56 protein-coding genes (2 of these 56 running past the window's edge) are annotated in these 55,665 nt (G+C 56.3%); 26 read left to right on the top strand and 30 right to left on the bottom strand.

Annotation, left to right across the window (positions count from 1 at the left end; translation table 11 throughout):
• The 5 genes in view from C8N36_RS13645 to C8N36_RS13625 are tightly spaced (each overlapping or abutting the next) and all read left to right on the top strand, a layout consistent with a single transcriptional unit that may run on beyond the window.
• Positions 1-1,967: the 3' portion of an alpha-galactosidase gene (locus tag C8N36_RS13645; RefSeq protein ID WP_097805089.1), read on the top strand. It extends 94 nt beyond the left edge of the window; only the last 1,967 of its 2,061 coding nucleotides appear in the window; its start codon lies beyond the left edge, outside the window; the stop codon is at positions 1,965-1,967.
• Complete coding sequence (locus tag C8N36_RS13640) at positions 1,964-2,872, top strand: 2-dehydro-3-deoxygalactonokinase (protein WP_097805090.1); 909 nt, start codon at positions 1,964-1,966, stop codon at positions 2,870-2,872. Before C8N36_RS13645 ends, C8N36_RS13640 begins: the two co-directional genes overlap by 4 nt.
• Positions 2,869-3,474, top strand: coding sequence for a 2-dehydro-3-deoxy-6-phosphogalactonate aldolase (locus C8N36_RS13635; protein ID WP_097805091.1), 606 nt, complete (start codon positions 2,869-2,871; stop codon positions 3,472-3,474). The genes C8N36_RS13640 and C8N36_RS13635 overlap by 4 nt, the downstream gene beginning before the upstream one ends.
• Positions 3,471-5,405 carry a beta-galactosidase gene (locus tag C8N36_RS13630; RefSeq protein WP_097805092.1) on the top strand — a complete coding sequence of 645 codons (1,935 nt, stop codon included), beginning with the start codon at positions 3,471-3,473 and terminating at the stop codon, positions 5,403-5,405. The genes C8N36_RS13635 and C8N36_RS13630 overlap by 4 nt, the downstream gene beginning before the upstream one ends.
• Entirely contained in the window at positions 5,402-6,211 is an 810-nt protein-coding gene (locus C8N36_RS13625) for a shikimate dehydrogenase (protein ID WP_097805093.1), read from the top strand. Before C8N36_RS13630 ends, C8N36_RS13625 begins: the two co-directional genes overlap by 4 nt.
• On the opposite strand, the gene rlmN is transcribed toward C8N36_RS13625, so the two are convergent.
• Positions 6,208-7,398, bottom strand: coding sequence for a dual-specificity RNA methyltransferase RlmN (gene rlmN, locus C8N36_RS13620; RefSeq protein ID WP_097805094.1), 1,191 nt, complete (start codon positions 7,396-7,398; stop codon positions 6,208-6,210). The two genes, C8N36_RS13625 and rlmN, sit on opposite strands and share 4 nt — an antisense overlap.
• Positions 7,399-7,568: 170 nt before the next feature.
• Positions 7,569-8,108 carry an invasion associated locus B family protein gene (locus C8N36_RS13615; RefSeq protein WP_097805235.1) on the bottom strand — a complete coding sequence of 180 codons (540 nt, stop codon included), beginning with the start codon at positions 8,106-8,108 and terminating at the stop codon, positions 7,569-7,571.
• Positions 8,109-8,273: 165 nt separating this feature from the next.
• On the opposite strand from C8N36_RS13615, the gene C8N36_RS13610 reads away from it, so the two are divergent.
• Positions 8,274-9,278 carry an asparaginase gene (locus C8N36_RS13610; RefSeq protein ID WP_097805095.1) on the top strand — a complete coding sequence of 335 codons (1,005 nt, stop codon included), beginning with the start codon at positions 8,274-8,276 and terminating at the stop codon, positions 9,276-9,278.
• Here C8N36_RS13610 and serB read toward each other — a convergent pair.
• On the bottom strand, positions 9,275-10,138 hold the full coding sequence (serB, locus tag C8N36_RS13605; RefSeq protein WP_097805236.1) for a phosphoserine phosphatase SerB: 864 nt from the start codon (positions 10,136-10,138) through the stop codon (positions 9,275-9,277). The two genes, C8N36_RS13610 and serB, sit on opposite strands and share 4 nt — an antisense overlap.
• Positions 10,139-10,265: 127 nt before the next feature.
• Positions 10,266-11,924: a Y-family DNA polymerase gene (locus C8N36_RS13600; RefSeq protein WP_097805237.1), complete on the bottom strand. Its 1,659-nt coding sequence runs from the start codon at positions 11,922-11,924 to the stop codon at positions 10,266-10,268.
• 101 nt (positions 11,925-12,025) lie between these two features.
• Between C8N36_RS13600 and C8N36_RS13595 the strand changes: the two genes are divergently transcribed.
• The gene (locus C8N36_RS13595) at positions 12,026-12,463 is read left to right on the top strand and encodes a c-type cytochrome (protein WP_097805096.1); all 438 of its coding nucleotides are present in this window, start codon (positions 12,026-12,028) and stop codon (positions 12,461-12,463) included.
• A gap of 59 nt (positions 12,464-12,522) precedes the next feature.
• On the opposite strand, the gene C8N36_RS13590 is transcribed toward C8N36_RS13595, so the two are convergent.
• Positions 12,523-13,380: an SDR family oxidoreductase gene (locus C8N36_RS13590; protein WP_097805097.1), complete on the bottom strand. Its 858-nt coding sequence runs from the start codon at positions 13,378-13,380 to the stop codon at positions 12,523-12,525.
• 2 nt (positions 13,381-13,382) lie between these two features.
• Positions 13,383-13,970: a TetR/AcrR family transcriptional regulator gene (locus C8N36_RS13585; protein ID WP_097805098.1), complete on the bottom strand. Its 588-nt coding sequence runs from the start codon at positions 13,968-13,970 to the stop codon at positions 13,383-13,385.
• Between the two features lie 146 nt (positions 13,971-14,116).
• On the opposite strand from C8N36_RS13585, the gene C8N36_RS13580 reads away from it, so the two are divergent.
• Complete coding sequence (locus C8N36_RS13580; protein WP_097805099.1) at positions 14,117-15,229, top strand: S-(hydroxymethyl)glutathione dehydrogenase/class III alcohol dehydrogenase; 1,113 nt, start codon at positions 14,117-14,119, stop codon at positions 15,227-15,229.
• A 77-nt stretch (positions 15,230-15,306) separates the two neighbouring features.
• On the top strand, positions 15,307-15,795 hold the full coding sequence (locus C8N36_RS13575) for a GNAT family N-acetyltransferase (protein ID WP_097805100.1): 489 nt from the start codon (positions 15,307-15,309) through the stop codon (positions 15,793-15,795).
• 7 nt (positions 15,796-15,802) lie between these two features.
• Here C8N36_RS13575 and C8N36_RS13570 read toward each other — a convergent pair whose 3' ends face one another.
• Entirely contained in the window at positions 15,803-16,729 is a 927-nt protein-coding gene (locus C8N36_RS13570; RefSeq protein WP_097805101.1) for an AEC family transporter, read from the bottom strand.
• Between the two features lie 111 nt (positions 16,730-16,840).
• Here C8N36_RS13570 and C8N36_RS13565 point away from each other — a divergent pair, with 111 nt between their 5' ends.
• The 6 genes from C8N36_RS13565 to C8N36_RS13540 all read left to right on the top strand — a co-directional run bounded on the left by C8N36_RS13565 (position 16,841) and on the right by C8N36_RS13540 (position 22,297).
• Entirely contained in the window at positions 16,841-17,740 is a 900-nt protein-coding gene (locus C8N36_RS13565) for a CPBP family intramembrane glutamic endopeptidase (RefSeq protein ID WP_097805102.1), read from the top strand.
• Positions 17,741-17,801: 61 nt separating this feature from the next.
• Complete coding sequence (accD, locus tag C8N36_RS13560) at positions 17,802-18,716, top strand: acetyl-CoA carboxylase, carboxyltransferase subunit beta (RefSeq protein ID WP_097805103.1); 915 nt, start codon at positions 17,802-17,804, stop codon at positions 18,714-18,716.
• A complete protein-coding gene (locus C8N36_RS13555) occupies positions 18,713-19,996 on the top strand; it encodes a bifunctional folylpolyglutamate synthase/dihydrofolate synthase (RefSeq protein WP_097805104.1) in 1,284 nt (427 codons plus the stop codon). Before accD ends, C8N36_RS13555 begins: the two co-directional genes overlap by 4 nt.
• A 188-nt stretch (positions 19,997-20,184) precedes the next feature.
• Complete coding sequence (locus tag C8N36_RS13550) at positions 20,185-20,757, top strand: rhodanese-like domain-containing protein (RefSeq protein ID WP_170125876.1); 573 nt, start codon at positions 20,185-20,187, stop codon at positions 20,755-20,757.
• A 60-nt stretch (positions 20,758-20,817) separates the two neighbouring features.
• Positions 20,818-21,420: a LysM peptidoglycan-binding domain-containing protein gene (locus C8N36_RS13545; RefSeq protein WP_097805106.1), complete on the top strand. Its 603-nt coding sequence runs from the start codon at positions 20,818-20,820 to the stop codon at positions 21,418-21,420.
• Positions 21,421-21,628: 208 nt separating this feature from the next.
• Positions 21,629-22,297 (top strand): LysM peptidoglycan-binding domain-containing protein, encoded by a 669-nt coding sequence (locus C8N36_RS13540; RefSeq protein WP_097805107.1) that lies wholly within the window; start codon positions 21,629-21,631, stop codon positions 22,295-22,297.
• 75 nt (positions 22,298-22,372) lie between these two features.
• Here C8N36_RS13540 and zapE read toward each other — a convergent pair whose 3' ends face one another.
• Complete coding sequence (gene zapE / locus C8N36_RS13535) at positions 22,373-23,443, bottom strand: cell division protein ZapE (RefSeq protein WP_097805108.1); 1,071 nt, start codon at positions 23,441-23,443, stop codon at positions 22,373-22,375.
• 139 nt (positions 23,444-23,582) lie between these two features.
• On the opposite strand from zapE, the gene C8N36_RS13530 reads away from it, so the two are divergent.
• Positions 23,583-24,821, top strand: coding sequence for an MFS transporter (locus tag C8N36_RS13530; RefSeq protein ID WP_097805238.1), 1,239 nt, complete (start codon positions 23,583-23,585; stop codon positions 24,819-24,821).
• Here the strand turns inward: C8N36_RS13530 and C8N36_RS13525 are convergent.
• The 7 genes from C8N36_RS13525 to C8N36_RS24180 all read right to left on the bottom strand — a co-directional run bounded on the left by C8N36_RS13525 (position 24,818) and on the right by C8N36_RS24180 (position 29,489).
• Positions 24,818-25,621, bottom strand: coding sequence for an alpha/beta fold hydrolase (locus tag C8N36_RS13525; RefSeq protein WP_170125875.1), 804 nt, complete (start codon positions 25,619-25,621; stop codon positions 24,818-24,820). The two genes, C8N36_RS13530 and C8N36_RS13525, sit on opposite strands and share 4 nt — an antisense overlap.
• Before the next feature lie 98 nt (positions 25,622-25,719).
• Positions 25,720-26,625 (bottom strand): ornithine cyclodeaminase family protein, encoded by a 906-nt coding sequence (locus tag C8N36_RS13520; RefSeq protein ID WP_097805110.1) that lies wholly within the window; start codon positions 26,623-26,625, stop codon positions 25,720-25,722.
• Positions 26,622-27,242: an HAD family hydrolase gene (locus tag C8N36_RS13515; protein ID WP_097805111.1), complete on the bottom strand. Its 621-nt coding sequence runs from the start codon at positions 27,240-27,242 to the stop codon at positions 26,622-26,624. Before C8N36_RS13515 ends, C8N36_RS13520 begins: the two co-directional genes overlap by 4 nt.
• A complete protein-coding gene (locus C8N36_RS13510) occupies positions 27,239-27,706 on the bottom strand; it encodes a YaiI/YqxD family protein (protein WP_097805112.1) in 468 nt (155 codons plus the stop codon). Before C8N36_RS13510 ends, C8N36_RS13515 begins: the two co-directional genes overlap by 4 nt.
• A gap of 67 nt (positions 27,707-27,773) precedes the next feature.
• Positions 27,774-28,604, bottom strand: coding sequence for an S-formylglutathione hydrolase (gene fghA, locus C8N36_RS13505; RefSeq protein WP_097805113.1), 831 nt, complete (start codon positions 28,602-28,604; stop codon positions 27,774-27,776).
• Positions 28,605-28,646: 42 nt separating this feature from the next.
• A complete protein-coding gene (locus C8N36_RS13500; RefSeq protein ID WP_097805114.1) occupies positions 28,647-29,261 on the bottom strand; it encodes a TetR/AcrR family transcriptional regulator in 615 nt (204 codons plus the stop codon).
• Positions 29,262-29,327: 66 nt separating this feature from the next.
• Positions 29,328-29,489: a hypothetical protein gene (locus tag C8N36_RS24180; protein WP_170125874.1), complete on the bottom strand. Its 162-nt coding sequence runs from the start codon at positions 29,487-29,489 to the stop codon at positions 29,328-29,330.
• 152 nt (positions 29,490-29,641) lie between these two features.
• On the opposite strand from C8N36_RS24180, the gene mbfA reads away from it, so the two are divergent.
• Positions 29,642-30,616, top strand: a complete 975-nt coding sequence (gene mbfA / locus C8N36_RS13490) for an iron exporter MbfA (protein ID WP_097805116.1) — start codon at positions 29,642-29,644, stop codon at positions 30,614-30,616.
• Here mbfA and C8N36_RS13485 read toward each other — a convergent pair.
• The 7 genes from C8N36_RS13485 to C8N36_RS13455 all read right to left on the bottom strand — a co-directional run bounded on the left by C8N36_RS13485 (position 30,613) and on the right by C8N36_RS13455 (position 37,454).
• Positions 30,613-31,518 (bottom strand): LysR family transcriptional regulator, encoded by a 906-nt coding sequence (locus C8N36_RS13485; protein ID WP_176527097.1) that lies wholly within the window; start codon positions 31,516-31,518, stop codon positions 30,613-30,615. The two genes, mbfA and C8N36_RS13485, sit on opposite strands and share 4 nt — an antisense overlap.
• A 114-nt stretch (positions 31,519-31,632) precedes the next feature.
• Positions 31,633-32,109 (bottom strand): Hsp20 family protein, encoded by a 477-nt coding sequence (locus tag C8N36_RS13480; protein WP_097805118.1) that lies wholly within the window; start codon positions 32,107-32,109, stop codon positions 31,633-31,635.
• 215 nt (positions 32,110-32,324) lie between these two features.
• On the bottom strand, positions 32,325-33,047 hold the full coding sequence (locus C8N36_RS13475) for a trypsin-like serine peptidase (RefSeq protein ID WP_097805119.1): 723 nt from the start codon (positions 33,045-33,047) through the stop codon (positions 32,325-32,327).
• A gap of 187 nt (positions 33,048-33,234) precedes the next feature.
• Positions 33,235-34,518 carry a glycolate oxidase subunit GlcF gene (gene glcF / locus C8N36_RS13470; protein WP_097805120.1) on the bottom strand — a complete coding sequence of 428 codons (1,284 nt, stop codon included), beginning with the start codon at positions 34,516-34,518 and terminating at the stop codon, positions 33,235-33,237.
• Position 34,519: 1 nt separating this feature from the next.
• Entirely contained in the window at positions 34,520-34,867 is a 348-nt protein-coding gene (locus C8N36_RS13465; RefSeq protein ID WP_097805121.1) for a hypothetical protein, read from the bottom strand.
• Positions 34,867-35,985 carry an FAD-binding protein gene (locus C8N36_RS13460; RefSeq protein ID WP_097805239.1) on the bottom strand — a complete coding sequence of 373 codons (1,119 nt, stop codon included), beginning with the start codon at positions 35,983-35,985 and terminating at the stop codon, positions 34,867-34,869. The genes C8N36_RS13465 and C8N36_RS13460 overlap by 1 nt, the downstream gene beginning before the upstream one ends.
• 20 nt (positions 35,986-36,005) lie before the next feature.
• A complete protein-coding gene (locus tag C8N36_RS13455; RefSeq protein WP_097805122.1) occupies positions 36,006-37,454 on the bottom strand; it encodes an FAD-linked oxidase C-terminal domain-containing protein in 1,449 nt (482 codons plus the stop codon).
• A 119-nt stretch (positions 37,455-37,573) separates the two neighbouring features.
• Here C8N36_RS13455 and C8N36_RS13450 point away from each other — a divergent pair, with 119 nt between their 5' ends.
• The 3 genes from C8N36_RS13450 to C8N36_RS13440 are packed head-to-tail and all read left to right on the top strand — an operon-like array spanning position 37,574 to position 39,081.
• Positions 37,574-37,984, top strand: coding sequence for a CopD family protein (locus tag C8N36_RS13450; protein ID WP_097805123.1), 411 nt, complete (start codon positions 37,574-37,576; stop codon positions 37,982-37,984).
• Positions 37,985-38,698 carry a DUF599 domain-containing protein gene (locus C8N36_RS13445; protein WP_097805124.1) on the top strand — a complete coding sequence of 238 codons (714 nt, stop codon included), beginning with the start codon at positions 37,985-37,987 and terminating at the stop codon, positions 38,696-38,698. It abuts the gene before it with no gap.
• 35 nt (positions 38,699-38,733) lie between these two features.
• Complete coding sequence (locus C8N36_RS13440) at positions 38,734-39,081, top strand: hypothetical protein (protein WP_097805125.1); 348 nt, start codon at positions 38,734-38,736, stop codon at positions 39,079-39,081.
• Between the two features lie 18 nt (positions 39,082-39,099).
• Here the strand turns inward: C8N36_RS13440 and C8N36_RS13435 are convergent, their stop codons facing one another.
• The 4 genes from C8N36_RS13435 to C8N36_RS13420 are packed head-to-tail and all read right to left on the bottom strand — an operon-like array spanning position 39,100 to position 45,789.
• The gene (locus tag C8N36_RS13435) at positions 39,100-41,139 is read right to left on the bottom strand and encodes a glutamine amidotransferase (RefSeq protein ID WP_097805126.1); all 2,040 of its coding nucleotides are present in this window, start codon (positions 41,137-41,139) and stop codon (positions 39,100-39,102) included.
• Positions 41,136-43,895: a DUF4159 domain-containing protein gene (locus tag C8N36_RS13430; protein WP_097805127.1), complete on the bottom strand. Its 2,760-nt coding sequence runs from the start codon at positions 43,893-43,895 to the stop codon at positions 41,136-41,138. Before C8N36_RS13430 ends, C8N36_RS13435 begins: the two co-directional genes overlap by 4 nt.
• Entirely contained in the window at positions 43,892-44,731 is an 840-nt protein-coding gene (locus tag C8N36_RS13425) for a DUF58 domain-containing protein (protein ID WP_097805128.1), read from the bottom strand. Before C8N36_RS13425 ends, C8N36_RS13430 begins: the two co-directional genes overlap by 4 nt.
• A 50-nt stretch (positions 44,732-44,781) precedes the next feature.
• Positions 44,782-45,789 (bottom strand): AAA family ATPase, encoded by a 1,008-nt coding sequence (locus C8N36_RS13420; protein WP_097805129.1) that lies wholly within the window; start codon positions 45,787-45,789, stop codon positions 44,782-44,784.
• Between the two features lie 69 nt (positions 45,790-45,858).
• Between C8N36_RS13420 and C8N36_RS13415 the strand changes: the two genes are divergently transcribed.
• Positions 45,859-46,440 carry a DUF1285 domain-containing protein gene (locus C8N36_RS13415; protein WP_097805240.1) on the top strand — a complete coding sequence of 194 codons (582 nt, stop codon included), beginning with the start codon at positions 45,859-45,861 and terminating at the stop codon, positions 46,438-46,440.
• Between the two features lie 46 nt (positions 46,441-46,486).
• On the opposite strand, the gene C8N36_RS13410 is transcribed toward C8N36_RS13415, so the two are convergent.
• Positions 46,487-47,305 (bottom strand): sulfotransferase family protein, encoded by an 819-nt coding sequence (locus C8N36_RS13410; RefSeq protein WP_097805241.1) that lies wholly within the window; start codon positions 47,303-47,305, stop codon positions 46,487-46,489.
• A gap of 142 nt (positions 47,306-47,447) precedes the next feature.
• Here C8N36_RS13410 and C8N36_RS13405 point away from each other — a divergent pair, with 142 nt between their 5' ends.
• Positions 47,448-49,025, top strand: a complete 1,578-nt coding sequence (locus C8N36_RS13405; RefSeq protein ID WP_097805130.1) for a DUF5928 domain-containing protein — start codon at positions 47,448-47,450, stop codon at positions 49,023-49,025.
• Positions 49,026-49,093: 68 nt separating this feature from the next.
• A complete protein-coding gene (locus C8N36_RS13400) occupies positions 49,094-49,462 on the top strand; it encodes an HIT domain-containing protein (RefSeq protein WP_097805131.1) in 369 nt (122 codons plus the stop codon).
• A 141-nt stretch (positions 49,463-49,603) separates the two neighbouring features.
• Here C8N36_RS13400 and C8N36_RS13395 read toward each other — a convergent pair whose 3' ends face one another.
• Positions 49,604-50,527: an ABC transporter ATP-binding protein gene (locus C8N36_RS13395; protein ID WP_097805132.1), complete on the bottom strand. Its 924-nt coding sequence runs from the start codon at positions 50,525-50,527 to the stop codon at positions 49,604-49,606.
• Between the two features lie 76 nt (positions 50,528-50,603).
• Here C8N36_RS13395 and C8N36_RS13390 point away from each other — a divergent pair, with 76 nt between their 5' ends.
• Complete coding sequence (locus tag C8N36_RS13390) at positions 50,604-50,783, top strand: zinc-finger domain-containing protein (RefSeq protein WP_097805133.1); 180 nt, start codon at positions 50,604-50,606, stop codon at positions 50,781-50,783.
• 171 nt (positions 50,784-50,954) lie between these two features.
• Positions 50,955-53,753 (top strand): DNA polymerase I, encoded by a 2,799-nt coding sequence (gene polA / locus C8N36_RS13385; protein ID WP_097805134.1) that lies wholly within the window; start codon positions 50,955-50,957, stop codon positions 53,751-53,753.
• A gap of 56 nt (positions 53,754-53,809) precedes the next feature.
• On the opposite strand, the gene C8N36_RS13380 is transcribed toward polA, so the two are convergent.
• Both C8N36_RS13380 and nth read right to left on the bottom strand, forming a co-directional pair.
• Complete coding sequence (locus C8N36_RS13380) at positions 53,810-54,799, bottom strand: adenosine kinase (protein WP_097805135.1); 990 nt, start codon at positions 54,797-54,799, stop codon at positions 53,810-53,812.
• Entirely contained in the window at positions 54,796-55,440 is a 645-nt protein-coding gene (gene nth / locus C8N36_RS13375) for an endonuclease III (protein ID WP_097805136.1), read from the bottom strand. The genes C8N36_RS13380 and nth overlap by 4 nt, the downstream gene beginning before the upstream one ends.
• A 114-nt stretch (positions 55,441-55,554) precedes the next feature.
• Between nth and C8N36_RS13370 the strand changes: the two genes are divergently transcribed.
• Positions 55,555-55,665: the 5' portion of a Hint domain-containing protein gene (locus C8N36_RS13370; RefSeq protein WP_097805137.1), read on the top strand. It continues 366 nt past the right edge of the window; 111 of the gene's 477 nt are visible here — the first part of the coding sequence; its start codon is at positions 55,555-55,557; its stop codon lies off the right edge, out of view.

The raw sequence follows: 55,665 nt of genomic DNA, 5'->3' as shown, positions 1-55,665 counted from the left end.
GGCCAAGCTTGCCAGAGTGCGACTTGGCCGCCGTTGCTGCGCAAGCGCAGACGGATGTGACAGGCGGTATGATGGATCGCCTGCCTCCGATCTCGCTTTGCCCCGTCGAAGGGGACAGCCTGCATGCGCAGCCCGCGTTGGTGGCCTATCGGGCTGGCCAAATGCTTCGACCTCAATTCGAATTGATCACCGGCGATGGGCTGTCTTTTGCGATGCGTGATGAGGCGCTAGGGTTAAGCCTAAGCGTTAACTTTGAAGTCATCGGGGGCGTTATCCAAGCGCAATCAACGCTCCAAGCGGACGAACCGATTGTTGTACACCACTTTGCAGCGCCGGTTTTGCCGGGACCGCAATCAGGGGAGATACAGCATTTTTCCGGTCGCTGGATCGGCGAGTTTCAAATGCAAAGCAACCCGTGGCGGCCCGGTGTCTTTCAGCGGGAGTCCCGTTCCGGCCGATCGGGGCATGAACACCCCCCGCTGGCGTTTTTCTGCGAAGAAGGCTGCACAAACACCCAAGGCACAGCGTTTGGCATGCATTACGGATGGCCCGGAGGTCATGTCATGCTGGCCGAAGAACTGCCGGACGGCCGCCGTCAAATCCAGTGGGGACATGCGACCGGCACGCAGGTGCAGGGGACCCGATTTGAAACGGCTCCTTTGCTTTTGAGCGTTTCGGTAGGCGGTTTGAATGGGTGTGGGGTCTCCTTTCAGCGCCATATTCGCGATCATACGGTGACTTGGCCCAAGCCTGACGCGCCGCGCCCTGTGCATTATAACTGCTGGGAAGCGATCTATTTCGACCATGATTTGGAGACGCTAAAAGACATTGCCGACCGCGCCGCAGATCTGGGCGCGGAGCGGTTCGTGCTGGATGATGGTTGGTTCGGCACTAGGGACGACGATACCAGCAGTCTTGGGGATTGGGAGATTGATCCACGCAAATGGCCCGATGGTTTGGCACCGATTATAGAGCATCTTGCCAGCCTTGGTATGGTGTTCGGCCTGTGGTTCGAACCCGAGATGGTCAATGTGAACAGTAATTTGGCTCGTGCGCATCCCGAATGGATTTTGGGCCGCGTGGATCAAATTGAAGGTCGCCAACAGCGGGTGCTGGACATGGCGCGTGCCGAGGTGCGTGACTATCTTTTCGATAAGATCAGTGCGGTTCTGTCAACACATGACATCGACTATATCAAATGGGACCATAACCGGTTGCTTCCGGTACCAGACGCCGCGCAAGCCAATGGCACGCTTGAACTCATGCACCGTTTGCGCAAAGCGCATCCGCAGGTTGAAATTGAAAGCTGCGCCTCGGGTGGGGGCCGTATTGATAGCGGTATAATGACCCACACCCAACGAGTCTGGCTGTCTGATAGCAATGATGCGCTTGAGCGTTTGCGAATTCAGCATGAGGCGGCTTTGCTGTTGCCTTTGGCGGTGACGGGCTCACATGTCGGGCCGCGCAGGTGTCATACGTCGGGCCGCGTTATGGACATCCGGTTCCGTGCTTGGGTTGCCGCGCAGCGTCATATGGGCTTTGAAATGGATCCGCGCGAATTGACGCAAGACGAGGCGCAGGTGCTACGTGATGTCACCACGTGGTGGAAGGACAACCGCAGTTGGATGTGCCGGGCCGATATTTTGCGGCTTGATAGCCACGATCCTTCCGTCCTAGCCGAACAACAATTGGCGGAAGATGGATCACGCTTTGTGGTTTTCTCCGGCAAGGCCACCTCGGGCACCCAAATTCTACCGCGCCCTTTGCGTTTGACCGGGCTGACACCGGATGCCACCTATCGTATCACCCTGAAAAATCGAGGGGATGCACCGGGTTTGTCGCGCGCTACTCCGGCCTTGAAAGAAGGGCCTGTGGAGTTGAACGGCGAATTTTTGATGCGCCATGGCCTTACCCTGCCATGGAGTTTCCCCGAAGCCATGTGGGTCCTTGAGGGAGAGTTGTTGTGAGTGATCTTGCTTGGGTTGCCGTTGATTGGGGCACGTCGCACCTGCGAATTTGGTTGATGGATGCCGGAGGCCAGCCAGTGGGCCACGCAGAGTCTGACAAAGGCATGGGCCGTCTGACAGCCGCCGACTACGAAGGCACTTTGCTGGACCTGATCAGCGGCGCGCTACCAGACACCGGCAAGGTGCCCGTGATCTGTTGCGGTATGGCTGGATCTCGGCAGGGGTGGCGCGAAGCCCCTTATGCAACGGCCCCGTGCGAGCCGCCCGCCATGGGGCAGGCGACGCATGTGCCAACTCAGGATCAACGCATCGACGTTCATATCCTGCCCGGTATCAAACAAGATCGACCTGCCGATGTGATGCGCGGCGAAGAAACCCAGATCGCCGGTTTCTTGACCTGTGAACCAGAGTTTGACGGGGTTCTCTGCCTGCCGGGCACACACAACAAGTGGGTCCACATCAGTGCCAAAGAGGTGGTCAGTTTTCGCACTTTTATGACAGGTGAACTTTTTGCCTTGATTGGTGGCCAATCGGTCTTGCGCCATTCACTGACCGCCGAAGGCTGGGATGACGATGCATTTCTGGCTGCGGTGTCCGAAGGCATGTCGCACCCTGCATCGCTGGCCTGCGATCTGTTTGCCTTACGGGCGGAATCCTTGCTGCATGGGCTGAGCCCCGCTGCGGCCCGTGCCCGCCTGTCCGGTCAGTTGATCGGCATGGAACTGGCTGCTGCCCGCCCATATTGGCTGGGCCGCGACGTCGCGGTTTTGGGCGAAGATGGCATTGCGTCAGCCTATTCTGCGGCGCTGGCGGCCCAAGGGGCTATGCCGCGCGCGATCTGCGCCGAAGACATCACTCTGCGCGGCCTATCAGCCGCCTATGCTACCCTTAAGGATACCCAATGACGCGCGAAATTATCGCTATTCTACGTGGTTTGACACCTGCTGACGCCATAGAAATCACGGACGTTCTGATAGACGCTGGAATCACCAAGATCGAGGTGCCGCTGAACTCGCCTGATCCGTTTGACAGCATTGCGGCGATGCTGGCCCATGCCGGTGATCGTGCGGTCATTGGCGCTGGGACTGTGCTTGAAGTTTCTCAGGTTGAAAAACTGGCCTCAATTGGCGCGCAAATGGTTGTGTCACCGGATGCGTTTCCGGATGTGATCCGTGCAACAAAGGTGGCGGGTATGTTGTCCTTTCCAGGTGTGCTGACCCCAACCGAGGCCTTTAGCGCGCTGCGCAGTGGTGCAGACGGGCTGAAGTTCTTTCCGGGTTTCAAGCTGGGTGTGGAAGGTCTGGCCGCTCTTAAAGCTGTGCTGCCTGCGGGCACAAAAACCTATGCTGTTGGCGGCGCTGGCCCTGCAAATTTCGCAGATTGGGTCACGGCGGGTGCCACGGGTTTCGGCATTGGATCGAACATTTACAAACCGGGCTATACTGCGGACCAAGTTGCCGAAAAGGCAGCGCAAATCGTCACTGCGTATGATGAGGCGATTGGATGAAGCGAACCCTTGGCACCTGCTATTATCCGGAACACTGGCCAGAAGAAATCTGGCAGCAGGACGCCGCGCGTATGGTCGAAGCGGGTCTGACATGGGTCCGTGTCGGTGAATTTGCGTGGTCGCGGATTGAATCCACGCCCGGAGATTTGCAATGGGGATGGTTGGACCGTGCTATCGAGGTCTTGGGAAATGCCGGTTTGCAGGTTGTCTTGGGGACGCCGACAGCGACGCCGCCGCGTTGGGTGCTGGATAAATATCCGGATATGCTGGCCGTCGATGAAAATGGCAACCCGCGCAAGTTTGGTTCGCGCCGGCACTACTGTTTCAGCCATTTCGGATACCTTCAGGAATGCCGCCGTATCGTGACGCTGATGGCCGAACGCTATGGCCGTAACCCGTATGTTGCAGCGTGGCAAACGGACAATGAATACGGCTGTCACGACACAACCATCAGCTATTCCGATGCAGCCCGCTTGGCGTTTCGCGATTGGTTGCGCGCGCGCTATGACAATATCGAGGCGCTGAACGCTGCATGGGGCAATATTTTTTGGTCGATGGAGTATAATTCCTTTGATCAGATCGATTTGCCGAACCTGACTGTGACCGAAGCCAATCCAGCGCATCGTTTGGCATTTCATCGTTTTAGTTCGGATCAGGTCGTGGTGTTCAACCGCGCCCAAACCGATATTATCCGGGTCCATTCAGGTACGCCAATTGCGCATAACTACATGGGCAAAATCACCGATTTTGATCATTACGATGTGGGCGCTGATCTGGATATCGCCAGTTGGGACAGTTATCCGTTGGGCTTTCTTGAGGACCGTGTTGGTGCGGCCCCTGACCAACAGGTGGCTTACGCGCGCCAAGGCGATCCGGATTTTCAAGCCTTTCACCACGATCTTTACCGCGCTGTTGGGGCTGCCAAGGGCAATAAACCGGTTCAAGAGGGTCGCTGGTGGGTGATGGAACAGCAACCTGGTCCAGTCAATTGGGCTCCCTACAATCCGGCCCCCTTGCCCGGAATGGTGCGTCTATGGACATGGGAGGCCTTTGCCCACGGTGCCGAAGCCGTCTGCTATTTTCGCTGGCGTCAAGCGCCCTTTGCCCAAGAGCAGCTTCATGCAGGTATGCTCCGGCCGGACAGTCAGGACGCGCCTGCGATCCATGAGGCGCGGCAGGTTCGTGATGAACTTGTGGAGGCCCCAGAGGTGCAATCGAAACAAGCCCCCGTGGCACTGGTTTTTGACTATGTGTCCGAATGGATGTGGAAGGTGCAACCGCAAGGGCAGGGGCTGAGTTATTTCACCTTGGTTCTGGATACCTATCGGGCCTTGCGGCGTGCAGGTTTGACTGTGGATGTGGTGCCTTTACGGCCTGATGCATTTTCGGGCTACAAGGCGGTATTTGCCCCCGGTTTGATGTATCTGCCGGATGCGGTGAAAGCAGCGCTGACCCAAAGTGACGCTCAGGTGGTTTTGGGCCCGCGCAGCGGGGCTCGGGATGCGGATTTCGTTATGCCACACGCGCCTTTGCCCCCTGCGATTCCGGGTTTGGATGTGACTGTATCGCGGCTGGAAACCCTGCGCCCTGATATGCCGGTTGCATTGGACGGAGGTGGGGCAATCACAGGCTACCTTGAGGAAATTGAAGGCACGGGCGACGTGCTGCTCAAAACCGGAGCGGGCACACCGGTGGCGCTGCGCAATGGCCATTTGACCTATATGGCGGGTTGGGGTGACGCCGAGTGCATGGACAGGTTGATAGCGCGCATTGGCGCGGATGCTGCGTTGACGATCCGGAAACTGCCCACTGGTCTGCGTACCCGCGACACAGAGACCGAACGGTTTTGGTTTAATCACACAACCGTACCAATCGAATTTGAGGGCTTCTCCTTGCCACCCGCAGGTGTTTTGCGGATACCTTTGGCATGAGCATCAAAGTCGGGTTGATTGGGCAGGGAATTGCGGCATCGCGCAGTCCGGCCATGCATATGGCCGAGGCGCAAGCGCAGGGGTTTGCCCTGCGATACGATCTGTTCGACACTGCGATGGATGACCGTCCGCTGGCTGATCTGTTGGATGCAGCGCAGAGTTCTGGCTACGCCGGCTTGAATATCACCTATCCGTTCAAACAGGCTGTGATGCCTTTGTTGGATGGCCTCTCTCCTGTGGCGGAGCGAGTGGGGGCGGTGAACACGGTGCTCTTTGACGGCGGGAGTCGGATTGGTCACAACACCGACTGCCCCGGTTTCGCTCAAAGTGCGACAGAAGGTTTGGTGGATGCACCCATGCAATCGGTGATGCTGATTGGGGCTGGCGGAGCCGGTGTCGCTGTTGCCTATGCTCTCAAGGATTTGGGAGTCCAAACCCTATTGATCTTTGATCAAAATAACCAAATGGCGGTTGATTTGGCTGCCCGTATTGGGGCCGGTACCCGCGCCGCAAAAGATCTGTCCGCGCTTGAACAATGTGACGGGGTGGTGAACGCAACCCCTGTGGGCATGGCGTCACATCCCGGCACAGCCATGGATACCGGCTTGCTCCGTTCCGACCAATGGGTCGCTGACATTGTCTACTTTCCGCTTGAAACGCAACTGCTCCGAGACGCATGTGCCAAAGGCTGCCAAACCCTGTCAGGGGCCGGTATGGCCGTGCATCAGGCCGCGCTGAGTTTCGAACATTTCACCGGCTGCAAAGCCGATCCCGTTCGCATGCGCGCGACCTTCGAGTCGTTTTAGCCCTTAAGCCCTGCTTCGGCTTCGATCTGTTTGCGTGACTTGCGGGCGCGTTCGGTGGCCGATTTCAGCTGGCCACAGGCGGCCATGATGTCTTCGCCGCGGGGTTTGCGAATGGGCGAGGCAAAGCCCGCTTGATAGATGATATTCGCAAACGCATGGATGCGGTTGTTCGAGCTGCGCTTGTAGGGCGCGCCGGGCCATTCGTTGAACGGGATCAAGTTGATCTTCGCCGGAATGTTGTGATCCTTGATAAGCGCGATCAGGCGATACGCGTCATCGTCGGTGTCATTCACCCCGTTCAGCATTACATATTCAAAGGTGATACGTTCCGAATTTGACACCTTGGGATAGCTTGCCAAAGCCTGCAATAGCTCTTCGATATTCCAGCGTTTGTTGATCGGAACCAGTTTGTCGCGGACCTCATCCGTTGTGGCATGGAACGAGATCGCCAGCAGACAACCGATTTCTTCGGCGGTACGCGCGATTTCTGGCACAACACCAGAGGTCGAAAGCGTGATCCGGCGGCGCGACAACTGAATACCCTCCGGGTCCATAGCGATTTTCATCGCATCGCGCACGTTGTCAAAATTATAGAGCGGCTCGCCCATGCCCATCAGCACAATGTTCGACAACAGGCGCGTTTCGTCTTTGGGGGCACCGGGCACTGGCCATTCATCCAGATCGTCGCGGGCCATCATAACCTGGCCGATGATTTCACCGGCAGTCAGGTTGCGCACCAGTTTTTGGGTTCCGGTATGGCAAAACGAGCAGGTCAACGTGCAGCCAACCTGAGAGGAAATGCACAATGTACCGCGCGAATCCTCGGGGATGTAGACGACCTCAACCTCGTGACCGCCCGCGATGCGGACCAGATATTTTCGGGTGCCATCTTCGGATACCTGTTTCGAGACCACTTCGGGAATCTCGATCACAAATTTCTCGTCCAGCATGGCGCGGTAGTCTTTGGCCAGATTGGTCATGCTGGCGAAATCGCGCACGCCCCATTGGTAAATCCATTGCCAGATTTGCCCAACTCGCATCTTGGCTTGCTTTTCCTTCGTGCCAGCCTCGATCAACACGTCGCGCATTTGGGCGCGTGTCAGGCCAACAAGATTGGTGCGGCCACCTTCGGGCAGCTTGCGCGGAATGGTCATTACGTCCTGAGTGATCGGCGCGTCGGCGGGCATGGCTGGAATCTCTGTCTTTGGGTTTGGGAGGTCGAAACGCTGCGTCTACACGATTTGGGTGCAAAAGAAAATGCACTAGGCAATCAGGGCCGCAGCGGAGGGCAGTAAATCCGCAAACAAAAAGGGCGAGGGTATCACCTCGCCCGTCTAAATCTTTTGCGTGCAGCGGCTTACTTGGCGCAGCGCTTGCTTGCTTCCTCGACGGCTGCTGTAAAGCCGAGCAGTGAAAATGTATCTTTGGTGATGGTGCCGCGGCCGGATTGGGCTGTTAGCTGGGCTGCCGCCCCACGTTTCATAGCAGTGATGATTTTTGCATCATCCTGAGGAGTCGCAGGCCACGCCCATTCACCTTCTGAATACAGCTCGAATTTTGTGCCACTGATGTCCAGATTAACAGTCGACCCTTTTGCAAAGGGGTAACCACCGGTAAATGCCAATTGCCCGGTGACACCTGCACCCGGACGGTAGAACACCATCAACAAGATATCACCTCGTGTGACCGATTTGATGTTCCCGTTGGCGTCGGTGTTCACGCTCTCTTTAAATGTGGAAACCGCCCAGCATTCTTTGGGGCTTTCACCCTCAAAGACGGACCAGTCGGTCATGGCGTCCACACGGTTTGTGCTTTCTTGTTGTGCGGTGCTCATACCTGCGGTCAGCAGCAGCGCCATAGCGCCGGCTCCGATCACGCGACCAAGACCTGAAATCATACTTGCAGCCTCCAGCTGTCTAGCCTCTTCACTTGCTTTTGTGCCTTGCCGATTCCGGCTTGTCCCGACCACAAAAACTTTTCTACTCGACGGCGAGACAATAGCCTGAAAAAACCGCAACGTGAAAGCCCTGTTGGCAGATATTCGCCGAAATCTAAGGATCTGATGATGCGCACACCCGAACCGATGGTGGAAATACACCGCGGGCCCTTCGTTGAAAGCCAACATATGGGGCATGCGGTGATTTGTGATGGCAGTGGTGGTGTCGTTGAGGCATGGGGCGACCCTGATGCCGTGGTGTTGCCTAGAAGCTCTGCCAAGATGATTCAGGCGCTGCCATTGGTGATGTCTGGCGCGGCCGAGGCTTTTGGAATCGGGCCTGCCCGTTTGGCGCTGGCCTGCGCATCGCATCAAGGCGCACCTATGCACGTCAGGGCAGTGAACGCTTGGCTGGATGAATTAGGGTTGGGCGACGATGATTTGATCTGCGGCACCGAAGCATCTCGTGACAAAGATTTGCGGTTTCAAATGATCCGCGACGGAGACAGCCCATGCCGCGTGCATAACAATTGTTCCGGCAAGCATTCCGGTTTTTTGATCCTCACCAAACATTTGGGAGCAAGCTCCGACTATGTTGATCCAGCGCATCCGGTGCAAAAATCGGTTCGCGACGCCTTCGAAGAGGTGACGGGCGCGACAAGCCCCGGCTTTGGCATCGACGGGTGTTCCGCCCCGAACTTTGCGACATCAATGCTGGGTATGGCCCGCGCCATGGCGTTTTTTGCCAGCGCAGGTCAGCGCAGTGATACGATGTCCGAGGCGGCGCAGCAGTTGGTTGGCGGGATGATCGCTTATCCCGAGTTGGTTGCGGGCGACACCCGTGCTTGCACCCACTTGATGCGCGCTGCGAAAGAGCCTCTGGCGCTGAAAACCGGAGCCGAAGGGTATTTCGTCGCCATTCTACCGCATCGCGGCTGGGGCATTTCGTTGAAAATCGTCGATGGTGCAACCCGAGCGTCTAACTCTGCGATTGCGGCGCTTTTGGTGCGCATCGGTGTGTTGGATGCTGAAAACCCTGAGGTCATCCGCTTTCTCAACCCGCCGGTGAAAAACTGGGACGGGTTGGTGACGGGCGAAATCCGCCCGGTTGCCGGTCTGACTGGCGTTTAGACGAAATCAGCTTTGGGATAGCCTTGCAGGTACAACAGCGCGGTCAGATCACCGTGATTGACCCGCAAGGCGCATTCCGCCTGAACGCTGGGTTTGGCATGGAGCGCAACGCCGAAACCGGCGCGGCCCAACATGCCAAGGTCATTGGCCCCGTCGCCCACGGCAACCACATCGGCTTCGGAAATCCCTAGGCGGGCGGTGATTTGCTCCAACGCTTCAATCTTGGCCTCGCGGCCCAAGATTGGTAAACCAACTTCACCGGACAGTTTGCCGCCTTCTATGATTAAAGTGTTGGCGCGGTTTTCATCAAATCCAAGCAAACCGGAGACGCGCGAGGTAAAGGCCGTGAACCCGCCGGAAACCAAAGCACAGTAACCACCGTTTGCTTTCATTGTGTTTAGCAAGGTTTTGCCGCCGGGCATCAAGGTGATGCGGTTTTTGACCACCGTATCGATGACGCTTTCGGGCAGGTCTTTGAGCAAAGCAACCCGTTCGGTCAGTGCACCGTCAAAATCCAATTCGCCGTTCATGGCGCGGGCGGTGATGTCTTTGACATATGCGCCAACACCGGCTTCTTCGGCCAGCTCGTCGATGCATTCTTGTTCGATCATTGTGCTGTCCATGTCAGCCAGCAGCATGCGCTTTTGGCGGCCCTGATCTGGTAGGATGTTCAAATCGACTTGATCCGCAAGAGATGCGCGGATGTCTTCGAAGTTGCCTGCAACAGTGGCTACGGGGAATTCCGCGGCCTCGTCCATCGCCAGCCAGACAGCGACGCCGCCGCCCCATGCGTTGCGAAGATTGTCGACCAGTGCAGGGTCCAGCGTGCCGGGTTTTGCAATTAGCGAGACGATGGGCATGGCGCGAGCTCCTTCAGGCGCGGGGGTGGGCGGGTTTTGACATGCTGTTTTGGGCTTGGCCAGTGCTGCGGGCGAGAGCGGCGAAAATTTTTTCAAAAAATTTTGCGCCCGGCCGTGCGGTTGTCGCTTACGCAAAGGACCCTTGGCAAAACCAGCCTGACGACATCGTGCCGCCATGTGCGTAGAACAACCACAAACGATCGCCTTGGTCGGTGTCGATGCGCCAATAATCCCGCGGACCGCTGCGCCACGCGGGATCATCAAGCCACCATTCTGGGGTGATCCGTTCCGGGCCACTGATATCCAGCGTACCAAAATCACGCCCTCGCCACCGAAACGCGCTGGGCGGCGTAGGGTGATCTTCTGCGCTCACCGCTTCGGGGGGCCATAGCAGCAAGGGGCGCGGGGTTGGCGGTTCCGGCCAGTCTGGGGCGGGGTCCGACCACGCTGCTGCCAAAACCTGAGCTGATTTTTCGGGGATGTGGCTACTGGCGGGATGGCGACGGGTGATCGCCTCCATTCCGATGCGGGCCCCAAGTCGTCCCAGCAAGTCCTCAAGCGCAGCGCCTTGGTCCTTGCGCTGCTGGCCGCGCTGGGCAGCGACCTTGTGCCCTGCCATGCGGCGATCATGCAGGGCGTCGTGCCCGATGGCCTCCAGCCGAAGCATATCAATACCCGGTCCCGCATCGATCCCCGGCAGTTTAAGCCGCAACAAAGGTATCAACCGAAGCGGGTCAAAGCTGGCCACGGCTGCACTGACCGTTTGCCATTCCATCAAGCCATCACAGCGATGTGCCTCGATCCGCAGGACCCGTGCGCCGCGCCCCTTTGCCTTTAGGCGTGCACAAAGCTGTTCCACAAGCCGTTCCAAACCGGCTGCGACATCGCCTTCAAGCCCAATCGGGTCAGGAAAGGACAGCCTGACCGAAAACCGGTCCGGTGGCTTGGCAGGTGAGACTGGTTCGGGTGCGCTGCCCATTGCCTGATCCAGCTTGTCGACCAAGCCCCGCCCGAATCGCCGCGCCAGCCCTGCGCGCGGCTGGCCAATCAAATCACCAATCCGGCGCAGCCCCAACCGGTTCAGTTGATCCACCAGCTGCGGGTCGATCCGCAATGCCGCGATAGGCAAGGGCGACAGCATCTGCCATGCCTTGCCTATAGGGGCGATCCTGTTTTGCAGCGCAGGTCCGGTCGGCACACTTGGCGCAGCCCCGCCGCGTGTCCAGTGTCGCCGTTTGCCGGCCCGTGATCGTGTGGCGCGGGCCTCTTGATCGATCGCATCGCCTGACCGGTGTGACGCAGCCCCGTTTTGGGCGGTGAAACGCGCGAGCGCCCAAGCCGCGCCCAGTGTGTCGGCAATGCCCATCTGCACGGAAAGACCCAAGTCCAGGCAATCTTGCGCCACTTGTTCTGCCAGCACCTCTTCGCCGCCAAACAGATGCGCACAGCCTGTCAGGTCAATGATCAAGCCATCGGGCGGTGCGGTTGACACCCATGGCGAATACCGGCCCGCCCAGCGGTGCAGCACCCCCAAGAACGCCTCTTTGTGTCGTGGCTGCTCTGGTCTGGTGATCAGATCGCCGCACATGGCATAGGCATCACGCAGCGGCTGGCGCAAATGCAGACCCAAGGCCGATGCCTCGGGAGAAAGGGACGACACAAGTTGTGCCTGACCTTCATCTGACACCATCGCCAGCGGCAAGCCAGCCAGATGCGGCTGGGCCCGGATCAGCCGTTCAACGCCAAGGCGCGGAAACCAAAGAGAGAGGATACGGCGGTGAGGCATGAGATTCGCACATTTGTTCTGCATTTGTTCTACACCGGTAGCAATCTGCGAGTCGAGTCCGGGTTTAAGGTGCGCTAAGTTGGGGGCACAGGAGAGCGAACATGAAATTTACCAAATTATTGACTGTGTTTTGCATCGGGCTCGGGGGCGCGGCCCTCGCGCATGGCGGTGTCAAAAATGAAGCAGTTATGGCGCGCATGAACCTTATGACAGAGATCAAGGAGGCAATGGCGGTGCTGGGCGAGATGGCCAAGGGCAAGACGCCCTTTGATGCGCAGCAGGCTAATCGTGCAAGCGCAGCATTGGCCAGTCACGCTGCAAAGATGCCTGCGCTTTTTGAAACGCCAGCAAGCGACCCGAAATCAGAAGCAAGGCCAGATATCTGGCTGGATTGGCCGGATTTTGTAGCCAAGGCTTCCGATATGGAAAAGGCCGCGACGGGGCTGGATACGCAAAGTCTGGATCGTCTGCGGGCCGGTATTGGGGCGCTTGGCGGATCTTGTTCGGCTTGCCACAAGATCTATCGGATCGAAAAATGACGTTTGGGGGCGCAGGCCCCCAAAAGTCCAGTTTATGGGCCCGAGCAATGGGCCCAAAGCTATTGCCCGAGAAATTGCTCCACAATTTTTGCTTGCAGCTTTTTACCATCGGGATCGAGGCCGGTTTTCAGCTGGCACAAATCTTCTCCCCAGTTGGATGTACGGCAGCGCACGGGCGGGTTTTCGGCCCCAAGGACGTCCATCACAACCGATGCGACCTCGTCCGCGGTTTGGTAGACGTCGCCGGATTGGCGCGAGGTGGCCCCGCCGATATAGGCCTGCAAAATCGGAGTGTATTCGTCATCCAACATGCCGCCGGACGCTTCGATTTGCTTCAGGGCGGAATTGGCGAATTCCGACACGATGCCGCCGGGTTCAACCGTGGTGAAATGGATGCCGAAACTGGGGGTGATGTAGCTGGCCATCGCCTCCATATAGCCTTCGACGCCAAATTTTGCGCCGCAATAGATTTCATTGAACGGCTGGCCGACCAATCCGCCGACTGACCCGATGGTGATCACATGACCAGCGCGCGCCTTGCGCATGTATGGCATGACCGCCTTGGTGCAGCGGACAACACCCATGAAATTCACGTCCATGACCCAAGAAATGTCTTCCTCAAGCGCCTGTTCGGTGGACCGGACATAGCCCGCCCCGGCGTTGTTGATCAGCGTATCAATACGGCCCTCCTTGGCGATGATTGCACCCACTGCCGAGACAATTGTTGCGCTGTCTTGAACATCCAAGGCCAGCACATTCAGCGAAACGCCCGCCTCTGATGCTGCAGTATCCAGCGCGCCGCGTTTTGAAAGATTGCGCATGGTGGCATAGACTGTGTGGCCCGCCTGTGCAGCTTGCACGGCAATGGATACCCCCAACCCGCTAGAGCAACCGGTGATCAAGATTACTTTGGTCATGTTTAATCCTTTGGGGCCTGAGGTTCGGCGCGCAGCACCGACCAGAGAGTTTCAAATGTTGTGTCGATTTCTGAGATCGGGGCGGTGTTTCCAGCCAAGGCATGCCTGCGGGCAAGGGTCAAGGCCGCGCCCATCAGTAGATCAATGGCCACGGACAAGGGGATAGGCCGCATTGTGCCGTCGTCCAGTGCGGTTTGCACCAAACCGCTGACCTCAGCCTGCATCGGGGCGATTTCAGCGCGCTGGGCATCTGTCAACAATTGCGCAGCGCCAGCGTATTCAAGGAACAGCAATTCCTGAGGGCGGTCCTGGATGAAGGCAAAGAAGTTGATCCACAACCGCCGGATCACCTGATTCGAAGGGCCACTACCGACCTGCATCAACTGGGCATGATAGCGATGTTTGATCTGCAAATAGGTTTGCTGCAGCATGTCCTCTTTGCTCGCATAACGATTGTAGAGCGTGCCCGCCGATACTTTCGCCCGCTTGGCGATTGGCAGCATTGCCACTGCCCCGATGCCTTTTTCGGCGGTCTCGGCGACTATGGCATTATGGATGCGGAGCGATGTGGCAGACAGGTCTTTGGGCATAGATCGAAACCAAACTAGAATAAGTAATGAATATTCATTACTGCAACCATTGACGGAAGTGCAACAGATGACGTCGTGTTTCAATCTTGCACGAAACCGGCGAAACGCGCAGTGTCGCGGCAACGAATTCCGACAGGAGACAAGAAATGCGAACACGTGCAGCGGTTGCGCTAGAGGCGGGCAAACCCCTCGAAGTGATGGAAGTGAACCTCGAAGGCCCCAAGGCAGGCGAAGTTCTGGTGGAGATTAAGGCGACAGGCATTTGCCATACCGATGAATTCACCCTTTCGGGCGCAGACCCCGAAGGTCTGTTCCCGGCCATTTTGGGCCATGAGGGTGCCGGTGTCGTGCTTGAATGCGGAGAAGGTGTGACATCGCTCAAACCGGGCGATCACGTGATCCCGCTCTACACGCCGGAATGCCGCGAATGCGAATACTGCTTGTCGGGTAAAACCAACCTGTGTCAGGCGATCCGCTCCACGCAGGGCCAAGGTCTGATGCCGGATGGAACCACGCGGTTTTCCATGCTGGATGGAACGCCGATTTTACACTACATGGGCTGTTCCACCTTTGCCAATCACACGGTTGTGCCGGAAATCGCGCTTGCCAAAATCAACCCGGACGCGCCGTTTGATAAGGTGTGCTACATCGGATGCGGCGTCACCACCGGCATTGGCGCGGTTATCAACACCGCCAAAGCTGAAATCGGTTGCCGTGCCATTGTCTTTGGGCTGGGCGGCATTGGGTTGAATGTGTTGCAAGGCCTGCGCATGGCTGGTGCGGATCAGATTGTTGGCGTTGACCTGAACGAAGACAAGATCGAGATGGCCACACATTTTGGCATGACTGATTTTGTGAACCCGTCCAAGGTCGAAGGTGATCTGGTCGCCCATCTGGTCGAGCTGACCAAAGGTGGGGCAGATTATACCTTTGATGCCACGGGCAATGTTGGCGTAATGCGCACAGCCCTGGAGGCCGCGCATAAAGGGTGGGGCGAAAGCATCATCATCGGTGTGGCACCTGCGGGGGCTGAAATTTCCACCCGCCCGTTCCAGCTGGTCACCGGCCGCGTTTGGAAGGGCACGGCCTTTGGCGGCGCACGTGGCCGCACGGACGTTCCGAAAATTGTTGACTGGTACATGGACGGTAAGATCGAGATCGATCCGATGATCACCCACACGCTAAAGCTTGAGGACATCAACAAGGGGTTTGATCTGATGCACGCGGGCGAAAGCATCCGCAGTGTGGTTGTCTATTGAGATCCACATTTCGAATATGACATAGATAGCGCGGCCCCCGATATTCGAGGGCCGCATTATCTTTTTGGACCAATGACATGACCATAAACATGAGAGACTACCACACCAATGATGCGGCTTCTGTTGCCGCACTGATTTCTCCTGTGTTTCGCGCCGGCGATACCTATGCCGTAGACGCAGATATGACAGACGCACAGGCGCTTGCGTATTGGACGGGCGGAGAAAAGCGGGTGTTTGTCGCCGAAGATGATGGCCAGCTTTTGGGCACTTACTATGTGGTGCGCAATTTCAAAGGCGGCGGTAGCCATGTCTGCAATTGCGGCTATATCACGGGTGATCAGGCGCGCGGCAAAGGGCTTGCCCGCCTGATGCTTGCGCATAGCCTTGAGACGGCAAAGTCGCTGGGCTTTCGCGCCATGCAGTACAATTCGGTCATTGCAACCAACACCCGTGCCATCGACATCTGGACGCGGGCCGGTTTCGACGTCATTGGCCGCCTACCCGAAGCGTTTCTTCATCCGGTTCAGGGCTATGTCGATGCTTTGGTGATGTACCGCAAACTGTAAGGTGGCTTTAGACCGTCACGGCAGAGATGATCATACTGACCGTTAAAATGCTGATCGCAGTCGATACCAAAATCGCTGCTGAAACCCTCTGGGGCGCGACGCCGTAATGCTGTGCAAGGATGAATACATTGCCAGCCACCGGAAGGGCCGCGGCTGAAATTGCCACGGACGCAGGGTAGGCATCGACCCTGAAGAAGATGAAGGCCGCACAGGCTACAAAGAACGGGTGCAAGATCAGTTTGGCAAAGCTCAGCCAGACCGCGATCTGTAGCCGCTCTGCGGATTTTGTAGCAAGGGATGCGCCGATTGCAAACAGCGCGCCCGGGGTGGCGGCATTGCCCAGCGTGGTCAAAAACGAGTTCACCACTTCAGGCATTTGCAGGCCCGAGGCGGAAACACATAGCCCCAGAGATATTGAAACGATCATCGGGTTTTTCAAAAGACCCAAGCCAACGGTTTGAAGAACGGCAAGTTTTGACCGCCCTTCGCGTGATCCTGTGACCAAAATCACCAGCAGTGATGAAAACACGATCAGATCAATCGACAAAATCAAGATGATCGGGCCAATGGCTTCTTGTCCCAAAAGCACTGCCAGCATCGGGACGCCCAAAAATCCGGTGTTGCCGATAGCCCCGACCTGCGCCTCAATTGCCGCTGTGGGGGTGTCTAACCCGCGCCAGAAGGCCACCAGCATAACCACGCCGTAAACGAAGCCAGTGCCCCACAAGTAGGCGGCAGCGAGGCGGGGCTCGAAAATTTCAGACAAGCTAAGGTTGGCTGAAAAGCGAAACAGCATCGCCGAGAGCGCAAAGTAGAATACAAATTTAGTCAGATGTGCGGTTGCGACTTCGTCAAAGAATTTGGTACGGGCTGCGCCATAGCCCAACCCGATCAAGCCAAAGAACGGCAGCGTTTTCAACAAAACCTCGATCATAGTGAGTTTGGTAGCACTCCTGCGCGCGGCGTCAATCACTTGCCCCGCAAGCTGTTGACAGTCACCAACCTTCTGGGATCATACGGGTGCTTGCAAAAGGTCCGTTGTCCTATGTTCCCACCCAGATATGCCGCCTTTGAACGCCTTGTGACCCAAGCCCGCCCGACGGCAGGCTTGGGACGGCTGTGTTTTGGGCTTATATCGGTGGCGTTTGTATACATTCTTTTGGTGCAAGGCGTTTTTGCATTGGCCCAAGCCGTGATGACTGCCGATGGTTATTTGGCATTTGTTGCAGCGATTGAACGTGGCGAAACGGCATTTGGCACACTCGCCATTTTGATCTTGATGGGGGGCATGGCTGCGGGCGTTTTGGTCGCGGTCGAACTCGTTCACAAACGCTCGTTTTTTGGGCTGTTTGGGCCGTTGGGTCCGATGTTGGAGCAGTTTCGGTGTGTGACGCGGGCCATCGCGGGGCTCATGGCGCTGTTTGTCGTGGTCACTTTGCTGATTGACCGGCAAGGGGTCGTCGCCGGGATGCCGCTTGGGACGTGGTTGATGTTCTTGCCGCTGACTCTGCTGGGGCTTTTGATCCAGGTCGCTGCCGAAGAACTGGTGTTTCGCGGCTACTTCCAGTCACAATTGGCGGCGCGGTTTCAATCGCCCCTTGTTTGGCTTGTCGTGCCCTCAGCGATCTTTGCGTTGCTGCACTACCACCCCGAAGCCTTGGGCGGGAACGCGTGGCTGGCGGTCGGTTGGGCTTTTGCATTTGGGTTGGCAGCTGCCGATTTGACTGCCCGAACCGGCACACTTGGTCCGGCTTTGGCGATGCATTTGGTCAATAACTTTGTGGCGCTGGGCTTGTTGTCTATTCAGGGTGAATTGTCGGGCCTGTCGCTGTGGCATTTGCCCTACGGTCCGGGGGATGAGGTGGCGCTGAGGGCGCAAATGCCCTCAGAATTTCTCATCATCTTGATATATTGGCTTTCGGCACGGCTTGCTTTGCGCGTGTGATTGCATTTCTGTCCGGTCAGGCTTAAGTCAACCCAAATCAAAGTAAAGCGCAGGGTGCCCTATGAACTGGATCTCGAACTACGTCCGTCCCCGCATCAATTCGATCTTTTCGCGCCGCGAGGTTCCCGAGAACCTATGGTCGAAGTGTAGCGAATGCGGCACCATGCTGTTTCATCGCGAAATCAGCGACAACCTGAACGTATGTTCAAATTGCAACCATCACATGCACATCACGCCGCGTGATCGGTTCTTTTCGCTGTTTGACGGCGGCGTGTTCAATGAAGTCGAGGTCGCAACACCGATTGCTGACCCGCTGCAATTCCGCGACCAAAAGAAATATCCTGACCGGATGAAGGCGGCACAAAAGAAGACCGGCGAAAAAGAAGCGATGCTGGTCGCCACTGGTGAAATTGGCCGGACGCCGATTGTTGCCGCAGCGCAGGACTTTAGCTTTATGGGCGGGTCGATGGGCATGTATGTTGGTAACGCCATCGTTGCCGCCGCCGAAGAAGCCGCGCGCCTTGGCCGTCCGCTTGTCTTGTTCTCTGCTGCTGGCGGGGCCCGTATGCAAGAAGGCATTTTGGGTCTGATGCAGATGCCGCGCACCACTGTTGCGCTGCAAATCCTGAAGGAAAAGAAGCTCCCCTATATCGTGGTGCTCACGCATCCTACGACGGGCGGCGTCACTGCGTCTTATGCGATGCTGGGCGATGTGCAGATTTCCGAACCCAATGCGTTGATCGGCTTTGCAGGTGCGCGCGTTATCGAACAAACAATCGGGGAAAAACTGCCCGAAGGGTTTCAGCGCGCCGAATACCTGTTGGAGCATGGCATGCTTGACCGCGTAACGGATCGCCGCGAAATGCGCGACGAGTTGATCGTGATTTGCCGGATGTTGATGAAGCAGACTCCGCCCACATGGGGTGATTTGCCAGCGCCCGGCCCTGATAACCTAGTTGAAGCGCCAAAAGAATGAGTGCAGCGAAGTCGGACGTTATCCTTGATCGGATGATGGCGCTGCATCCAAAGGTGATGGATCTGGTCTTGGATCGGGTCTGGCGCTTGCTGGATGCGTTGGATCATCCCGAGCGTGATCTGCCCCCCGTGATCCATCTGGCGGGAACAAATGGAAAAGGCTCTACGCAAGCGATGATCCGCGCCGGACTTGAGGCGGCGGGGAACCGCGTGCATGCCTATACCTCGCCGCATTTGGCCCGTTTCCACGAACGCATCCGACTGGCGGGGGATTTGATTTCCGAAGAGGCGCTGACAGCGATTCTGGACGAATGTTATGCCCGCAATGGCGGCGAGACGATCACCTATTTTGAGATCACGACCTGCGCTGGTATTTTGGCGATGGCGCGCACTCCGGCGGATTACACCTTGCTGGAAACGGGTCTTGGCGGGCGCTTGGATGCCACCAATGTGGTGGAAAAGCCAGCGATGACAGTGATCACCCCTATTTCGATCGATCACGAACAATTTCTGGGCAATACGTTGACGAAAATTGCTGGTGAAAAAGCCGGGATCATCAAGCGCGGTGTGCCCTGCGTGGTCGGCCCGCAGACCGATGAAGCCATGGATGTAATAGAGGCGCGTGCCCAAGCGCTTGGGGCTCCGCTTATCGCCTATGGCCAGCACTGGCACGTCAGCGAAGAACGTGGGCGATTGATATACCAAGACGAAACCGGGCTGCTTGATCTGCCACTGCCCAGTTTGCCGGGCGCTCACCAATATCAGAATGCAGGGGCCGCCTTGGCGGTTCTGCGGCATCTGAAGTTGGGGGATGCAGCCTATGAGGGGGCAATGACCAAAGCGTTCTGGCCTGCCCGAATGCAACGCTTGCAAGATGGGCCGTTGGCCAAAGCCGCCCCCAATGTTGAGCTGTGGCTGGATGGTGGTCACAACCCCGCTGCGGGCGAAGCGCTGGCGACACATTTGGCGAGTTTGCCAAAACGCCCGACCTATTTGATCTGCGGAATGCTTAACACCAAAGACGCTACGGGATTCATGCGTCCTTTGGCCGGTTGTGCACAGTACCTGACGGCGGTCTCCATTCCCGGAGAGGCGAATACTTTACCGGCGGAGAAAACCGCCCAGATGGCGCAGAGCGTTGGATTAGAGGCGGATGTCGCGCCGGATGTCAGTGCAGCTTTGGCGCGCATTGTGCAAAAAGACCCGTCAGCACGGGTTTTGATCTGCGGGTCATTGTATCTTGCCGGCCATATCTTGCGTGAATACGCACCGCCCACCTAGGGCTGTGCGTATCATCGTATCCGTCACAAAGTACTCTTTTTCTTCAGATAACTGAGTCAAAATTGCTGCGAAAGCCGTATTCCCCCCAAGTGTTTGGCCACCGCATATTGACTGATTCGCTGTCACTGCCCTATATTTTGAAAAAAAGATAACAAGTGATGGCCTATTGGCCACCAGAGGATGAGCAGATGAACCTAGGTCTAATCACGACCGCAGTTGCCGCAATTGTGCTGGCTCTGCCGGTTGGCGCTCAAAGTAGTCAGATTACGCAAAGCCGTGACGGTTTTCAGTTTTCTGTCAACGGTGCATCTATATCGATCATCCGCAGTGGCCCAGCCTGTCCACCGGCCTGCGTGCAGCCTATGCAGGCCGCACCCGGGGTGGCCACGATTGGTGAGCTTGAGGTGCTCGATTTTCTGGAAATGTTTGTGTCCGCCAATGCGGGACTTATGGTCGATGTGCGATTGCCCGAAGGCTATGCGGTCGGAACTGTTCCGGGGGCCGTGAATGTGCCTTCGGCGACGCTCAGGTCCGATAACCCCTATCGTGACGATTTGTTGAATGCGCTGGGAGTTCGGTCAGGGGATTTTTCTGGTGCCTATGACTTGGCAGTTTTTGGCACAGGTCCAGATGACGCCGATGCTACAGAGGCCGTGCGTAGCCTGTTAGATGCGGGATATCCGCCGAGCAAATTAAAGTATTATCGCGGTGGTTTAAATGCGTGGATCGGGCTCGGCCTGAATACGGCAGTTAGCCGATGAGTGTTCAAGCACGCAGCGCAGGTTCCGATGTGCGCAGTCCGCAAGCGTAAGGAGTGTACGATGATCAGAATGGTTCTTTTTGGATTGGCTTTTGTGGCTGTCACCATCGTCTTGGTTGTGATGCAGCCCGGTGCCGGCCGTCTTGCTTCTGATGATCCGGTTTCCGAACCTGTGGTCACGCGCGCCGAACCTGCCCTAAGTCAGGCGGCCCAAACGCCGCCTTTGGTCGAAGTGTCTGCTCCTGCTGCGTTGTCTGCCGTCCAGCCGCGTCAACCGGTCGGGCGGATCGCGGCCCAAAGTGATTTGGATGATCAGTCTTTGCGCAAGATGACGTGGGATACTTTGTCAGGTCTGAACCACGCCACCGGACGCGACAGTGCGCCGGGTCAACCGGGCAGTTTGCTGCATACAATTGTGCGTCGTTCATTGGGAGACGCGCCAGTCGCCACGAGCCCTAGCTTGCGGACGGCAACGATTGTACCTGCGGTCAAGGCAGCGCCAAATATTTACGTGGTCCAAACCGGCGACAGTTTGATGTCCATTGCCGAAAAAGTTTACGGTGACATCAATATGACGGGGCCATTGTTTGCCGCAAACCAAAAGATTTTGTCTCGGCCGGACGATTTGCGTAGCGGTCAGAGCCTCATTTTGCCTGCCAAGTGAACCGCAACCTATTGTGGTTGCATAGATGTGCTAATCATACCCCTTGACGGGCCTACTAAATGTTGACGTCAATCAAGTGATTCGCATATAACCAAGGGAACCGCCGAAAGCTGCCTCTTTCGATTATGCGGTCCTTTGGGGGAATACTTATGATTTCGCATCTCGTCGCCGGTCAGACCGGCAACGCGTCTACCGTTCGGGGGCGCGCATGATACGGCTTATCGCATTGTCATTCGGCACGATTACAATGATCGGTGCAGTTCTTTGGGGTTTGGGTGATCGCCCTGACAAGGATCGTGTTTACAACGAAGTAAGCCGGTCAGAGCCCGCTCCGCTGAGCCTGTCCCCCGCCATGGCCCCAAGTGGCATTGTATTGTCGCAACCGGCGCCAACCCCAGAACCTGCGCCGTTGCAGCAAGTCATCAAACAAGAAGTTGCCGCGATTCCCACGATCCGCCCGACGGCGCGCCCAGCCGGTTTGGTGCAGAAAACTGTATCGCTGACCCCTCCAACTGTCGCAGCCCCCGCGCCGCAGTCGCTTACACCTAGCACGTCCGGCAACGACGCAGTCACCGCCCTTAGCTATGGCATCATCGGTGCATTTCAGCGCCCTGTAGAGCCTAAGAGTGAAACGCCCGCACCCAATGCCCGCATCCCGGCGCTCGGGTCCGAAATAGCCACAGCCTTGGCCGCTGAGCCAAAGGCGCAGGTGCGTACTTATACAGTCAAAGACGGGGATAGCCTGCCCGGTATCGCTTTCCGTTTCTACGGAACGACCGTGGCCTATTTGCAAATCTTGTCAGCCAACCCTGAACAGTTGGCCAACCCCGCCGATTTGCGGGCGGGTATGATTTTGCGTGTCCCCGAAACCCAATAACGGAATTACCAACAGGCAGACTTAAAAAGCCACACGAGCAGTTTCAGGGTCCTTCGGGACCCTGATTTTTTTTGGCTATTTCTTGAAGGCCCGGACACCCCATTCGGCACTTTGCATTTCGCGCAAACGGCTGGCGGTCCGTTCAAATTCAAAACTACCGCTGCCTTCGACATACAGCATTTCGGGCTTGGCAGCGGCCGAGGCGATCAGGCAAACACCGGCTTCGTACAGGGCGTCGACCAGCGTGACAAAGCGTTTGGCTTCGTTGAAATTGCTGCGGCCAAGCTGCGGGATATCTTCGACCATCAACACCCGCACCGTTTCGGCCAGTTTGAGGTAGTCACCGGGGCCAAGCATCTTGCCGCACAGGTCATAGAACGGCGCGCGGGCGACACCATTGTGATAGCGGGGCAATTTGACTTCGCGGCCCTTGACGTGCAAAGTCAGCGGCTCCTCAAGCCCGTGCGTCAGTTCATCCCACAATACATCAATCTGTTTGCGGGCATTGCTGTCAGCGGGGGTGAAATAGACTTGCGCGCCTTGTAAACGGTCTTGTCTGTGGTCGCGCTCGGAAACCAGTTCCTTGACGACCATTTTTTCTTTGAGCTGGCCGATGAAAGGCACGAACAATTGTCTGTTCAGCCCATCTTTGTACAGGTCGTCGGGAATGCGGTTCGATGTTGTGACCACAACACAGCCCGCTGCAAAAAGCTGCTCGAACAAGCGGCCTACAATCATTGCGTCGGTAATATCGGTGATCTGCATTTCATCAAAGGCTAGAACGCGCACTGCATCACTGACAGCTTTGGCGACGGGTTTGATCGGGTCTTCGACCCCGTCGGACCGCAAACGGTGCATATCGGTGTGGATTTCTTGCATAAAGGCATGAAAATGCACACGCCGCGCTGGCACGTCCAACGCATCTACAAACAGATCCATCAGCATCGACTTGCCGCGTCCAACCCCGCCCCACAAGTACAACCCCTTCGGCGGTTCAGGCGCTTTGCGGAAAAAACCGCGTTTCACGGGTTGGGCCAGTTCGGCGCGAATGCGTTCCAGCTCGGGCAAAGCGGCCAGTTGCGCATCGTCGCTTTTGAGTGCGCCCGAGGCAACTCGGGCCTGATATATATCGTGCAAGCTATCCATATGCCGGACTTATCCAAAGTTGCGGCTAAAGTGTAGGGCGCTTTGATACATAAAACATGCTGATGTGATCGATGAAATAAATCAATTTGACGATTTTGTTTCAGATCGCCAGTTTGCCGGAACTTCAGGAGCGCGCCAAATGCAAAGCCGGACCACCATGTTCAACCCCGTTCTATTGGTGGGTTGCGCGATCATCCTTGTTTCATTTGCCATCCGGGCCAGCTTTGGGGTTTTTCAAATACCGATTGCGGATGATTTTGGCTGGATGCGGTCGGAATTCTCTCTGGCGGTTGCCATTCAAAACCTGGCTTGGGGCATTGGTCAGCCGTTCTTTGGCGCGATTGCTGAAAAAGTGGGGGACCGCAAAGCAATCATTCTGGGGGCGGTTTTTTATGCAACCGGTTTGGTCTTGTCGGCTTCGGCCATGACGCCGCAGGCACTGCAATTCTACGAATTCTTTGTAGGGTTTGGCATCGCCGGAACCGGTTTTGGAGTGATTTTGGCAGTAGTAGGCCGCGCCAGCAGCGATGAACACCGTTCGATGAGCTTGGCTATCGCCACGGCGGCAGGCAGCGCCGGGCAAATCTTTGGCGCGCCTGTTGCGGAATGGATGCTGGGTGTGATGGCGTGGCAGCAAGTGTTCCTAGTCTTCGCGGCGGTCATTTTGTCGGTTTTGCTTTTGCTGCCCTTGATGCGTGCGCCTGTCGCCACCAGGGTCGAGCTGCAAGAAAGCATGGGTGCCATCTTGGGCAAGGCCGTCCGCGATCCGTCCTTTACCCTGATCTTTCTGGGGTTTTTTAGCTGCGGTTATCAACTGGGTTTTGTCACAGCGCATTTTCCAGCATTTGTGCGCGAAATGTGCGGGCCGATTGCAGCAGGCGGATTGCTGGATAGCATCGGGATTTCGACCACATCCATGCTGGGGGCTGTATCCCTGTCGTTTATCGGAGTGTTCAATATCGTCGGAACGCTTATGGCGGGGTGGCTTGGCAATCGCTACAGCAAGAAATATTTGCTGGCCGGAGTATATACGCTGCGGACAATTATTGCATCGGTGTTCATTTTGATGCCAATCACGCCCACGTCAGTGATCATTTTTTCGTCCGCGATGGGGGCGTTCTGGTTGGCCACGGTGCCGCTGACATCCGGACTTGTCGCGCATCTATACGGGGTGCGCTACATGGGGACGCTCTATGGCATCGTCTTCCTGTCGCACCAGATCGGCAGCTTTTTGGGTGTGTGGCTGGGGGGGCGGCTGTTTGATATCTACGGCGATTACACGATGGTTTGGTGGATCGGCGTCGGCGTCGGGGCCTTTAGCGTGATTGTGCATCTGCCGATCAAGGAAAACCGATCAGCAGTGATGTCGCCTGCCTAGCAACCATCATTGAGGGCCTGTGTTACCTCGGCTGCATGTGTGTGCGGCAGGCCGTGTCCGGCCCCGTCGATCACCACTTGCTGAACATGGCGGTTCCACTGTGTCAGCGTGCCAAGTGCACGCAAGGGGATCACCGTGTCTGCTTGCCCCCAGATTGCCGTCACCGGTAAATCGGATTGCGCCATCTTTCTATGCGCTTCTTCTTGGGTCTGCCTCAGTGTCCAGCGCAGGGATGACAAAACAGAACCGACAAAGCCCCGTCTGTCCAATTCGGCGAATTGTTGGGTCAGAATGCTGGGGGCTTTCGCGCCTATGCCCGCGTCTTTTTCTAATCCCGCCCGCATGTGTTTGGGATAGCCAAGAAAGAAGGCCCAATCGCCAATAACCGGCCATTTCGCCGCCCACCGCGCCATCTTGCCCAGCTCTTCGCCCATGCCTGCGGGCGCAAGCAAGATCAGTTCCCGGAACCGGTCAGGGTTTTCGGCAGCCACATGTGCCGCGATGCTGCCCCCCATGGAATAGCCGATCAATGTGATGTCATCCTTGATGCCTTGATCGTCCAGCAGGTTGTTGAACTGTTTGGCAAAAAACGCGGGTGTTTGTCTGCCGCGCACCGTGGCCGAGGCCCCGCGCCCGAACAGGTCGTAGACCAAGACCCGATAGCCCATCAACGCCAAGTGCTGTGCGAGCTCGTGATAGACAATTGAAGGGGTTGATAACCCATGCACACAGACAGCAACCGAACCGTTTTCAGGGCCATACCAACGATAAAAGGTATTGCCTTGTGGCAGTTTGGCCATGGGCTGCGCCGCTACAGGAGCGCGCCGTTTTGATTCTTGGTAGGCGGGCAGAATGGCTGCACTGAATAAACCTGCGGCCAAACACAGATACACCCAGATCATGCGGTCCAGCTGTCTAGGATATACCGGCTCACCATCAGATCCAGATGCGCGCCACCGCCGTTTTTGAATAGGGTGATTTCATCATCGCTTTGACGTTTGAAATCGCCAATTCCGTAATAGTCGGCCAACACATCATCGCGGGCAATCGCCCCCGAAGCCAGCGGTGCTTTGAGTTCTCCGATATGTTCAATCGTGGTGTCAAAGCTGTCCACAAAAACCCGTGCGCGTTGCAGGGCCAGATCGTCTGCTTCGCGCATGTCAGGGCGGTAGGCACCGATCAGGTCCAAATGCGTGCCGGGCTTTATCCACTCACCGCGAATAAACGGCTCTGAGGCCATGGTGGCCGAGGTGATGATATCTGCCTCGCCCATGGCCGTTTCCAGATCGGGCATCCAGCTTAGGCCCAGATCATCGGCCATCGCCTTGCCCGAGGCTTCGGACCGGTTCCACAGCATGAAGGATGCCTGTGGAAAGGCTGCGGAATAGGCGGCATGCAAGGACCTGCCGACGGTGCCAGCCCCGACAATCAAGATGTGTTTGCTGTCAGGGCGGGCCAATTTGCGCGCGGCCAAAAGGCTGTCGCCAGCTGTTTTCCACTTGGTCACAAGGTGGAAGTCGACAACGGCCTCAAGGCCGCCATGGCTGTCCGAGAACAGATTAACCGCGCCGTTGACCATCGGTGCGCCTTTTCCGGGGTTGTCTGGGAAGATTGTGGCAGCTTTGACGGCCAGACCCAGCCCGTCAATCCAGGCGGATCGGTTCAGAAGGGTGTCCTTGCCGCGATATAAAAACGTATCGGTGATTTCTGCTTTGGGCAATTTGTGTCCCGCTTCGATCGCATCGGTTAGGGCGATCCAGTCTAGTTTTGCCTCACCCTCGGCAAAGGGGATAAAGGTGATCATGTTGCTTGCTCGGGTGTTAGTAGGCCATGCGAGACCAGACAATCAGCCCAGCCTTGCGGGCCGGTAAAGTGGTGAACCTGCCAACCACGGGCCAAGGCGGCATTGATGTTATCGATGCGGTCGTCAGTGAACAAAAGCGATTCTGGATTGATGCCGCAATCGTCTTCGACCATCTCATAAATCAGCGGCTCGGGCTTGATGACGCCCATGTGCCCCGACACATAAGCGTGGTCAAATTCCTTCAAAAATTCATACTGCGGTGTGGCAATTGCCCATGTCCCGATGCCAAAATTGGTCAGCGCCAAAACTTTGGTGCCTTGGGCGCGCAGGGCACGTAGCAAGCGAACGGATTGCGGGATCGCCGGTTTGGCCAGATCAAGCCAGTTGTCATGCCACATTCTGATTTCACTGCGAAACTCGGGGTATTCCTCTGCGGCACCGTAGATGGTGTCACGAAAATCGGCACCGCGATCAACTTGGTCATTTATCCCGTGCAGGTCGACTGCGGCAAACATGGCGCGGCGGCGCTCTTCTCCGATCACGGCGTCGTAATAGCGTTCGGGTTGCCATTCGATCAGTACATTGCCGATGTCGAAAATTACTGCTTCGGGTTTCATAGCCCTGCCTCTTTCTTTGCTGACCGCAATGCCCGTTCCAATGAATCGAGGAAGCGCGACCTGTCTGCCTTGGAAAAACTTTTGCCGCCGCCTTGGCGAAATGGATCAGCAGACCGCAAGTCCGACATCAAATCACGCATGGCAAGTTGTTGGCCGATATTGGCTTGGTTCAAGATCGATCCGTCATGTCGTAAGACCTGCGCGCCGGCTTCGACACATTTTGCGGCCAATGGCATATCAGAGGTGACAACCACATCGCCTTTGCCTGCGCGATCGGCGATCCACATATCGGCTACATCCGGCCCATCGGGCACAATAACAGTTTCAACCAATGGATTGGCGGGTGGCCGCAAACCGCCGTTTGACACCAGTTTCATGGGCACTTTGTGGCGGGTGATAACGCGCTCTGCTTCGGCTTTAACGGGGCAGGCATCGGCATCAATATAAAGGGTGGTCTGGGTCATAGCGGCTTTCGGTGAACGCGGCAGGCCGCAAGGGCCGTTGCCGCGCTATGCATGTTTGATTGCGCCTTCAGGCGTACAGCGCATTGGAATGGAATGCCACGTGGTCTTCCATGAATGTCGACACAAAGAAATAGCTGTGGTCGTAGCCTTTTTGCATCCGGAAAGTGCCGTCCTGACGTTTGGCGGCCATGGCTGCGCTTAGTGCTTCGGGTTTCAGCAGATCCAAGAACTGATCTTCGGTGCCTTGATCAATCAAAACGGGGCCGTCAAAACCGGTTTCTTGCATCAAAATCGATGCGTCATGTGCGGCCCATTGGCCTTCGTCCGCGCCCAAATAGGCGGCCAATTGTTTGCGGCCCCAATCACTGGCGGTTGGATTGGCAATCGGTGCAAAGGCCGATACGGATTTGAAGCGACCGGGCAAGGACATCGCAAGGGTGAGTGCACCATGTCCGCCCATAGAATGGCCGGTGATGGATTGGCGTTCCAGATCCACGGCAAAGTTTGCGCCCAAAAGCGCAGGTAATTCTTCGGCGACATAGTCCCACATTTGAAAATGCGGTGCCCAAGGATTTTGGGTGGCGTTCACATAGAATCCGGCACCCTGGCCCAGATCATAGGCTTCGTCATTCGCCACACCTTCGCCACGCGGAGAGGTGTCCGGAAAGACGAGCGCAATGCCTTCTTCGGCGGCCCATGCTTGCGCACCCGCTTTGGCCATGGCATTTTCATGGGTGCAGGTCAGACCAGACAGATACCAAAGCAGTGGCACTTCGCCAAATTGCGCAGTATCGGGCAAGAACAGCCCAAAGGTCATATCGCAGGCGCAGGCCGAACTGGCGTGGCTATAGACGCCCTGAATACCGCCAAAACACCGATTTTCCGAAACTGTCTGCATGCACATTCTCCAAGGCAAACCGCAGCCCCGAACGAAGGGGCGCTATGTGCCGTAACGTGCCATGAAGGTTTCGACGGCGCCATCCACAATCCGCGAAATTTCGATATCTGAAAACGAAGTCTGGATACCAAACATGAGCCGCGGGTGAAGGTCCGCCTTGCACAATTCGGCAAACTGGTCAGCAGCCAAGGCCATATCGTCAATCTGCAATTCACCGCGACTTCGCGCCGCAGTGAGATATTCCGTTACAGCCTGCCGCATGACCATCGGCCCGCTTTGGTAAAACTCGCGGCCAATTTCCGGAAACCGATCGGATTCGGCTACACAAATGCGAAACATCCGCTGGCCCATGTCGGAATAGATGAATCCCAAGAAAACCTGACCCGCTTGTTTCAATACTTGCCGGGGCGGGGCCGTCAAATCCATCGACACAAGCGCTTCGTTGGCTTGCAAACGGCACTGGCTTGACGCAACTTCCATAAATAACAGTCGCTTATCGGGGAAGTAGCTGTAAAGCGTTGCCTTGGATACGCCCGCCTGACGCGCAATTTCATCGACGCTTGCGCCTTCGAAACCGTCTCGTAGGAACACTTCGCGTGCGCCCTCCAAAACCTGATCGAATTTGCGCCCTTTGCGGACACCAGTGTCAGTTGCCATTATATTTCCCTGCCTTCACCGCCCCTTTATAGAGGCGGCGGAGGAAGTGCGGCAAGGCGACAAGCACTACTCGCACACAATCTTGCCAGTTGAGATCGATGAGCAGCCTTGGCTGACGCCGCCGTCTGACGGTGCCGGAAAGCTGAGGTCGGGAAAGGGCATGGAGGGGAACGCCATAACAGAGCTGGCGGAAATGGCAAAAAGGGCGGCAAGGGCTATGGATCTCATTTCGATCAATCCTACTGATTTGTTCTGGGTAAAATAACTAAACTATACAGTTTAGTTTGCAAGTGAAAAGTGAACTGATTAGTTCAAAATTCCGCATTGCAGCATTTGAAAATAGAATTACATTAGAAGTATTCTAAAAAGAGGCTCGCAACATGCGCTTTTTGACCCAACGCCGTCGGTTTGATGATTTGTCAGAGCAGGAGGTTCTCGCTTTGGCGATTTCCTCGGAAGAAGATGATGCCCAAATCTACCGTAGCTATGCAGAAAGGCTTCGTGGTGAATTCCCGGATTCAGCGCAGGTCTTCGATGGCATGGCAGCCGAAGAGGATACGCACCGACAGGCCCTGATTGACCTTCATCAAAGTCGTTTCGGCGCTGTCATTCCGTTGATCCGCCGCGAACACGTGGCTGGCTATTATGCCCGCCGTCCGGTTTGGTTGATCGAGAACCTGTCAATAGAACGCATTCGCGAAGAAGCAGCGGCGATGGAGCGCGACGCAGAGCGATTCTACAAAATGGCTGCACAGCGCAGTACGGACACCGGTACGCGCAAGCTGCTTGGGGATTTGGCGGCGGCCGAAGCGGGCCACCAGTCAACAGCCGAGGCGCTGACCAAAGATGCGCTGACCGACGATGCACGGGCAAGCGAGGATGCGACCGCAAAGCGCCAGTTCTTGTTGACATGGGTGCAGCCGGGCCTTGCCGGGTTGATGGATGGATCAGTGTCCACCCTCGCGCCAATTTTTGCCGTCGCCTTTGCGACCCAAAATACGTGGACAACCTTTCTGGTTGGGCTTGCGGCGTCAGTCGGGGCGGGGATTTCCATGGGTTTTACCGAAGCGGCCTCGGATGATGGTCAGTTGTCGGGGCGCGGTTCTCCTTGGAAGCGGGGTTTCGCGTCAGGCATTATGACGACCGTTGGCGGCTTGGGCCATGCTTTGCCCTACCTCATCACGGATTTTTGGACAGCGACGACCATCGCCTTTGTCGTGGTCTTCATCGAGCTATGGGCCATTGCATGGATTCAGAATAAATTCATGGACACACCGTTTTGGCGTGCGACGTTCCAAGTTGTTGTTGGCGGGGCCTTGGTCTTTGCAGCGGGTGCCTTGATCGGCAGTGGTTAGGGGGTGCCCTGCAAAATACCTGGTAGCATTTCCGCCAAAACATCCCAAACCAAACGCACGCGGGGGTTGGTTCGCAGTTCTCGGTGGGCGACCAGCCAAACCGGATATTCGAACTGTGGTTCTGTGGGTAAGACGCGGTGAAGGCCGGGGTCTGCGTCCCCCATTGCGCAGGGGCCGATGCCGATGCCAAGCCCGGCTTTGGCCAAATCCCAATGCGCCGTATGAGAGGCAGAGCGGGTTGGGAAGTTGGCCTTGGTGATTGGAACGCCAAAGCCTTGCAGCGCCCCCAAGAATTCGTCAAATTCCCCGAAACCAACAAAGTCGGCGTCTGCCAGATCTGCTAGCGTCGATACCGGTCCGAGCTTCTCCAGATAGCTTGGCGATGCAAAAAACGTACCGGAATCATTGCCAATCAATTTGCCGATCAGGTCGGGATCATCGGGGCGGGTGTTGCGGATGGCGATATCGGCCTCGCGCCGCTTTAAATCGCTAATCTCGTTGGAGGATACCACTTCGATAGTGATGCCGGGTGCGATATTGCGCAGATGTCGCACAACGCGGGGCAGCACCCAAACGGAATAAAGTTCCGTCGCTGAAATCGCGACATGACCTTCCACCGCCTTCGACTGGCCTGTGGCGGCAAGGGACAAGGATTGCGCGGCTTCGCCCATCGTGCGGGCGTGGACCAACAATCGCGATCCAGCTTCTGTTAATTCAAGCCCGCGTCCCACCCTTTCAAACAGTGTGACACCCAGCTCTTCTTCAATGGCTGAAACTTGCCGCCCCAGCGTTGGCTGCGCCATGTTTAAAGCACGGGCCGCCGCAGAGAGTGACCCCTCTTCGGCGGTGACGAGAAAGGCGCGCGCCCTGTTCCAATCGAAATTAACTGATGTCCAATCCATGCATTCTTGCATAAATCAGGCGACGGGTGAGTCAAGCTTGTCGTTTGGTGCGAAACGACTTTGGCCCCGGCAGGGGATGCCGAGGCCTTGTCGCATAACCTAATTGAACGGGGGTCAGTTCACAGGTTGTGCGTCAACCAATTCTTCTCCGGCGGATGCAGCGCCGACCGGTTTAGAAATCTCGATCTTGCGCGGTTTCAGCGCTTCTGGGATTTCGCGTGCCAGATCGATATGCAGCATTCCGTTTTCATGGGTCGCCCCAAGCACGCGAACATGATCGGCAAGGTGGAAGCTGCGCTCAAACGCCCGCGTGGCGATGCCGCGATGCAAGTAGGCCTTTTGGGCATCTTCACTCGCTTTGCTTGCCGCGACGACCAGAGCATTTGGTTTGACTTCGATGCTGAGGTCCTGTTCCGAAAAGCCAGCTACGGCGATCGAAATCCGATAGGCATCATCGGCGGTTTTTTCGATGTTATAAGGCGGGTAACCCTGTTGTGGGGCGTCGTTGGCCAAAACGCGATCCATCATGTCCGCAATCTGGTCAAAGCCGACAGTTGCGCGGTGCAGGGGGGCAAAATCAAAATGTCTCATGGAATCCTCCGTAAAGCGATCCGGTGTTGAACCTTCCCATATGGGACAGGCACTTAGGTCTGTTCAAAGCCCAGCATTAGGCGCTCTGATGGAATAAAGATGGGGGGTGTTTTCGGCCTTTCAAGACCTTGGGCTACGGTTTCGTTGCGGTTTTACGAAACAGGCTTTGGCGGCAAAATATTGCCACCAAAGTCCCCGCACGTGTGTCGGGTGCCTTAGGGTTTGATGAATTTGGCACCTGTCTCACGGCGGTTGCCGGCTGCCATTGGCGATAGGCCAACCCCCTTGTCACCAAAGCTCTCTAGCGCCAAACGGACCTGTGCCAATGGGCCATCCAAAGTGGTTGCCAAGGATACTGCCTGCCCATTGGCTTGGGCCTTGGCAGAGACAACCGAAACGATACGCGGAATGCCCGCGTCGTCGAAAGAAAACACGGGTGAGCCCGAGGCTCCGAAATCGACGTCGCACGACAGGATCAACATACCATCCTGGCGCGACATCACTTGACACAACTCCTGCAAAGATGGCGCTTCGGATCTGTTGTGGGCGTAGGATACCACGCCAACCCGTGCACCTGGGGCAGGCTGGGCATCGGTGCCAAAAGGGTCGATTGTGGTGTTGCGGATTGGATGTTGCAGTTGGATCAAAGCCAGATCATTGCGCACACGATCGGTTTCCGAAGGGTTGTTATAGTCATAGTCTGGATGCGCAACCGCCGCCCGCACGCGGCGATAGGCTGCCGCACGCCCGTTACGCCATCCGGCTAGAAACTGGATCTCAGCAACGGGTACCGGTCTGCTGGTGATTGGGTCAAATAAACAATGGGCGGCCGTTAGAACCAATCCGGGTTCAATTAAGGCACCGGTACAAAACGCTTCTCCTGATATTTCAAGGCGTCCAACGCCCTCCCACATGCGGCCATCTTCCGTGGTGTCCATGGAGAACAGGCCCTGCGCGGCGGCGCAGGAACCCCAAATGAGAAGAAAGAGAGATGCAATAAGCCGCAAGTTGTATTCCCGTTTTGCCGACACCTATGAGTCAAGTAAGGCAAAAATAGGGCAGGTTTTGCCTTTTGCAGTTTAGAGCATGCCCTGCGCCGAAGCCATACAACACAACCGGCGATTTTCAGCCCAAGGCAGCCGGTTTCGGGCCACCAGTGGCCCAATCGAGCAGTTCAACTGTGTGCACGATCGGCACGTCTGTTGCCGACCCGATTTGCATCATGCAGCCGATATTGCCAGCCGCGATAATGTCAGGTGATTTGGCCTCAAGCGTTTGGACCTTGCGTGCCTTCAGCTGACCGGAAATCTCTGGCTGCATCAGGTTATAAGTTCCGGCAGAACCGCAGCACAGATGGCTGTCTGCGGGCTCGACCACCTCAAATCCGACCCGCTTAAGCAAGTCTTTGGGAAAGGTTTTGATCTGTTGGCCGTGTTGCAGGGAACAGGCCGCATGATAGGCCACACGTGTGCCTTTTGGTGCGCCTTTGGGCAGGTCCAACTTCATCAACACTTCGCTGATGTCCATAGTGATGTCCGCGACACGCTGCGCGCCATCTGCCAAGGGATCATTGCGAAACATATGGCCGTAATCCTTGACCGTCGTACCACAGCCGCTGGTGTTGATAACGATTGCATCAAGGCCGTCTGCATCCATTTCCGCCCCCCACGCCGTGATGTTTTTGGCGGCGGCTTCGTGGCTTTGATCTGACTTGCCCATGTGGTGGGTCAGGGCCCCGCAACATCCGGCCCCTTTGGCCACAACAACGTCGCAGCCAAGGCGGGTGAGCAAGCGAATAGTGGCATCATTGATATCCGTGTTCAGCGCTTTTTGGGCGCAGCCAGTCATCAAGGCGACCCGCATTTTTCGCGGCTGCTCGGCTTCGAAGCTTTGGGGGTCATCGTTGCGGCTCACGGGCGGGATCTTTTTCGGGGCCATTTCTAGCATGGCCTTAAGCCGGGCATCGGGCATCAAGAATGCGAAAGGCCGTCCGATTTTCGCGCCAAGCAGGGCCAGCCGGAACCGTGTCGGATGCGGCAGCACCGCCGCCAAAATCCACCGCAGCAAGCGATCCGACAACGGTCTCTTGTAGGTTTCTTCGATGTAAGCACGGGCATGATCAACCAGATGCATGTAGTGCACACCGGACGGGCAGGTTGTCATGCAGGCCAAACAGCTGAGGCAGCGATCAATGTGCTGGACTGTTTTTTCATCCGGCACCCGTTCGTTTTCAAGCATGTCCTTGATAAGGTAAATCCGGCCACGCGGGCTGTCCAACTCATCGCCAAGCACTTGATAGGTCGGGCATGTTGCCGTGCAAAAACCACAGTGCACGCAGTTTCTCAGGACTTCATTGGCGCGCGCGGTGCCGGGGTCTTTGAGCTGCTCAGGGGAAAACGTTGTTTGCATATCAAACCATCATTTGTGCCGTGGCCAATCCGAACCAAGGCAAAGTGGTCGCCAAAATGGCGGTCAGGGTAATCCAGCGGCGTATATTTCGGGCCGTGATCCGACGGTTTAGGGCCAGTGCCACCATGGCAACGCCCAGAACCCAAGCCAGCCAAAGGGCTGCCAAGGGGCGGTAAGACACGGTATCTGACGTTTTCTGCATCTGATTGGCTGCGATGATTGCAAGTCCGACAAGGACCGCCAAGCCGCCGATCGACCACAAGTGCGTCGGCAGCCGCAACAATGCCGCGCAAATCAGCGGCCCCCCGATAAAGGTGATCGCATAGGCGAGTAGGGTGGGGGTATCCATCAATCCATAATCCCCGGGTTTAGATATCCATGGGGGTCGAATTTGAGGCGAAGAGATTTGGAAAGTGTTGCCAAAGCGGCAGGTTCCGGATGAAACATTGGAATATTGGTCAAAGGCGCACCGCGAACCCGTGTTGCATGGCCTGCAAATTCGCCAAGCCGCGCCCTTGCGTCGGTTCGCTCCGGGAGCAAGGCCCAGATCAATCCTCCGCCCCAATCAAACAAGGTTTTGTCCGCCTTCAACCGCGCCGCCAATTCCGGCCCATCGGATGGTTTGCATGAAATCCGCCAGACATCGCCGGAAAGCCCATGCATGAGTTCGACATCGCGAACCCACTTCCATCCGGCGGATAGCTTTTCCGGTGTGGTTTCAATTGACACGTCATATGCACCAAAGAGGTCTTTCAACTGAGCCGCGCGGTAAGAAACTGATTTCTCGAACCCTTCAATGCGCAACATTGTGACGGGATGGCCGTCCACCCCTTCTGGGGCATGGGCCGCTCCCGTGACTTCAAAGGGTGAGCCGAGCGCCTTTGACATCGCATCAACGGCTTGCTGATTGGTCAGGCCATTGATCAAGATACAGGCCGAGGTGTCGGGGATAGGCTGAACTTTCAAGCTGACTTCGCTGAGCACGCCCAACGTTCCCCAACTGCCGCAAAGCAGCTTGACCAAATCATAACCGGTGACGTTTTTCATCACCCGCCCGCCATTTTTAAGCACGGTTCCAGTTCCATCGACAAACCGAACGCCAAGTGCGAAATCGCGGGCTGCTCCAGCTTGAATGCGGCGCGGTCCGCTGGTGTTTGTGGCCATGACGCCGCCGATGGTCGATTGGCCTGATGTACCCATCAAACCGCGATAGTCTATCGGTTCAAACGCCAAACGTTGCTTTTCGTCTGTCAGTTGTTTCTCGATGTCTTGCAGCGGGGTGCCCGCCTGCACGACCAGCGTGAGTGCGCCGGGTTCGTATAAAGTGATGCCAGACAAGGCGGCGGTCTGCAGAACCGTTTCAGCCTCGACATGGCCGCCGGGCCGGGTGCCGCCGCCGCGCACGCAGATCGGACCTTGGGTGCCAGCAATGACTTCGGCCAATTCGGCCTCGGTTTTCGGGGTCAAAATTGTCATGAAACGTGCCCTTATTCAGCGGCCAACTGGCCCGCGCGGCGCGATTGCGACGACTGTAGTGGAAAAACTTTGGCAGGATTGAGAAGCCATGTCGGGTCAAACACATCTTTGACCGCCATCTGCACCTCCAAATCTTGGGTTGTGAACTGATCGACCATCAAATCACGCTTTTCGATTCCAACACCGTGTTCACCTGTCAGGCAACCGCCAACTTCGACACACAGGCGCAAAATCTCTGCCCCCATTTGTTCGCAGAGTTCCAGATCGCCCGCTTTGTTGGCGTCAAACATGATCAGCGGGTGCATATTGCCGTCGCCTGCGTGGAATACATTGCCAACGCGCAGCCCGTATTTTTTCGAAAGCTCGGAAATTCCGGTCAGCACGCGCGGCAGTTCCGAAACCGGAATTGTGCCATCAAGGCACATGTAATCCGCGACCTGGCCCACTGCCCCAAAGGCCGATTTACGGCCAAGCCAGATGCGGGTGGCATCCTCTGCGTCTTTGGCCTCGCGCAGCTCAACCGGATTGTGACGGCGGGCGATTTCAAGGATGAGCGTAAGTTGTTCGTCGATTTCCGCGTCCGATCCTTCTACCTCGACGATCAAAAGAGCTTCGCAATCGGGATATCCGGCTTTGGCGAAATTCTCGGCCAGTTCCAAAATCGGCCGGTCCATGAATTCGATGGCAACCGGCAGAACACCGGCCTTGATCATATCGCTGACACAGGCCCCCGCGACTTCGTTGCTGTCAAAAGCCATCAGAACCGGCCGTGCACCTTCCGGTTTGCGCAAAATACGCAGCGTGGCTTCGGTCACGACGCCCAATTGGCCTTCGGAGCCGCAAATCAAGCCTAGCAGGTCCAGCCCGCCAGAATCTAGATGTGCGCCGCCGATCTCGATAACCGTGCCGTCCATTTGAACCATTGTGACGCCCAAAAGGTTGTTGGTGGTCACACCGTATTTCAAGCAGTGCGCCCCGCCGGAATTCATCGCGATATTTCCGGCAATGGCGCAGGCCAATTGCGACGAGGGATCCGGGGCGTAGAAGAAGTCATTCTCTTCGACGGCACCGGACACGGACAAGTTGGTGCGACCGGTTTGAACCCGAATAAACCGGTTGTTGTAATCGGTTTCCAGCACGCCGTTCATCCGCGCCACACCCAAAATGACACAGTCAGCCGTCGGCAAGGCCCCCCCCGCGAGTGATGTGCCAGACCCGCGCGGCACAACGGGCACCCCTTCGGCGTGGCAAATTTTGAGAATGGCACTAACTTGCTCGGTTGTGGTTGGGAGGACAGCGGCCAAAGGGGGGCAGCGATAGGCCGTCAGCGCATCACATTCATAGGCGCGCGTCTCGGCTTCGTCCGAAATGACCGCATTGGCTGGCAAAACCGCGCTCAATTTCGCTACGATCCGGTCCTTGCGGGCCAGGACTGACGCATTGGGGATTGGCATTTCCATAAGGCACCTCGCTAAATTGGTAACTTTATATAACCAAAATTTCGAAATTGCGAGGCCAAAGTGTCAGATCGGGCAGAAGACCGCTTGCACTTTACTGCCTGTAGCGGTCATTTGCCTGTATGGAATGGGTTAAAATCATACATTTATTGTGCGTCATGGGCTGGATGACTTCTATCTTTGCCGTGCCGCGGGCATTGATCTACTGGAAGCGCGAGTGGGACAAGCTGGGCGAATTCGGCCCTTTGGGCGATCTCACGATTCGGCTGTACCGCTTTTCCGCCGGTCTTGGTGTGATTGCGCTGATAACGGGTCTGTGGATGGCGCATGATTTGGGCTGGCCTGCTTGGGTCCATCTCAAGCTGGCGTTGATTGTGCTCTTGACGGCACATTACATCTGGACCGGTCGGTTGGTCATCCGCGCCCGCAAAGGCATTTTCACGGAGAGCGAATTCTTTCTGCGCATCTTTAACGAAGTCAGCGTTTTCGGTGTTATCGCCATCTTGTGGGCCGTCGTGGTCAAACCGTTTTAAATGGGCTGGACCACTGCAATCGAGGCGCTGTCCCAACTGGATCTGATCGCCGTCAGCTGCTTTTTGGCGGTCTGGCTGGGTATAAGCTGGTTCATTGAGAACCCGCCCAAACGCCGCCCCTCGACATCGCAATTAATGGCGCAATACCGACGAATTTGGATGCGCGAATTTGTGACCCGTGAACCACGGATATTCGATAGCCAGATTATTGCCAGTCTTCGGCAGGGCACGTCTTTCTTTGCTTCGGCCAGTATGATTGCAATTGGCGGTGGCTTTGCCCTTTTGGGCAACGCAGACCGGTTGCGCGGTGTCGCCCAAGATCTGACAACAGGAGCTGCCGATCCGGTTGTTGTTTGGGAATTGAAACTGATCTTGATGCTGGTGCTGGCCGCCAATGCATTTTTAAAGTTTGTCTGGTCTCATCGATTGTTTGGGTATTGCTCGATATTGATGGCGGCGGTTCCAAATGACCCAAACGACCCAATCGCAATGCCGCGCGCGATGAAGGCGGGCGAGGTGAATATCACAGCGGCCAAGGCCTATAATCGCGGCTTGCGGTCGGTTTATTTCGGCATCGCGTCGGCGGCTTGGCTGGGTGGTCCAATTGCCCTGATGGTCGCCACTGCATTTACATTGGCCGTGATACTGCGCCGCGAATTTGCTTCGATTTCAAGGGCTGTGCTGCTTGAGGTAAGTGACAGCACGGTGTCGTGATTTGGCGCGCCGGACAGTTTGGGTAAAGTGGCGGGATGAAATATACGATTCCTCTATTGTTTCTGGCTGGGTTGGCGCAGGCGGATCCCCCCGAAATCACCGGTGCTTCGGCACAGCAATCTGGCGTAAGCTGGTCTTTTTCCGTGACGCTGGCCCATCCGGATACGGGATGGGATCACTATGCCGACGGTTGGCGTATTGAAGATGCGTCGGGGGCGGTTCTAGGCACCCGCGTTTTGGCGCATCCACATGTGAATGAGCAACCCTTCACGCGTAGCCTGTCGGGTGTTCAAGTTCCAGACACCGTGACCGAGGTGTTTATCCGGTCGCGGTGTGTGGTTGATGGCTGGTCGGAAGATTTGTTCATACTGACATTGCCGTAGCGTCTATCAAGGCAGGGCTTAGTTGCGTCCTTCGCGCAGCCAAGCCCCGACAATCATCAGGGCGGCCAGCATCAACACCAACCACGCTGGCAAAAGGGGGGTCTGGCGCACATCCAGAGTTTCAAACGCTGCACGGGGGGTGATCCCGACCCAGCCGCGCCCGGCGGCTGGCCGGCCGGATCTAACTGTCCGGATCTGCGGAACCCCGTCTTGCAAGGCCATCACACCGCCGCGTTGTGTGGCAATCAGATCCGCCAATTCAGCGCCGCTGGCGATGGTTTGCACAAATTCTTTGGGGGCCGCCGGGCCAAGGCCGATCACTGCAGATTGTGCACCTTCCTTCAACCGGTACAGGCCAATTTCGGCACCCGTGTAAAGGGCTTCGAACCGGCCGGGACTGACTTCGGTCAGGGCAACTTCGGACTGGCTGCCATCGGGTTGGGTGACAGTCACGGTTCCGACACTGGATTTTAAAGACCGACGGATGATGCGCATGGTTTGGCCGGTGACTTCGGCCCACAGCGCTTCTTCTTCCAGTTCAGGTTCCTTCATCATCCAATGCGCCAGACGGCGCAGCAGGTCCAGCTGCGGTCCGCCGCCTTCATATCCCCGGCTCCAAAGCCATGCTTGATCCGAGGCGAGCAAGGCAACGCGCCCCTCACCGACACGGTCCAACACCAGCAGCGGCTTGCCGTTTGCGCCTTCCATCACCGTCGAACCCGAATTGGGTTCCAGCTCAATCTGGCGGAGCCATCGGCCCCAATCTTCGGGTCCCGTCAAACCGGCTGTCACGGGGTGGCGCAGGCCAAGATCGGTCACCAATGGCAAAAACGCTTGGTCTATGACGCGGGCTGTGGGTTCGGCTGGCAAAACTTCCCCCAAAGGCGATCGATATATCGAATCCGCCGATGCGAAATCAGGCCCCGCCGCAACCAACACAGCCCCGCCTTTTTCGACATAGTTTCGCACATTGTCGAGGTAGAGCGATGGCAGAATGCCGCGCCTCTTGTAACGGTCAAAGATGATCAGATCAAAGTCGTCAATCTTGTCTAAAAACAGTTCGCGCGTGGGGAAAGCGATCAGAGACAACTCGTTGACTGGCACGCCGTCTTGTTTTTCTGGCGGGCGCAAAATGGTGAAATGCACCAGATCAACCGAGCCATCCGATTTGAGCAAGTTGCGCCATGTGCGCCCGCCAGCATGTGGTTCGCCCGATACCAACAACACCCGAAGCCGATCACGCACGCCGTTGATTTGTACCAAAGCGGTGTTGTTCCTGTCCGTCAACTCATCCGATGCTGTGGGGACGGTGAACTGGATCACGTTCATCCCGCCATGAGGTAGGGTGATGGGGAGTTCGAGGTCTTGGCCGACGGGCACCATAAAACTTTGGGGCGTGTCTCCATCGACAGAAATCAAAAGTTCGGATTGCAGATCTCCCGGGGCGGCACCATCGTCGTCGATCCGCAAGGTAAGCAAGACTTCTTCGCCCAAAATGGCAAATCCAGGGGCATTGCGCACGGTCAAACGGCGATCCCAATCCGTGTCGCGGCCCGTCAGCAAAAGATGCAATGGGGCGGGTAAATCTGGCGCCTGTTCAAGATCGTGCAGGCGGCCGTCAGACAGCAAAAAGATGCCTGCAATCCGGCCTCTGGGCTCTTCGGCCATAGCGGTTGAGAGCGCAGTCATCAGCTCGGTTCCAGCGTCATCGGGGCCATCACCAACAGGAATGCGGCGGATTTCGGTGTTGGGCCGTGCGGCAAGGCGGGCTTCTAGTTGATCGGCTGCCCCAGATGTTACGGCGGCCCGATTGGCCAGCCGTTGGGATGCGCTTTCGTCAACTAGGATCAAGACAATGTCAGACAGCGGGGCGCGGTCTTCGATTTGGTACGACGGTTGCGCCAATGCGCCTATCAGGACCAAACCGGCCCCCAATCGAAGTGCCCAGCCAGACAAGCCGCGCCATAGGGCCAAGACCACGCCAACCGCAGCCAAAGCGGCCAAGCTCCAAATGACAGCCCAAGGCAGCAGAGGGTCAAAAACGATGTTTCCGATCATTGGCCTAACCTATCGAGCAGCGCAGGAATGTGAACCTGATCTGATTTGTAATTGCCGGTGAGCACATGCATCACCAGATTGACGCCAAAGCGATTGGCGATTTCACGTTGCCGTTCGCCGGTAAACCCGCGCCCCAGTGGTACTATGGGTAGACCGGTTTCATCGACGGCCCAAGCCGAAGCCCAGTCGTTTCCACCAATCACCACCGGAGTTACATTGTCGTTCAGATTGCGGAACGGCATGCCTTCGACCAACTTGGCGTCCGGCGGTGCCGCTTCGACCCAAACATCGCGGCCAACGTACCTGCCGGGAAAGTCCTGTAGCAGGTAAAAAGTGCGCGTCAGCACGTGATCTTGGGGGATCGGTTCCAGCGGGGGTATATCCAGTTGTGCGGCCAAAGCCTGCAATTTGCGGCCATTTGCTGTGGTCGCACCGAATCCGGCGATATCTGCGTCACGGGTGTCAAACAAAATCATACCACCGGAGCGAAGATAGGTGTTCAGCTTGGCATAGGCCGCATCGGACGGAATCGCCTGATTGGCGCTGATCGGCCAATACAAAAAGGGGAAGAACGCCAGCTCATCTTCCTCAAGATTGACCGCCATCGGCAGGGCCGGTTCGACCGATGTGCGGTAAAACAGCGTATCGGATAGGCCGCGCATGGCAGCCCCCGCCAGTTGATCCAGCTTGTCATCTCCGGTCAGAACGTGCGCAAAGACCACTTCGGATGTGGCGGCAATGGCAAGTTGTTCATCGGTTGTTTGGGCATTGCCATCAATGGGCAAACCGGCGAGCAACAATATCGCCATGGCAGCGCGTGCCCCTAATAACCGGCCTGACAAGGCGAGAGAGGCGATAATATCGGCCAGTAAAAGGCAGATAGCCGCAGCCAAAAACCAGCCGCCAAGCGGTGTTTCACGCGGGCGGTTCAGACCTAGAACTGAAACTTCCGAAGGCCAAACCATCGGCTGTAGTTGCGGATCGGCTGCAATCACATTGCGGGCCAGTGTGCGGTCCTCGCCTTGGTAGAGGCCCGGCCGCAAATCGGCGCTCAAGACAGCTTGGGCCAGAACCAAACCGTCGACACCGGGCAATGTATCCGCGCCGCGCAGCTTGCCGAAAGCATCAAGAACGGACAGCGGTTGCCATGTTGTGCCTTCAAGGTTTTGATCCTCGGAGACGCCGACACTGGACGAAATTGACAGACGTTCCAACATTTGCACAAACAGGCCGGAAATCGGGAGATTTGACCATTCGGCATTTGCGGTCACATGTACCAGTACCACCTGACCTTGCCCCACAGATTTGCGGGTTACCAAGGGTGTTCCGTCGCTCAGTTGCGCAATCACACGATCCGCCAGCGCTGGATCCGGCTGGGCGATCACCTGACTATGAACCGTGATTTCGTCCAGAACATTCAGGCCAGCAAAGGGACTGTCGCTGGCAAAGGGAGCCAGCGTTTTAGGCTCTCCCCAGCTCATGGCCCCACCCACCGTGCGGCCACCGGCGCGCAACCGCACCGGCATCAAGGGGTCTTCGTCGGTGCGGCTGATGTCGCTGGCAGCAAGGCGCGGTCCGGCAAAACGCAGCAGCAGGCCGCCTTGGGCAAGCCATTCAAGAACAGCGAACTCTTCGCTCGGACTGAGTGTCGCAACATCGGCCAGAACGATCACGTCCGGATTGGCAGGCAGCACATCTTCGAGCGACCCGTTCAGAATGTCGGTTGTCGGGGCCAATGCCTTGTTCAGATAATGCAGCGGGTCGAGAAGCTGGAGCCCTTCGCTGCCTCCGCGGCCCGCAATCAGTGCTATCTCGCGGCGGCGCAGGCTGTCATCGGGAAGCGTGACGGCTCCGGCGCTGCGGGTGCCTTGGATTTCAAAACGGCTGATCCGGGCCCGTAATTCGGCGGGCAGCGACAGTTTGGTTTCTGCGATCAGCGCTTGATCTTCGAATGTCACCTCGGATTCAAAGAGCAAGGCGGGATTCCCTGCGGGGTCTTTGCCATGTCCAGCCAAAGTGACAGTGGCCTCTGGTCCGGCGCGCAACCTGTGCAACGTCATGGCCAAATGCCCATCCTCAAGGGTCGCAGGGCCAAGTGCAAAGAGTGTGCGGGCGTTTTCAAATACCTTAAGCGTTCCGCGGGATTCGAGTACTTGCAACAAAGGGGCGCGGGTATCGCGGGCCAAACCGTCAGACATCCAGAAACTGTCGAATTCTCCCTCAGGCAGGGCGGCCATAGCGCGCTGCATGTCTGCCTTGCCGGGTTGCCAAGGTTCGGGTTGCACGCCGGTCAGACGGCTACGCAGCACGTCGGCACTATTGAATTGTACCGGTTCAGGATTGGTCAGGCGCAACAAGGCGACCGTGCGACCTTCGCGTCCGGCCTGCGTCAAAAGCCCGTCCAAGGTGACCATGCGCGCCCGCCAATCTGTGGCCGATGCCCAGCTGGCGTCCATGATTACAAGCAGTGGTGCATCACCTGCCGCTTCGGTCTTTGGTTCTGGGTTCAAAATTGGCCCCGACAGGCCGAAAATCACCGCCGCAACAGCCAGCATGCGCAGCAGCAAAAGCCACCATGGCGTGCGGTCTGTAACCTGTTCGTCGTCTTTCAGGCCCAAAAGTAAAACGACACCGGGGAACTTTCGGCGCACAGGGGCAGGCGGCACAGCCCGCAAAATGACCCACAAGATCGGTAGTGCCAGCAGGCTGAGCAGCAGCCAAGGCGTCGTGATGCCAAGTACACCAAACAAGGTCATGGGTGGCCCCCATCCAATGCGCGATAAAGCCAAAGAAGTGCGGATTGCGCACTTTGGTTTGTGTGATGGCAATAAAACTGCCAGCCGGTTTGCCGGCATAAGGTTTCAAGGCGGTCCTTGCGCTCTGCCAGACGCGACAAATAGCGATCCCGCAAATCGCCTGCTTTGAGCGTTTCATACGCCACGGATTTCCCGACGCTTTCGAAAATGGTCCGCCCTTGAAACGGAAAGGCTTCTTCTGCCGGATCAAGCACCTGCACCAAAGTGCCGCGTACATTTCTGTCAGCGGCCTTGGCCAAAGCGGCTTCGATCGGGGCAATATCGGACAGAAAATCCGAAACAAATAGCGCCTTTGCATGGGGCAGCATGCCGCGTGCCTCGGGTTCGGCATAGTCAGAGTCGTCATCGCGGCCGAACATTTCCGCCAGCCGAAGCATTTGGGCTTCGCCGCGGCGCGGTGGCAGATCCCAGCCGGTCAGGCCAACACGTTCACCGCCCCGAATAAGAAGAACGGCAATTGCCAGAGCGATCAGTCGGGCACGGTCGGCTTTGGTTGGTAGATCCCGCGAGGAGGAAAAGCGCATGGATGCGCCGGGATCGACCCACAGCTGAACACTCTGGGCGACCTGCCATTCGCGTTCACTGATAAATTGATCATCGCCCTTGGCTGATCTGCGCCAGTCAATGTGGCGGTAGTTGTCGCCCGGCTGCAAAGGCCGGTATTGCCAAAAATCATCCCCGGCCCCAGCGCGTCTGCGCCCGTGTTCCCCCAAAAGCACCGTACCTGCCAAGGTTTCGGCGCGTGCCAGCAGCGCCGGAAAGTGGCTGGCTTCCATTTGGGCACGGGATCTTAGACCGGAGCCGGACTGTTGGGCGATGTTTTGGCTCACGCGGCGGCCTCAACCTTGGTGACACCAGCGGCGACTTCGTCAATGAGCGAACTCAGGTCTTCACCGCGGGCGCGCGCCGAGAAGGACAGCGCCATGCGGTGAGTCAAAACAGGGCGTGCCATGTCGATAACATCCTCAGGTGATGGGGCCAGACGCCCTTGCAACAGTGCACGGGCGCGCACGGTCAACATTAGCGCCTGCGCGGCGCGCGGTCCGGGGCCCCATGCCACCACTTCGCGGACGCGATCCGGCGCAGAGGGATCTTCTGGGCGAAAGGCCCTAACCAAATCAAGGATCAGTTCTACCACGGCATCGCCCACCGGCATGCGGCGCAACAGGGTCTGCGCTGCGATCAATTCTTCGGCAGTGAACACCTGATGTGCCTCGTCTTCTTCGGTGCCGGTTGTTGCCAAAAGGATGTCGCGTTCGGTATCGCGGTCTGGATAATTCACGTCGATCTGTACCAAAAAGCGGTCAAGCTGGGCTTCTGGCAATGGATAGGTGCCTTCTTGCTCAATCGGGTTTTGGGTGGCCAAAACATGGAAGGGGGTATCTAAAACGCGGGTTTCACCAGCGACGGTGACCTGCTTTTCCTGCATGGCTTGCAGCAGCGCGGATTGCGTGCGCGGACTGGCACGGTTGATCTCGTCGGCCATCATCAACTGGCAAAAGATCGGCCCGGGGATGAATTTGAAGGCGCGGCTGCCGTCATTGCCGGTTTCCAAAACCTCGGACCCCAAAATGTCTGCGGGCATCAGATCGGGTGTAAATTGCACGCGGTTGCCGTTTAACCCCATGACAGTGCTCAGGGTTTCAACCAAACGGGTTTTCCCCAGACCGGGCAAACCGATCAAGAGGCCATGACCCCCGCAAAGAAGTGCCGACAGGGTCAGATCAACGACGCGGGGTTGGCCGATGAACCGGGCATTGATGGATCGCTTCGCCTCGGCCAATTTTTCCTCCAGGGCTTCTATTTCTGCCACCAGATTTTCGGCATCCGCCATAAGAACTCTCCATTGCAATCAATCGTATTAGATATGAATGTATCGTGTGAGTTGGAAATGGCAAAAGATATGAGCGGACAAAATGTTGTGACCCCATCGGCAGATGGCATTGCGGCGTCAATAAAAGCGACAAAAGGGCGGGGTCTACCGCCTGTTCACAAGTGGAATCCGCCCTTTTGCGGTGACTTAGACATGCGGATCGCACGGGACGGCACATGGTTCTATTTGGGCACGCCTATCGGCAGATTTGAGCTGGTGCGACTTTTTTCATCGATCCTGCGCAAGGATGGCGACAGCTATTTTCTGGTGACGCCGGTTGAAAAGGTTGGAATCACGGTGGATGACGCGCCGTTTGTTGCTGTGGATTTCGAAGCGAAAGACGACGGTAAGGCACAGATTCTAACGTTTCAGACCCATGTCGGCGACGAAGCGGTGGCAGGCCCCGATCACCCCATTCGTGTTGAACGCGACGCGCAAACCGGCGAGCCGTCGCCCTATGTGCTGATCCGCGCTAATCTGGAGGCGCTGATCGACCGCAAGAGTTTCTATAGGTTGGTTGATCTGGGCGCGCATCATGACGGATGGTTCGGGCTTTGGTCTTCTGGTCAGTTCTTCCCGATTATTCCGTCATCCGAGCTTGAAGGTCTGTAGGTGCATTTACGTTTGCGCCGCTTTGTATGGCGGCGCAGTCACCAGTCTAGTCGCCCAATTTGGCATGCACTTCGTCCAGATCAATCTCGCCTATGGGCATTTTGTTGCCCGGATTGTCGAAATCATATTTGAACAGTGCAAAATCGCGATGGAAGATTTCCTTGATGAGATGCATCGATAGATCGTCGAAATAGTCTTCGACCGGATGCGCGCGTTTTGGTCCGTGGCCTTCGGATTCATTGAAACGCGGGATATTGGCCAAATCAACGTCATGCGGTGTGTTGATCGAATCCAGAACGCCTTGCATGCCTTCGTTGAACTTTTCCGTCCAAAAGATGTTGTTGTAGCGTCCGCCGTTGACAATGAACGTGCTGACATGGCCAGACATGGCCGACCAGTGGATGTCTGGGTCCATAGGTCGCCGCCAACGAATGGTGTCACGGGTGAAGAGCAAAAAGCGCCGAAAGGATTTGATCTGGTCAAACTCTTGCTTGCCATCGTCTCCCCCCACTTCGATCCCGTATTTTTGGATCAACAGTGGGACAAGGTTGCCGCGATATCGGCGGCCGTTGCGCTGAATTCCGCAAATCTTGTCAAAGAAGCTGGAGAGGATACGCGTGTAAGGATTGCGCACACAAGTAAAGGCATAGCTGGTGTGCGTTTTCACGTTTGCCTTGATCGCCGGTTGGCTGTCTTCGCGCGCCCATTTGTGCAGCCCTTGGCTGGCATCATGGATGTCGCCGTCAAAAAACGCACCATGATCAGAATAGTACATGATTTGACCAATGGTCGAGCAGGCGCATTTCGGCACAACCCGATACACCATGCTTTCACTTTCGGTCATCCAGGTTCCAGGAAAACCCATGCCTGCCGCCTCCTGCTTTTTGCGCCCTGTTGTATTTGGCACCATTTGCGCCCAAAAAAGCAAAATATGCGGCTTTCTTCAACGCTTGTTCATGTCTATCAATATAAACAATCAGGCAAAAATAGGGCAGATGGTTTCCTAAATGGCAAAAATCGCCTTCATCCTGTTGTGTCATAAAGACCCGGACGCGATCATCAAGCAGGCGCAAAGCCTTACGGCGGTGGGCGACTACATGTCGATCCACTATGATGCCCGTTCCGATCTCGATGATTTCAAGAAAATCAAAGCGGCCTTGTCCAACAATCCCAATGTCACATTTGCCCGCAAACGCATAAAATGTGGTTGGGGGGAATGGAGCCTGGTCGAAGCGACTATTCAGGCTGTGCAATCCGCCTTGGACGCATTCCCGCGCGCCACGCATTTTTACATGCTGTCCGGCGATTGCATGGCAATCAAGTCAGCTGAATACGCGCATGAGTTTCTGGACCGTAGGGATTGTGACTACATTGAAAGCTATGACTATTTCCAATCCGACTGGATAAAGACGGGCTGGAAGGAAGAGCGGTTGATTTACCGCCATTGGTTCAATGAGCGAACGCAAAAACGCCGGTTCTACGCAATGTTCCAAGTGCAAAAAAGTTTAGGTATGACCCGTAAAGTTCCACAAGATCTGGAGGTTATGATCGGGTCGCAGTGGTGGTGTCTGCGGCGCCGCACTGTTGAATGGATTTTGGACTTTGCCAAAAGGCGCAAGGACGTGATGCAGTTTTTCCGGTCGACGTGGATTCCGGACGAGACCTTTTTTCAGACGCTCGTGCGGCATTTGGTTCCCGAGCAGGAAATTGAGAACCGGACGCTGACCTTTTTGATGTTCAGCGACTACGGGTTGCCGATCGTTTTTTACAACGATCACTATGACTTGTTGCTGAGCCAAGACTTTTTGTTTGCCCGAAAAATCAGCCCAGAAGCGATGGAGTTGCGGCGTCGGCTGGGGGTTTTATATTCCTCTGAGGGGCAGCGGTTCAAGATTTCGAACGAAGGCCGGTCACTCCATAAATTCCTGACGGAAAAGGGTCGCATGGGACGGCGCTTTGGGTCTCGGTTCTGGGAAAAAGAAAGCTCGTTGGGCCGGGAGCGCGAGTTGCTGATAGTGGTCAGCAAGAAATGGCATGTGGCGAAACGATTGGTAGAGCGTTTCCGGCAGAGCACTGACATTCCGTGTATTGATTACCTGTTCAATGAAGAAAGCTGTGTTTTGCCAGATTTGGGCGGCATCCAATCGACCATGGGCAAACGGCACCGACATCGTCGTGCCTTGATGCGAATGTTGTTTGACTATTATGAGACGGATCGACTGATCGTTTGCATGGATCCGGAAGATCTTGATTTGATTTCTGATTTTGCCAACGATCGATCCCGAACCCGAATTTTGGAAGTCGACTGCTTGTTCTCCGATGAGTACTTGATCGGCCACGCAATGCGGGTTGGTTTGGCAGGGGAACGTACTCCACCAGAGACGTTGCAGCGTCTTTTGCCAACTGTGCGCAATGATATGATGCATGAAAGCGATCAAATCAAAGATGCCAATTTTGACAACCTTTTGCGCATCCGCGAAAGCGATCCGAGGCAGGTCAACGCGGCGGCGGTTGCTACGTTTTTGTCAGTACCACAGGACGTAGCCCAAGAGATTGTCGATCTAGATCATCTATATGCGGATTGAGGCAGCGGCGGTTTTGCGCGATACCAATGCGCAAACAGTGATTTCAAACGCGCTAAGGGTACCGAAACATGGCATATGCTTACGACGATCAGAATATTTTTGCGAAGATTTTACGGGGCGAGATTCCGAACTCAACGGTTTTGGAAACGGAGCACTCTCTGGCCTTTCGTGATCTGTACCCCCAAGCACCGAAGCATGTCTTGGTGATTCCTAAAGGGGCCTATGTGTGTTTTGACCATTTTGCGCAAACAGCATCGGACACCGAGATCGTGGACTATGTTCGCGCTGTTGGTGAGGTCTGCAAGATGGAAGGTGTTGAGGAAGACGGTTTTCGTCTGATTTCCAATGCTGGCCGCGACGCGGTGCAAGAGGTGCCGCATCTGCATGTGCATATCTTGGCGGGCCGCCCTTTGGGCCGGATGTTGGAACGCGCCTAGGATTTTAGGTTGTTCAATGGTGCGGGCCTATGGCCCGCGCTGTTGTCCACACCAAAACCCACTTCGGGTTTTTAATGCGGCGCGCGCTGCGGGGTGACGTGACCTGCAGCTGTCACGCGGATTTGCTTTGGGTCCGAGAGCTTAGCCTGAGTGGCTTTGGGTCAGAGATAAAAAGACATCTTGCAGATCGGCTTGTTCCGTCCGCACATCTCGGATTCGAATTCCGGCGGCGTGAACGGCTGTTAGGACATCCTCTGCGCGGGTTTGCTTGGCGTTGTAGTTGACGGCGATCGTGCCGTCGCGGCGGGTTTCCACCGCCAGCCCCGGGCCTGCTGGCAGCGTTTCCGGCACATGCTCAGGCGTAATCAACATGGTTTTCGCGTCAAGCTGCCCCAAAAGATTGGCTGTGCTGTCGCGGGCTACCATGGCACCCTGATCGATAATCGCGATCTCGTCGCACATTTCCTCGGCTTCTTCGAGGTAATGCGTGGTCAGGATAATGGTCATCCCGCGTTCTTGGTTCAATTTGCGGATATTCCGCCACAGCATTTGCCGCAATTCGATGTCAACGCCAGCCGTCGGCTCATCCAGAACCAAGATCTGCGGATGATGTACGAGGGCCTTGGCCAGCAACAAACGGCGGCGCATGCCGCCAGACAGGGTGCGCGCGTATGCATCGCGTTTGTCCGTCAGGCCCACCATTTCAAGGATTTCTTCGCTGCGGCGCTGGTCTTTGGGAACGCCGTACAGCCCCGCCTGAACTTCGAGAGCGCCAAAGGGGGAGAAAAATGGATCAAGATTGAGCTCTTGCGGCATAACGCCTATGGCTGCGCGTGATTGGCGTGGGTTTTTGTCTTGTTGCCAGCCCCAAATCTCAACCTCGCCAGCGGATTTTAGCACCAACCCGGCGAGAATATTGATCAAAGTTGATTTCCCTGCGCCGTTGGGCCCGAGTAGGCCAAAGATCGACCCTGCCGGTACGGTCAGGTCTACCCCTTTGAGGGCTTGTTTGCCGCCTTCATAGGTCTTTTGCAGATTGCTGATGCGGATAGCGTCCTGTGTCATTGCGCGTGCTTGCTCCTGCGGCTGGCTTGGCTCATAAGGCTGTTAAGCCAGTGTTCGAGAAAAGGGAACCAATGCCATGACCATTCAGGCGCCCGAGACTAAGATTGTGGACAGCTTTCGCGTTGCCTGTGACGGCGGCGGCGGTGCTTTGGGGCATCCGCGCGTATGGCTGCAAATGCCAGCCGAACATGGCTGGGTTGAATGTCCTTATTGCGACTGCAAATTTGTGCACAAAGATTTTGAAGACAAAGTCTAAGCACACTAAGCCAAAAACGAAATGAATTTGCCCTGCGCTAAAGCGCGGGGTTGTTTTCGTTTTTGAGGCCGAATTGCATGGTCAAGCGCAAAGGACGGCTGGCAGAAACCGATCCGGCATGGCAAACCATACCTGAAATAATATGTGGTGCAGATCATGGGGAGCGGACGAATGGCGAGTGATTTCGGTAAGGGGTGCCATCTGCACCTGATCGACGGATCGGCTTTTATTTTTCGGGCCTATCATGCGTTGCCGCCTTTGACGCGGAAATCTGACGGGTTGCCTGTGGGCGCTGTCGCAGGGTTTTGTAACATGTTGCAGCGTTACGGCGAGGGGCAGACAGGCCCTGATGCTCCGACCCATGTTGCCGTCATTTTTGACCATTCCGGAAAGTCTTTCCGCAATGATCTGTATGATTTATACAAAGCCAACCGTCCTCCTGCCCCCGAAGATCTGCGCCCGCAGTTCCCGTTGACCCGTGATGCAACGCGGGCCTTTAACATTGCCTGTTATGAGGTCGAGGGATTTGAAGCTGACGACATCATCGCGACGCTGGCCTGTCAGGGCCGCGAAGCCGGTGGGCGTGTAACGATTGTGTCGTCGGACAAGGATTTGATGCAGTTGATTGGCGATGGTGTCGAAATGCTGGATCCGATGAAGAACAAACGCATCGACCGTGACGGTGTGCATGAAAAATTTGGTGTTGCGCCAGAACGGGTTGTCGATGTGCAGGCGCTGGCGGGTGATAGTGTGGACAACGTTCCCGGCGCGCCCGGTATCGGCATCAAAACAGCGGCTTTGCTGATCAACGAATATGGCTCTCTCGAAGAGTTGCTGGACCGGTCCGAGGAGATCAAGCAGCCGAAGCGCCGACAGTCGTTGATCGACAATCGCGCGCAAATCGAATTGTCGAAACGATTGGTACAGCTTGATTGTGAAATGGCGCTCGATTTCACCATTGATGAGATGGAAGTTCGGGAGCCGGAAGCTGACAAACTTTTGGGCTTTCTGGCGGAAATGGAATTCCGGACAATGACCAAACGCATGGCCGCCTCTTTGGGGGCTGATGCGCCGGTGATTGAGGATGCGCCTATGGCTGAGGCCGCAGCCGCGCCGGAAAACGCTCCAATTGATCCCGAGAAATATGAATGTGTCAGCGACTTGGATGCGCTGGCGGTTTGGGTTGCCAAGGCGCAACAAACCGGTTGGATTGCAGTGGATACGGAAACAACCGGCCTTGATGAAATGCTTTGCGATTTGGTGGGTATTTCGCTGTGCGTCACGGCAGGTGAGGCCTGTTACATACCGCTGACACATCGGGCGTCCGCAGCAGATGATCTATTTGGATCAGAAGATTTGGCCGAGGGGCAGATCCCGCTACAAGCCGCATTGGATGCGATCAAACCGCTGCTTGAAGACCCGAGTGTGATCAAGATCGGGCAAAATATGAAATATGATGCCAAGGTGTTTAAACGCTATGGCATTGATATCAAACCGATAGATGACACGATGTTGCTCAGCTATGCGCTGCATGGTGGCCTACACAACCACGGCATGGACGCACTTTCGGATCGGTATTTGAACCACACCCCGATTCCGATCAAATCCTTGTTGGGGAGCGGCAAGAGCGCAATTACCTTTGACAAGGTTCCGGTTGGCGATGCGGTGAAATACGCAGCGGAGGACGCCGATATTACCCTGCGCCTTTGGCAGCTGTTCAAACCGCTTCTACATCGCTCAAAAGTGACCCGGGTCTATGAAGGATTGGAACGCCCGCTTGTTCCGGTACTGGCTAAGATGGAGATGCACGGCATTCAGGTGGACCGCGATGTGCTCAGCCGCATGTCGAACGCATTTGCCCAGAAAATGGCGGGGTTTGAGGCTGAGTTGTATGAGCTGGCAGGGCGTGAGTTTAACGTGCAATCGCCCGCACAAGTCGGTGCTATTCTGTTCGAAGAAATGGCGCTTGAGGGCGGCAAGAAAACCAAAACCGGTCAGTGGTCGACACCGGCGGATGTGCTTGAAGATCTGGCGACAGAGCATGATTTTGCGGCGCGCGTTCTGGATTACCGCCAGCTGCAAAAATTGAAATCGACCTACACCGATGCCTTGCAAGGCCATATTCATCCTGAAACCGGCCGTGTTCATACATCGTATTCTATCGCTGGGGCGAACACCGGACGATTGGCCTCGACTGATCCGAACTTGCAAAACATTCCGGTAAGGACAGAAGACGGCCGCCGCATCCGCGAGGCTTTTGTCGCGCCAGAGGGCAAGGTTCTGGTGTCGCTCGACTATAGCCAGATCGAATTGCGCGTACTGGCGCAGATGGCGGGGATTGATGCGCTGAAAGAGGCGTTTAAACAGGGGCACGACATTCATGCGTTGACGGCGTCCGAAATGTTCAATGTGCCGCTGGACGAGATGACACCGGATATCAGGCGGCAGGCCAAGGCGATCAACTTTGGTGTGATTTATGGCATTTCCGGATTTGGCTTGGCGCGCAATTTGCGCATCCCTCGGGCCGAGGCGCAGGGCTTTATCGATCGCTATTTCGAACGCTTCCCCGGTATTAAATCCTACATGGAAGAGACGGTGAACTTTGCCAAAGAAAACCTGCGTGTTGAAACCCTGTTTGGCAGGGTGATCCATACGCCGGAAATCGCCGCAAAGGGGCCGCGCGCCGGTTTTGCCAAACGGGCTGCGATCAACGCCCCGATTCAGGGCACTGCCGCTGATATTATTCGCCGCGCGATGATTCGCATGCCGGATGCCATCGAAAATCTACCAGCCAAAATGCTGCTACAGGTTCACGATGAATTGCTGTTCGAAGTTGAGGAAACTGCCGTGGAAGAGCTGATAGGCGTGGCGCGAGGCATCATGCAAGGCGCTGCGGATCCGGTTGTTAAGCTGGACTTGCCCTTGATCGTCGATGCGGGCCAAGGGGCCAATTGGGCCGAAGCCCACTAACAAAAAAGGGCGGCCATCAGAATGATGTGCCGCCCTTTTCCTATAGCGTGAACCGCTTACAGCAAGCCGTTTTGACGAAACAGTGCTTGCATGTTTGCTTCGGGGCGCGGCCCCATGTGACCAATCACTTCGGTGGCGCAAACGCAGCCCATTTTGCCAGCAGTGTCCATATCTGCACCGGTCGCCAAGCCATATAGGAAGCCCGCGGCGAATTGATCGCCCGCACCGGTCGCATCTACTGGCACGACCTTGGTCACTGGCACATCGAACCGCTGACCGTCATGTATGATTGTCACGCCGTCGCCCGAGCGGGTGCAGACAACCAATGGGCAGACGGCAGCAACGCGGGCCAGATCTGCCTCTAGGCTGTCGTCTTGGTATAGCGAGCGGATTTCCTCTTCGTTGCCGATGACAAAATCCATCTCGTTGGCAATAAGCTTCAGAAAATCTTCGCGGTGGCGTTCTACGCAAAAAGGATCGGAAATGGCGATACCAGCTTTGCCGCCAGCTGCGCGGCAGGTGCGCGCGGCGCGCAAGAATGCGTCTTTGCCTTTGTCCTTGTCGAACAAATACCCTTCAAGGAAGATGATTTCGGCCTGATGGGTTACCTCGTCTGACACATCATCAGGGCCAAGCTCGGCCGATGTGCCAAGATAAGTGTTCATGGACCGCTCGCCATCTGGCGAAACAAAGATCATCGACCGTGAGGTTGGCAAATCGCCTTCGGAGCTCGGGGCGTTCACAAAGTCGGTGCCACCTTTGACCATTGCGTCAGCGTAAAAATGCCCCAATGCGTCATCGTGCACGCGGCCGATAAACGCGGTGGGAAGGCCCAAATTCCCGATGCCAGCCAATGTGTTGGCAACTGATCCGCCCGGGGCTTCGACGCGGTCGGACATGGCGGCATACAAAGTTTCGGCGCGGTCGCGTTCGACAAGCTGCATGATGCCTTTTTGGATGCCCATATGGTCAAGGAATGTATCCTCGGAGCGGGTCAACACATCAACAACGGCGTTGCCGATGCCAACTACTTGGTACTTTTTCATTCGGTCTTTTCCTCGAATTGGCAGAGGTCGTTTATGTGACACGCCTTGCATTTGGGTTTACGCGCCACGCAGATATAGCGTCCGTGCAGGATCAACCAATGGTGGGCGTGATTTTGAAAATCGACGGGGATGTTGTCTTCGATTGCACGTTCAACGGCGACGACATCTTTGCCGGGGCAAATGCCCGACCGGTTGCCGACCCGCAAGATATGCGTATCAACAGCCTGCGCCGGATGGCCCCACCACATGTTTAGAACAACATTGGCTGTTTTCCGGCCCACGCCCGGAAGACTTTCGAGGGCGGCCCGCGAATTGGGCACTTGGCCGTCGTAGTCATCGACTAAGATGCGGGCGGTTTTGATAACGTTTTTGGCCTTTTGCCGAAACAACCCAATGGTTTTGATGTGCTCGATCACAGCCTCTTCGCCAAGGTCGAGCATTTTTTGCGGAGTGTCTGCAACTTGAAACAGTTTTTCCGTCGCTTTGTTGACGCCAATATCTGTGGATTGGGCAGACAGGGCCACGGCCACAACCAATGTATATGCATTGGTATGGTTCAACTCGCCCTTGGGCTCCGGTTCAGAGGCCTGAAAGCGTGTAAAAACCTCACGCAGGGTTTGGTAATTCATCTGTTTTGCCATGCGTGCGGTATGCCCGCCTTTGAGCGCTGGAACAAGGGCAGGGGACAGTTGCCGAGTTAATCCGATCGAAAGCGGTTTAATGCGAGGAATCGATACCTTCAATGAAAGACGACTATGCCGAAGTTGATCGGTTACGCCCCAACCGGACTTGTCTACAATCCAAGAAGAAACTCTTGGGGCCTGCGCGTTGGCTTTGATCCCACAGCGGCAGCGGGATTTGTGGAG

Source organism: Pelagimonas varians, assembly GCF_003208435.1.
Taxonomy (GTDB): Bacteria; Pseudomonadota; Alphaproteobacteria; order Rhodobacterales; family Rhodobacteraceae; genus Pelagimonas; species Pelagimonas varians.
This window is presented reverse-complemented; position numbering and strand designations above follow the sequence as displayed.

What these genes read in the sequence shown, in the direction of transcription:
- C8N36_RS13635 (WP_097805091.1), top strand. Translation starts at nt 2,869, where the DNA reads ATGACGCGCGAAATTATCGCTATTCTACGTGGTTTGACACCTGCTGAC.
- C8N36_RS13630 (WP_097805092.1), top strand. Translation starts at nt 3,471, where the DNA reads ATGAAGCGAACCCTTGGCACCTGCTATTATCCGGAACACTGGCCAGAA.
- C8N36_RS13625 (WP_097805093.1), top strand. Translation starts at nt 5,402, where the DNA reads ATGAGCATCAAAGTCGGGTTGATTGGGCAGGGAATTGCGGCATCGCGC.
- rlmN (WP_097805094.1), bottom strand. Translation starts at nt 7,398, where the DNA reads ATGCCCGCCGACGCGCCGATCACTCAGGACGTAATGACCATTCCGCGC.
- C8N36_RS13615 (WP_097805235.1), bottom strand. Translation starts at nt 8,108, where the DNA reads ATGATTTCAGGTCTTGGTCGCGTGATCGGAGCCGGCGCTATGGCGCTG.
- C8N36_RS13610 (WP_097805095.1), top strand. Translation starts at nt 8,274, where the DNA reads ATGATGCGCACACCCGAACCGATGGTGGAAATACACCGCGGGCCCTTC.
- serB (WP_097805236.1), bottom strand. Translation starts at nt 10,138, where the DNA reads ATGCCCATCGTCTCGCTAATTGCAAAACCCGGCACGCTGGACCCTGCA.
- C8N36_RS13600 (WP_097805237.1), bottom strand. Translation starts at nt 11,924, where the DNA reads ATGCCTCACCGCCGTATCCTCTCTCTTTGGTTTCCGCGCCTTGGCGTT.
- C8N36_RS13595 (WP_097805096.1), top strand. Translation starts at nt 12,026, where the DNA reads ATGAAATTTACCAAATTATTGACTGTGTTTTGCATCGGGCTCGGGGGC.
- C8N36_RS13590 (WP_097805097.1), bottom strand. Translation starts at nt 13,380, where the DNA reads ATGACCAAAGTAATCTTGATCACCGGTTGCTCTAGCGGGTTGGGGGTA.
- C8N36_RS13585 (WP_097805098.1), bottom strand. Translation starts at nt 13,970, where the DNA reads ATGCCCAAAGACCTGTCTGCCACATCGCTCCGCATCCATAATGCCATA.
- C8N36_RS13580 (WP_097805099.1), top strand. Translation starts at nt 14,117, where the DNA reads ATGCGAACACGTGCAGCGGTTGCGCTAGAGGCGGGCAAACCCCTCGAA.
- C8N36_RS13575 (WP_097805100.1), top strand. Translation starts at nt 15,307, where the DNA reads ATGACCATAAACATGAGAGACTACCACACCAATGATGCGGCTTCTGTT.
- C8N36_RS13570 (WP_097805101.1), bottom strand. Translation starts at nt 16,729, where the DNA reads ATGATCGAGGTTTTGTTGAAAACGCTGCCGTTCTTTGGCTTGATCGGG.
- C8N36_RS13565 (WP_097805102.1), top strand. Translation starts at nt 16,841, where the DNA reads ATGTTCCCACCCAGATATGCCGCCTTTGAACGCCTTGTGACCCAAGCC.
- accD (WP_097805103.1), top strand. Translation starts at nt 17,802, where the DNA reads ATGAACTGGATCTCGAACTACGTCCGTCCCCGCATCAATTCGATCTTT.
- C8N36_RS13555 (WP_097805104.1), top strand. Translation starts at nt 18,713, where the DNA reads ATGAGTGCAGCGAAGTCGGACGTTATCCTTGATCGGATGATGGCGCTG.
- C8N36_RS13550 (WP_170125876.1), top strand. Translation starts at nt 20,185, where the DNA reads ATGAACCTAGGTCTAATCACGACCGCAGTTGCCGCAATTGTGCTGGCT.
- C8N36_RS13545 (WP_097805106.1), top strand. Translation starts at nt 20,818, where the DNA reads ATGATCAGAATGGTTCTTTTTGGATTGGCTTTTGTGGCTGTCACCATC.
- C8N36_RS13540 (WP_097805107.1), top strand. Translation starts at nt 21,629, where the DNA reads ATGATACGGCTTATCGCATTGTCATTCGGCACGATTACAATGATCGGT.
- zapE (WP_097805108.1), bottom strand. Translation starts at nt 23,443, where the DNA reads ATGGATAGCTTGCACGATATATATCAGGCCCGAGTTGCCTCGGGCGCA.
- C8N36_RS13530 (WP_097805238.1), top strand. Translation starts at nt 23,583, where the DNA reads ATGCAAAGCCGGACCACCATGTTCAACCCCGTTCTATTGGTGGGTTGC.
- C8N36_RS13525 (WP_170125875.1), bottom strand. Translation starts at nt 25,621, where the DNA reads ATGGCCAAACTGCCACAAGGCAATACCTTTTATCGTTGGTATGGCCCT.
- C8N36_RS13520 (WP_097805110.1), bottom strand. Translation starts at nt 26,625, where the DNA reads ATGATCACCTTTATCCCCTTTGCCGAGGGTGAGGCAAAACTAGACTGG.
- C8N36_RS13515 (WP_097805111.1), bottom strand. Translation starts at nt 27,242, where the DNA reads ATGAAACCCGAAGCAGTAATTTTCGACATCGGCAATGTACTGATCGAA.
- C8N36_RS13510 (WP_097805112.1), bottom strand. Translation starts at nt 27,706, where the DNA reads ATGACCCAGACCACCCTTTATATTGATGCCGATGCCTGCCCCGTTAAA.
- fghA (WP_097805113.1), bottom strand. Translation starts at nt 28,604, where the DNA reads ATGCAGACAGTTTCGGAAAATCGGTGTTTTGGCGGTATTCAGGGCGTC.
- C8N36_RS13500 (WP_097805114.1), bottom strand. Translation starts at nt 29,261, where the DNA reads ATGGCAACTGACACTGGTGTCCGCAAAGGGCGCAAATTCGATCAGGTT.
- C8N36_RS24180 (WP_170125874.1), bottom strand. Translation starts at nt 29,489, where the DNA reads ATGAGATCCATAGCCCTTGCCGCCCTTTTTGCCATTTCCGCCAGCTCT.
- mbfA (WP_097805116.1), top strand. Translation starts at nt 29,642, where the DNA reads ATGCGCTTTTTGACCCAACGCCGTCGGTTTGATGATTTGTCAGAGCAG.
- C8N36_RS13485 (WP_176527097.1), bottom strand. Translation starts at nt 31,518, where the DNA reads ATGGATTGGACATCAGTTAATTTCGATTGGAACAGGGCGCGCGCCTTT.
- C8N36_RS13480 (WP_097805118.1), bottom strand. Translation starts at nt 32,109, where the DNA reads ATGAGACATTTTGATTTTGCCCCCCTGCACCGCGCAACTGTCGGCTTT.
- C8N36_RS13475 (WP_097805119.1), bottom strand. Translation starts at nt 33,047, where the DNA reads ATGGACACCACGGAAGATGGCCGCATGTGGGAGGGCGTTGGACGCCTT.
- glcF (WP_097805120.1), bottom strand. Translation starts at nt 34,518, where the DNA reads ATGCAAACAACGTTTTCCCCTGAGCAGCTCAAAGACCCCGGCACCGCG.
- C8N36_RS13465 (WP_097805121.1), bottom strand. Translation starts at nt 34,867, where the DNA reads ATGGATACCCCCACCCTACTCGCCTATGCGATCACCTTTATCGGGGGG.
- C8N36_RS13455 (WP_097805122.1), bottom strand. Translation starts at nt 37,454, where the DNA reads ATGGAAATGCCAATCCCCAATGCGTCAGTCCTGGCCCGCAAGGACCGG.
- C8N36_RS13450 (WP_097805123.1), top strand. Translation starts at nt 37,574, where the DNA reads ATGGAATGGGTTAAAATCATACATTTATTGTGCGTCATGGGCTGGATG.
- C8N36_RS13445 (WP_097805124.1), top strand. Translation starts at nt 37,985, where the DNA reads ATGGGCTGGACCACTGCAATCGAGGCGCTGTCCCAACTGGATCTGATC.
- C8N36_RS13440 (WP_097805125.1), top strand. Translation starts at nt 38,734, where the DNA reads ATGAAATATACGATTCCTCTATTGTTTCTGGCTGGGTTGGCGCAGGCG.
- C8N36_RS13435 (WP_097805126.1), bottom strand. Translation starts at nt 41,139, where the DNA reads ATGATCGGAAACATCGTTTTTGACCCTCTGCTGCCTTGGGCTGTCATT.
- C8N36_RS13430 (WP_097805127.1), bottom strand. Translation starts at nt 43,895, where the DNA reads ATGACCTTGTTTGGTGTACTTGGCATCACGACGCCTTGGCTGCTGCTC.
- C8N36_RS13425 (WP_097805128.1), bottom strand. Translation starts at nt 44,731, where the DNA reads ATGGAAGCCAGCCACTTTCCGGCGCTGCTGGCACGCGCCGAAACCTTG.
- C8N36_RS13420 (WP_097805129.1), bottom strand. Translation starts at nt 45,789, where the DNA reads ATGGCGGATGCCGAAAATCTGGTGGCAGAAATAGAAGCCCTGGAGGAA.
- C8N36_RS13415 (WP_097805240.1), top strand. Translation starts at nt 45,859, where the DNA reads ATGAGCGGACAAAATGTTGTGACCCCATCGGCAGATGGCATTGCGGCG.
- C8N36_RS13410 (WP_097805241.1), bottom strand. Translation starts at nt 47,305, where the DNA reads ATGGGTTTTCCTGGAACCTGGATGACCGAAAGTGAAAGCATGGTGTAT.
- C8N36_RS13405 (WP_097805130.1), top strand. Translation starts at nt 47,448, where the DNA reads ATGGCAAAAATCGCCTTCATCCTGTTGTGTCATAAAGACCCGGACGCG.
- C8N36_RS13400 (WP_097805131.1), top strand. Translation starts at nt 49,094, where the DNA reads ATGGCATATGCTTACGACGATCAGAATATTTTTGCGAAGATTTTACGG.
- C8N36_RS13395 (WP_097805132.1), bottom strand. Translation starts at nt 50,527, where the DNA reads ATGACACAGGACGCTATCCGCATCAGCAATCTGCAAAAGACCTATGAA.
- C8N36_RS13390 (WP_097805133.1), top strand. Translation starts at nt 50,604, where the DNA reads ATGACCATTCAGGCGCCCGAGACTAAGATTGTGGACAGCTTTCGCGTT.
- polA (WP_097805134.1), top strand. Translation starts at nt 50,955, where the DNA reads ATGGCGAGTGATTTCGGTAAGGGGTGCCATCTGCACCTGATCGACGGA.
- C8N36_RS13380 (WP_097805135.1), bottom strand. Translation starts at nt 54,799, where the DNA reads ATGAAAAAGTACCAAGTAGTTGGCATCGGCAACGCCGTTGTTGATGTG.
- nth (WP_097805136.1), bottom strand. Translation starts at nt 55,440, where the DNA reads ATGGCAAAACAGATGAATTACCAAACCCTGCGTGAGGTTTTTACACGC.